Here is a 56,066-nt window from a genome sequence, read left to right as displayed (position 1 = left end):
TTTGACGTCCTCCAGCCGCACGCCGTTGCCGGCGAGGTCGGCCAGCCGGGCCCGGAACCGGTAGCCGCGGCCGAAGCGGAGCTTGGGCAGCGTGCCCGGAGTGGCCTTGAACGCCACCTTCAGGTTGAAGTCGGCGCCGGGATCCGTGCTGCCGCCGGGAACCAGGCTGCCGTCGTCGGCGATCGCCTTGCCCGGTCGTGGCGCGACCAGGCTGTAGCCGTGCCAGGTGGCGATCGTCTCGTGCATGTACATCACGTTCGCGGTGTCGGCGGCCTGCGTGGTGTGCGCGGACGTCACGATGCCCTCGTCTGCGGCGTTCACCGTGGTGTCGGCGAAGGCGTAGCTGCCCTGCCGCTGGCAGAGGCTGTGCCACGCCTTGGACACCGTGTCCCAGACGTCGATCCGCACGCCGCGCGTGACGTCCTCGGCGAAGACGACGCCGGTGGTGCCCAGGTTGACCTGCTTGGTGATGGCGTCGTAGATCCGCCGGCCGCGGCCGGAGTCGTTGATGGACAGGCCGTTGCTGACCAGCGACGGCGGCGGCTGCTCGTCCGGGCTGTCGACGGCGGGCTTGCCGTTCCGGTTCTCGCCGCGCGAGGTGCGCGACATCGTCTCGGCGAACGCCAGCATCTTCACCGCGGCACCGTCCGGGTCGATCTCCGTGACGTCGAAGTCGGGGCCGCCCAGCTGCAACAACCCGCCGGCCAGCGCGTCGCCGCGCGGGGCCGTGAGGAACGAGGTCGCGGTGATCACGCACCTCGTCACGGGCGTGATCGCCGGCTGGAAGCCGGGGATCACCTGCACGTCCACGATCCCGGTCGGCAGCGGGTTCGGCAGCGGCACGGTGACGTCCCGGACCAGGCCCAGCCGACGCATGAGCTCCGGGTACTGGCCGAGGCTGCCGACCACGGCGTGGAAGTCCAGTTTCGGCTGCTCGAGCGACTTCGAGGTGATCGTCTGGGACCCGCCGCCGGGATTGTTGGCCGGGTTGCGGTCGTGGAACAGCTCCGCCAGCAGGAAGTTCGTCTGGTAGTCGGTCAGGTGCGCGCCGTTCACCCTGGCGCGCAGGGTGTTCTGGCCGGTGTCGAAGAAGTGGCCGAACGCCAGCGCGAGGCGCAGGTCCTCGATGGCCGCCTTCTTGGTGACGGGGTCCAGCCAGACGTCGTGCAGCAGGAAGTTCAGCGGCTGCGGGAACCGGGCGGCGAACTCGCCGCCCTGGTCGAAGTAGTCGCCCAGGGTCGGATGCGACGTCGGGCTGTTGGCCGCCATGTACGCGTACTGGTCGCGCACGAAGTTCCGCACCCGCCGCGCCGGGTACGTCCGCACGTACGTGTCGGCCGGGTTGATGGTCGGCCCGGTGTGGTCCTCGACCTTGGTAGAGGCCGGGAACAGCTTGGGCCACAGCGTGGCGCTGAGCTTGGATGTGTCGGCGGTGGCGGTCAGCGTCGCGCCGTTCACCTTGACCTGGAACGAGATGGCGGTTCGCGGCCAGTTCTGCCAGTCCGGGAAGGAGGACAGGTCGGTGGCCCCGCTCAGCCGCGGCGCGATGTGCACGGACAGCTTCAACACCGGCGCACCCGCCGCGACACCGACGCCGTTGGGCAGCGCGGTGCACACGATGGTCTGGGTTGGCGACATCGGTTCGTTCCCCTCTAGCCCGCGAACGCGTCGCAGTAGGTGTTCCAGTCGTCCTGGCTCAGCTGGTCGCCGAACTTCGGCGGCGCGGCCGTGGCGGCCGCCCGCAGCGACCGCTGGCCCGACGGGCCGGCGAACTCCTTGTGCACGCTCAGCGACACCGACTTGTGGAAGAACAGGATGTCGATCTCCACGGTGAGCGAGGCGTCGCCGGCGACCTTGTTGCTGCCGCCGTCGCTGGTGTAGCTCAGGGCGAGGTAGAACTCGGCGGAGATGGTGATCAGGCCGAGCACGTTGAGCTGGCCGGTGGCCCGCAGGTAGCCGGACAGCGTGACGATGTCGTCGCTGTCCTTCTGTTCGAGTTTGAAGTAGATGCCGGCCATCACCGACACCGAGCCGCTGGCCACGCCCAGGTTGAACGCGACGCAGCCGCCGAACTCGATGGACGCCTCGACCAGCTCGAAGCCGTCGGTGCCCAGGGCCAGCGCCATGAACCCGCCGCCGCCGAACAGCGACACGGCCAGCGTGAACGGGTGCTCGCGGCTGCAGAACGCGAACCGGGCCCGCGCCGCGCTGCCGTCGAACGGCAGGTTCAGCCCGGCGGTGAAGGCCAGGTGCTGCAGGGAGAACACGCCGACGCCGACATCGGGGACGGCCAGCGTGTAGCCGGCCTCGATGCCGCTGGGCTGCACGTCGATGTGCACGCCGTCGCCGGTGCTGACCAGGTACTGCTCCAGCGTGTTCACGAAGTCCAGCGGCCCGGCGAAGCCCACCTTCGCGATGTCCACGTGCAGCTTCGGCTTGACGTTGTCGCTGGTCTCGAACGTGAGCCGGCGGAACGCCAGGTCGATGAAGTGCAGGCTGGTGTCGTCGCCCTTGACCAGCTCCAGGGTGAAGTTCCGCAGGTCGCCCTTGATCGTGTAGGTGGTCTTCGGGTCGAGACCGACGCTGGTGTGGAACTCCCCGTGCAGGGTCATGCTGGCCGGGCCGTCGTCGGTCTTGGGCAGGAAGACGCCGAAGGCCACGCCCTTGCCGGGGTCGGGCAGCTTGGGTTTCCAGTCGACGGTGGTGGTGATCGACGACGGCGGCCGGGTGGTGTCGTTGCCCGGGTAGACCGGGGTCGTGACGATCTTGGGGCCGTTGTCGATGTCCAGCAGGTTGCCGTTGGCCCCGATGACCTGCCCGAGGTCGACGCCCCCGAGCAGCTTCGCGCTGGTGGCCAGGTACTTCCTCGGGTCGAACGTGCGGTCCACCAGGAACTTCTCGATGTCGGCCGGGGCGCCGCCGATGGGGCCCAGCGACCGGGACAGCGCGCCGATGTTCAGGTCGGGCACGGCGACGCCGCCGACGCTGCTCACCGTCGCCGAGAAGGCGACCCGCACCTCCGACGGGATCTCGGGGAAGTGCCGCTGGTCGGGCGGCAGCCCGAGGGCCTGCAACACCTGGCCGACCGCGTTCACCGAGTCCTGCACGCGGGCGAAGGTCTGCGCGGTGGCCCCCTCGATGCCCTTCGCCACGTATACCGGGTCGAAGCCGATGACCGAGGTGATCTCCTTCTGCACCAGCTTGGTCACCGCCGGCAGCGACACCTTCGCGGCCAGCATGGACGGCCCGAAGTTCGGCACCTCGGGGATCTTCGACTTGCCGAGCGGATCGCCGGCGACGCTGCTGAGGTACATCAGCGCGGTCGGGAACGCCGTCGAGCCGGCGTCGGCCGGGGCCGCGTCCTGGGCGCTCAGCGTGCTCGCCGCGGGCGGCGCGTAGGCCACGTGCTGGCCGCCGAGGTCGTGCACCCGCCGGCCGTCCTTGAAGGCGTCGTCGTCGAAGGCGGCGTTGCTGAACTTGGTGCGCAGCCGGTTGAGGCCGTCGCTGTCGTACGCGTCCTCGATGTGCACGAACGCCAGGAACGCGGTGAACTCGGACCGCGCGCCCGCCCAGTCGGTGGCGATCATCGGGAACGGCACGTCGGCCTGGCCGGTGGCGGTGTCGTACTGCACCCAGAAGGTGTTGCCGGACACCACGTCCGGGCTGGCGGTCAGGTTCGGCGTGGTGGTCATCGCGATCTCGACGGCCGTGAACGGCAGCGAGTGGTCCTGGTACTGCTTCACCGGCTCGCGGACCCGGAGGTAGGCGCGTTGCAGGAACTGCGCCACACCGTCCACGACGGTCCGCTCGGTCTCGGTGATCACCGTCGCCCGATGTCCGTACGGGAACAGGAATCCGCGCTGCTCGATGCGGACGTGGTTGTCGCGGCCGATCGACGACCGGTGCCGCCACTGCGCCACCGGCGCCGGCGACGGCCAGTCGCCGGCCAGCTCGACCGACGATCCCTGGGCGCTGAGCAGCAGCAGGTCGGCGTCGACCGGGTTGATCGTGTTCGTCTGGGTGACGATCTCCTGCGTCACGTTGGTGTCGCTGCCGTAGCCGATCAGCGACTTGTACGGCGTCGGCAGCGTGATCGGATCAGCGTCGAACGCCCGGACCGGCGCCGGCCCCCGCGCGGCGTCCGGCAGGCCGTGCTCGTCGCGCAGCGCCAGCCGGGTGTGCCACAGCTCGGTGCGGCCCTGCGAGGTCAGCGGGGTCGCCAGGTGCACCCAGGACGAGCTCGCCTCCGGCGTCAGGTGCAGCCAGTCCACCAGCAGCAGGTCGGTGTACAGCGCCGGCTTCACCCTCGACTTCGGCACCACCTGCATGACCCAGCTGGTCCAGTTCAGCAGGCCTTCCTCGGTGAACGGCAGCTCCTTGACCGTCGTCGGCACCAGGAACACCAGCTGGCTCGGATCGACCGCCTTCGCCGCGATCGTGCCCGGCTTCGGCATCGTGTCCGGCGGCGGGATCGGCCCGGTGTCGTCCCTCGACGCCGACACGAACTCCGTCTGCTCCATCACATGCTGCGCGTCGAACCGCACCTTGATCAGCGACTGCTGCGCCGGATCCACCGCCACCAGGCGGCCGTCGGCCAGCTGGAGGTTGTAGAACTCGTACCGCAGCTTCAGCATGTCCTGCCGCCGCAGCAGGTCCAGCGTCAGCGACGGCGTCGCGTCCGCCGCCGGCAGCGTCTGGAGCGGCGACCCCGTCGGCAGGGCCGCCGCGAGCAGCCCGCTGCCGCCGGCCAGCAGCACCAGCCGGCGGCCGATCGGCCGCCGCCACACCGGTTCCTCGGTCATTCGCGCATCCCCCAACGCCGTTCGGAGCAGGCGGCGGTATCCTCCGACCGGCCCATTCCCGGCCAACAGGGAATCCACCCCCAAATCCCCCGGGACGATCTCCCGGGCCACCCGGGTATCTCCCGGGGTCGGGGCGTCCCGGACGAGTTTGGCCACCGTTTTCGCGGGAATTCCGCTGGTGTGACCCTGGACAGACGCGACCTGGACGGCCGCACGAGGGACGATCTGCTGCGGGCCGGCCTGGAGGCGGACGGGGTGCACCTCGTCAGGTACGCCGACCGCTGGCCGCTGCCCGGCACCCGGGCGGAGCGCCGCGCCGTCCGGGGCGTGGTCACCTGGCTGGGGCTGGCGGCGCTGTTCGGCATCGGCTTCTTCGTGGTCTACCTGGCCTGGCCGTACCGCTACCCGGCGGACGGCTACGAGCTGTACACGCCGCTGCTCGGGATCACCGGCGGCGGCTGCGTGCTGCTGCTGGCGGTGGCGGTCATCCGGTACTCGCAGAGGTTCCTGCCGGAGGAGGTGGCGGTCCAGGAGCGCCACGACGACCCGTCCGGCGAGTTCGACCGGACGACGACATCGGCGCTGGTCACCGACACGGTCCGGCGGGCCGGTCTGCCCCGCCGCCGGCTGGTGATCGGCATGGCCGGCGGCGTGGTCGCCATCCCCGTGCTCGGGACGCTGCTCGCGGCGGTCGGCGGCCTGATCCGCGACCCCTGGCGGCAGCCGCCGGCCGACACCGTGTGGCACAGCGGCTGGTACACCACGGGCGAGCGGGTGTTCCTGCGCCGCGACGTCGGCGATCCGCACAAGGTCGAACTGGTGCGGCCCGCGGACCTCGACGCCGGCGCGATCGAGACGGTGTACCCCTTTCGGGAGAGCGACCGCGGCGACCCCGAGAAGCTGGCCGCGGTGTTCGACCGCGGCGACACGCCCGCGATCCTGATTCGGCTGCGGCCGGGGCAGAAGGTCGATGCGAAACCGGGGCAGGATCACGACAACGTCGGCGAGTACTACGCGTTCTCCAAGTTGTGCACGCATCTGGGCTGCCCGGTGTCGATGTTCGAGCAGCAGACCGACCGGCTGGTGTGCCCGTGCCACCAGTCGCAGTTCGACGTCCTCCAGTCGTGCACACCGATCTTCGGGCCGGCCGCCCGCCCGCTGCCGCAGCTGCCCATCGCGGTCGACGAGACCACCGGATCCTTCTACGCCACCGGCGACTTCCGGCAGCCGGTCGGCCCGGAGTTCTGGGAACTGGGGTGGCAATGAAGCCGTCGATGCGCCCCCGGGGCGAGCTGTTCACCGAGGGCACCGCGAGCCGCGCGCTGGACGAGCGGTTCCACCTCGCCGCCGGCCTGCGCCGGCAGCTGTCCAAGGTCTTCCCGACGCACTGGTCGTTCCTGCTCGGCGAGATCGCCCTGTACAGCTTCGTGGTGCTGCTGCTCACGGGCACGTACCTCGCCTTCTTCTTCGACCCGTCGCTGCAACAGGTCACGTACGACGGCACCTTCGCGACGCTGCGCGGCATGAGGATGTCCCGGGCGTTCGAGACGACCGTGGACCTCTCCTTCGACGTGCGCGGCGGCCTGTTCGTGCGGCAGATCCACCACTGGGCGGCGCTGCTGTTCATGGCGGCGATCCTCGTGCACATGGCCCGGATCTTCCTCACCGGCGCGTTCCGCAAGCCCCGCGAGATGAACTGGGTCATCGGCGTCACGCTGTTCACGCTGGGCATGGCCGAGGGCTTCGCCGGCTACTCGCTGCCCGACGACCTGTTGTCCGGCACCGGGTTGCGCATCATGTCCGGCATCGCGCAGTCCATCCCGGTGATCGGCACCTGGCTGAACTGGCTGATCTTCGGCGGCGAGTTCCCGGGGGACATCCTCAACAGCCGGCTGTACATCGCGCACGTGCTGCTGATCCCGGGCATCATCCTGGCGCTGATCGCCGTGCACCTCGCCGTGGTGTGGTACCAGAAGCACACCCAGTTCCCGGGCGTCTCCCGCACCGAGCGCAACGTCGTCGGCGTGCGCATCGTGCCGACGTTCGCGCTGCACAGCGGGGCGCTGTTCACCGGCGTCGTCGGCGTGCTGGGCCTGATGGGCGGCATCTTCCAGATCAATCCGGTGTGGAACTACGGCCCGTACCGGCCGGACCAGGTCTCCGCCGGCTCCCAGCCCGACTGGTACATCGGCTGGCTGGACGGCTCGGCGCGGCTGATGCCGGACTGGCCGATCGTCCTGTTCGGACAGTGGCGGATCCCGCCGGTGTTCTGGCCGACGGTGGTGCTGCCGATCACGCTGATCACCACGGCCGCGTTGTTCCCGTGGATCGAGCGGTGGTTCACCAAGGACAAGGCCCGGCACAACCTGTTGCAGCGGCCGCGGGACGTGCCCGTGCGGTCCGGGCTCGGGGCGATGGCGGTGACGTTCGTGCTGGTGCTGCTGATCTCCGGCGGCAACGACGTCATCGCCCACGTGTTCGACATCTCGCTCAACGCCACCATCTGGGCCGGCCGGATCGGGCTGCTGATCCTGCCGCCGATCGCCTACACCGCCGTGTACCGGCTCTGCGTCGGGCTCCAGCGGCGTGACCGCGACGTGCTGGAGGAGGGCATCGAGACCGGCGTCATCCGCCGCACGCCCGAGGGCGACTTCATCGACCTCGAACAGCCGCTGGCCGACCACCCGCTGCCGTACCAGGGGGCGAAGGTGCCGCGCCGGGCCAACGCCCTCGGCCTGGCCGGAAAGCCCCGGCCGGGTTCGACGCTCCGTCCGGACCCGCCGGAGGAGGTGGACCAGCTCGCCGCCGCCCGGGCCGAGGAGGCGGCGCGCTGGACCCGCCGCTCATCGTCGACGTAGCAGCAGGATCACGAGCACCAGCAGGCCGAACCCGCTGGCGGCGAGCAGGACGACCGGCAGCCGGCTGACCCGGTCGGCCTTGCCGCGCAGCCGCGCGATGGTGTCCACGATCTCCTCACGGGTCCGCTCGATCTCCTCGCGTAGCAGCGCGGGATCATCGGGCTGGGTCACCGGGTCACCGCCCGGCGGATGATCGCCGCGTCGTCCTTGACGTTGGCGACGGTCTCCTGCGGCACCGGCGGCACGCCCTTGCGCAGCTTGAGCAGCGCGAACGTGCCGAGGCCGCCGGCGAACACCAGCAGCGCGCCGCCGACCGCCAGCGCGGCCAGCCAGGCCGGCCACACCAGGGCCAGGGCGATGATCGCGCAGGCGACCAGCGCGCACAGGCCGAGGAAGCCGAACAGACCCGCGCCGGCCAGCACGCCCACGCCCAGCCCCGCCGCCTTGGCCTTGGTCTTGACCTCCACCACCGCCAGCTGCGCTTCGTCCCTGACCAAGGTGGACAGTTGCTCGCTCAACCGGCTCAGCAGCTGGCCGGTGGAGGCATCGTCTCGAGGCATCTTTCCTCCCAGCGTGGCAGTTCCTACCCAGGGGAGTTACCCGCTGGTCAGGACGTCATGCACGGGGAGCGGCCGCGAGGAGGTCGTCCATGTCGGCCAGCACGGTGGCGACCGGGACGGACGCGACCCAGGAATCGTCGTCGTCGCACTCCGAATAGTCGTCCGGATCGGTCAGCGGGCGGCCGCAGCCCGGGCAGGTCGCCGTCCATGCGATGTGTGGGCGGTGGTTGCCGCGCCAGAACGGTCCGGCGTTGATCATGTTGCCGCACCAGAAGATGCTCACGGTCGGGGTGCCGATGGCCTCGGCTATGTGGCGCGGTCCGCTGTCGTTGGCGACCACTACGGCGCTGCGGGCCAGTACTCCGACCAGGCCGTGCAGGTCGAGCTTCTCGGCCAGGCAGCGAATCCGTTGCGGCGAGCGGGAAGCTCGCCTGGAACGGTCCACGATGTACTGCACGAGCTCCGTGTCGGCGCCGGCGCCGACGACCGCGACACTGTGGCCGGAGGCGACGGCATGCGTGGCGACCGAGGCGAACTTCTCGGCGGGCCAGCACCGGCGCGGGTCGGTCGCGCCCGGGTGCAGGGTCACCAGCCGCCCCGGCAGGCCGTTCAACGCCTTGGCGGCCGCGTCCAGATCCTCGGCGGTGACGGCGAATCCCGCGTCCATCGTGACGGTCGGCGCACCGGCGAGGTGCACGACTTCCAACCAACGCAACGCTTCGTGCTGGTAGTGGCGGTATGGCAGCCACCGCGTGAGCACCGCCGCGCCCGGCGTCCTCGTGCCGACGGTGTGCCGGGCGCCGAGGCTGCGCAGGAACGGGTTGGACCACCGGCCGCCGCCGTGCAGCTGGCAGGCCAGATCGAACCGTTCGGCCAGCGCTGCCTGGAAGAAGTCGTGCAGTGTCGGCGGATCGTCGTCCTGACCCGGCGGCGGCTCGTAGATCCCCTTCGACACGGGCAGGCGCAGCACGCGGTGGATCGGGCCCGGTCTGCCTGCGAGCAGCTCGGCGTGGGCGGCCGTGCCCAGCAGCACGATTTCCGCCTCCGGATAGGCGTTGCGTAGGGCGTGCGCCGCGGGGTGCACGAACATGAGGTCGCCGGGGCCGCCGCCGCGCAGTATCGCGATCCGGTGCACGTCGTCGAAGCGCCGCATGTCAACGGGGTGCCCAACCACCCGATGATTACCCGCGTCGCCACGGGGTAACGCACTAGGAGCCGACGGAAGTGGGAGGCATGTCAGTACAGACGGTCATTCGCCGGGTCAAGCAGCAGTACCAGGGCGACGAGGAACGCCCCCTCGGGGGCTACCTCGTCGTGCTCGGCGTGTACGGCGGCCTGACCACCGCGATGGCCGCGGTGGCCAAGGTGCTGCGGATCACGCCGCCCAAGCCGAGTCCCATGGACACGGTGCTGCTCTCCGTCGCCACGCACAAGCTCAGCCGCCTGCTGAGCAAGGACGCGGTGACCAGCCCGCTGCGCGCGCCGTTCACACGGTACGAGGAGCCGGCGGGCGAGGGCGAGCTGATGGAGTCGGTGCGCGGCAACGGGATTCGGCACGCCGCCGGCGAGTTGATCACCTGCCCGTTCTGCTTGGCGGTGTGGGTGGCGACGGGACTGACGGCGGGCATGGTGTTCGCGCCGCGGGTGACCCGCCTGGCGTGCACGACGTTGACCGCCGTCGCCGTGTCCGACGGCCTGCAACTGGTCTACGACAACGCGAAGGACGCTGGGGAATGACACGCGACGAGAACGTGCGCACGGTCCGGCTGCTGCTGGACCTGGTGAACCGGCAGGCGTTCGACCGGCTGGACGAGGTGTATGCCTACGACATCGTCGACCACGACCCCGCGCCGGAGCACGGCGGCGGCTTCGACGGCATCCAGCGGTACTTCGCCGACCTGAGCGAGGCCTTCCCGGACCTGCACCTGGAGGAGGACGTCCTCATCGCCGACGGTGACCACGTGGCGCTGGCCTACCGGCTCAGCGGCACGCAGCGCGGTCGCTTCCACGGCGTGGCGGCGACCGGACACCGGGTGGAGACCCGCGGCATGCAGATGTCCCGCTTCGCCGGGGGCAAGATCGTCGAGCGCTGGGGCGCCGTCGACGACCTGGCGATCCTGGGCCGCCTCAACGTCTCTGTCCCGTCATGAGCGACGGGCACGAGGTCACGGAGGTCGACGCCGCCGCCTACACGGTGCCGACGGACGGGCCGGAGGCGGACGGCACGCTGACGTGGGATGCGACCACGATGGTGCTGGTCACGGTCCGTACCCGGGCGGGCGTGACCGGCGTCGGCCACACCTATGGCCACGAGTGCCTGAAAGGCCTGGTGGACGGCCTGCTCGGGCCGCGAGTGGTGGGTATCGACGTGCGGGAGACCGGTGCCGCCTGGGAGGCGATGCGTTCCGCGATCCGCAACCTGGGCCGCCCCGGGTTGTGTTCGATGGCGATCGCCGCCGTCGACATGGCGCTGTGGGATGCCAAGGCCCGTGCCCTCGACGTGCCCCTGCACCGGCTGCTCGGGGCCGCCCGCGCTGAGGTCCCGGTCTACGGTTCCGGCGGCTTCACCACGTACTCCCGGGACGACCTGGTCGCGCAGCTCGCCGGCTGGGTGGAGCAGGGCATCTCGCGGGTGAAGATGAAGATCGGCATCTCGCCGCAGGACGACCTGGAGCGGGCCCGCGCGGTCCGGGCGGCGATCGGCGACGACGTCGAGCTGTACGTCGACGCCAACGGCGCATATGACCAGGTCACGGCCCTGCGGCTGGGTCGCCGGCTGGTCGAGGAGGCCGACGTCACCTGGTTCGAGGAGCCGGTCAGCTCCGACGACCTCCAGGGCCTCGCCGCGCTGTCCCGCGACCTGCCGCTGGACGTGACGGCGGGGGAGTACGGCTATCACCTGGAGTACTTCCAGGCCATGGCCCCCTGCGTGGACGTGGTGCAGGCGGACATCACGCGCTGCGCCGGCATCACCGAGTTCCTGCGGGTCGCGTCGACCACCACCAAGCCGCTGTCCGGGCACTGCGCCCCGATGGCGCACGTGCACGCCGCGACGGTGCCGACGCACTTCCGGCACCTGGAGTACTTCCACGACCACGTCCGCATCGAGCAGATGCTGTTCGACGGCGCTCTGGAGCCGGTCGCGGGCAGCCTCGTACCGGCCGAGACGCCGGGCAACGGCTTGGTGTTCAAGGAAGCCGACGCGAAGCAGTTCCGAGTGAGTTGAGTCTGGGTATCCGTCCCGTGTGGACTGCATACCGCATGTGCTTCGCGAGTACGCGTTCGTCGCCGACGGCGAACGCGGGGCCCTGATCGACCCGCAGGGCTGCGTGGCGTGGATGTGCGCGCCGCGCTGGCACGACGACGCCGTGTTCGCCGGCCTGATCGGCGGCGGCGGGCACTATCAGGTGGCGCCGGCCGACCAGTGGCATGTCTGGGGCGGCTACTACGAGCCCGGCACGCTGATCTGGCACAGCCGGTGGATCACCCGGGACGCGATCGTCGAGTGCCGCGAAGCGCTCGCCCTGCCGGCCGATCCGCACCGCGCCGTGCTGCTGCGCCGAGTTCTCGCCGACGACGACCCGGTGGAGATGCTGGTGCGGCTCGACGGCGACTTCAAACGCGACGGCGACGTGTGGACGACCCGGTTCGGCTCGCAGTGGGTCCGGTGGTCCGGCGCGGTCGACGGCCGGGTGGTGGTGGATGCCGGTCGGCACCACGACTTCGTGCTGGAGGTCTCCGACCGTCCCTTCGACGACCCGCCGCCGGATCCGGAACTCTGTTGGCAGGAGACGGAACACGGCTGGCGCGAGGCCGTGCCGGACTGTTCGGACACGCTGGTGCCGAACGACACCGCCCACGCCTACGCCGTGCTGCGCGGGCTCACCTCCGCCACCGGCGGAATGGTCGCCGCGGCAACAACTTCCCTGCCGGAGCGGGCCAAACTCGGTGGTGACTACGACTACCGCTACGCCTGGATCCGCGACCAGTGCTACGTCGGCCAGTCGGTGGCCGCGCACGGGCCGCATCCCCTGCTCGACGACGCCGTTCGCTTCGTCTCGCAACGGATCCTCGAACACGGGCCGGACCTGCGCCCGGCGTACACCGTCCTCGGCGACCAGATCCCCGACCAGCGCGAACTCGACCTGCCGGGCTATCCCGGCGGCACCGACCACGTCGGCAACCGGGTCCGACACCAGTTCCAGCTGGACGCCTTCGGCGAGGCGCTGCTGCTGTTCGCGGCCGCCGCCGAGCACGACCGGCTCACCCCCGACGCGAAGCGGGCCATCGACGTCGCCGTGAACGCCATCGAACAGGAGTGGCGCAAGACGGAGGCCGGCGTGTGGGAGCTGGACGAACGTGCCTGGACGCATTCCAACCTCAGCTGCGTCGCCGGCCTCCGGCGCACGGCCCGGTTCACGATGACCAACCGGTGCAGCTCGCTCGCCGACGCCATCCTCGCCGAGACCACCCGGACCTCGCTGCACCCGACCGGTCGCTGGCAACGATCCGTGGACGACGACTCGGTCGACGCCGCCCTGCTGATGCCGGCGATCCGGGGCGCGCTGCCGGTGGACGACCCCCGCAGCATCGAGACGATCCGGGCGGTGCGGGCCGATCTCGTGCAGGACGGCTACGTCTACCGGTTCCGGCACGACGAGCGGCCGCTGGGGGCGGCCGAGGGGGCGTTCCTGGTGTGCGGGTTCTGGCTCGCGCTGGCGATGGAGCAGCAGGGCGACCGCGTGGAGGCGGCGCGGTTGTTCGAGCGCAACCGGGCGTCCTGCGGGCCGCCGGGGCTGTTCACCGAGGAGTACGACGTGCGGCAGCGGCAGCTGCGCGGGAACCTGCCGCAGGCGTTCGTGCACGGCATGCTGCTGGAGTGCTCGGCGCAACTGGCCCGCGACTGGTTCGAGTGACAGACGGCCGGCCCGGCCCAGGAACTCTTAGCGCGAGCGCCGGAACAGCCAGGCCAGGGCCGGGGCCGTGACGGCGGCGACGCCGGCCACCGTCACGGCCGTCCGCGCCGCCCTGCCCGGCGCGGACGGCCGCTCGGGCTGCGGCTGCGTGCCATGAATCGCAGCCGCGAGCACCTCGGCCAGGTGCATGGGTTTCTGGTTCACGTCCGACTGGTCGATCTGGGTGCGGCAGCTGAACCCGTCGGCCAGCACCAGCGTGGCCTCCCCGGCCTGGCGCAGCTCGGGCAGCAGCTTGTCCTCGGCACACGCCATGGACACGTCGTAGTGCTCCTTCTCGAAGCCGAAGTTGCCGGCGAGGCCGCAGCAGCCGGCGTCGAGCACGTCGACGTCAATCCCGTACTGCCGCATCAGCTTCTCGTCGGTGTCGAACCCGAGGACGGCGTGGTGGTGGCAGTGCGGCTGCGCCACGGCCCGCCGCCCGACGGTCGGCGGCCGCCAGTCGGGCGCCTGCTCGGTGAGGATCTCGGCGAGCGTCTTGGTCTGGTGCGCGAGGCGGTGGGCGTCCTGGTCACCGTGCAGGAGATTGGGCAGGTCGTCCCGGAAGACCGCCGCACAGCTGGGTTCCAGCACGACGATCGGCGTTCCGTCGCGCAGCTGCGGCCGCAGCGCGTCCAGGGTGCGGCGAGCGACGCGGCGCGCGGTGGCGAGCTGGCCGGTGGAGATCCACGTCAGTCCACAGCAGACAGTCCTCTCGGGACTGACCACCTCGAACCCGGCCGCCTCCAACACCTGGGTGGCGGCCTGGCCGATGGCGGGGTGGAAGTTGTTGGTGAAGGTGTCCGGCCACAGCAGGACCTTGCCGCGCTGCCCGGCCGGGCTCGTCCGGCCACGAAGCCATTTCACGAGCCGTTGCCGCGCGAACAGCGGGGTTTCGCGCTGTGGGGCGATGCCGCCGAGCAGCTTCACCAGCCGCAGGTTCGACACCGAGTTGACCAGGCTCGGCGCCAGGGCGGCGATCCGCGCCCACAGCGGCAGCCAGCCCATCGAGTAGTGCGCGATCGGCCGCAAGCGGCCCTCGTAGTGGTGGGAGAGGAACTCCGCCTTGTACGTCGCCATGTCCACATTGACCGGACAGTCGCTCTTGCATCCCTTGCACGCCAGGCAGAGGTCCAGGGCGTCGTTGACGGCCTCGGACCGCCACCCGTCGGTGATCACCGAGCCGTTCAGCATCTCGAACAGCAGCCGGGCCCGGCCGCGGGTGGAGTGCTCCTCCTCGCGGGTCGCCCGGTAGCTCGGGCACATCACGCCGCTCTCGTGCCCGCGGCACTTGCCGACGCCGACGCACCGCGCCGCCGCATTGGCGAACCGGTTGTCGTCGTCGGGATACGCGAAGTTCGTCGCCGGCTCCCACGGCCGGTAGTCGCTGCCCTGCCGCAGGTTCTCGTCCAGCCGGTGCGGGTGCACGACCTTGCCGGGGTTCATCAGGTCGTCCGGGTCGAACAGCGCCTTCATCTTCCCGAACGCCTCGACCACGCGGTTGCCGAACATCACCGGCAGCAGCTCGCCCCGGGACTGGCCGTCGCCGTGCTCGCCGGACAGCGAGCCGCCGAACGACACCACCAGTTCCGCGCTGTCCTTGGCGAACCGGCGGTACCTGGCGACGCCGTCGGCGGTCTTGAGGTCGAAGGGGATGCGGGTGTGCACACAGCCCTGGCCGAAGTGGCCGTACAGGGACGCGTTCTCGTACTCGTAGCGCTCCAACAGGTTCCGGAACTCGCGCAGGTAGTCGCCGAGCTTCTCCGGTGGCACGGCGGCGTCCTCCCAGCCCTCGTGCGTCTCCGGCCCCTGCGGCGGATAGGCGGTGGCGCCGAGGCCGGCTTCCCTTGCCTGCCACAGCTCCTCCTCGCGGCTGGGGTCGTCGAGGAAGGACACGTCCGGCGCGTTCGGCTTGCGGTGCAGGTCGTTGCACAGCGCCTGCGCCTGCTTGTCGACCGCTTCCTGGTCCTTGCCCGCGAACTGGACCATCAGCCAGCCGCTGCCCTTCGGCAGCTGCTTGATGGCCTGCTCGGCGACGTGCTCGCTGTGCTCCAACTGGACGAGCTGCTCGTCGACACCCTCCAGCGCCACCGGGTTGTGCGGCAGGATGTGCGGCACGCAGTCGGCGGCGGCCGTGATGTCCGGGAATCCCAGCACCACCAGCGTTCGCGCCGGCAGCACGTCCACCAGCCGGATCTCGGCGCGCAGCACCGTCACGAGCGTGCTTTCGCTGCCCACCAGTGCTTTCGCCACGTTGAACCCGTTCTCCGGCAGCAGCGAGTCCAGGTTGTAGCCGGAGACCCGGCGCGGAATCTTCGGGTACCGGGTGCGTATGTCCTGCATGTACGTGTCGCGGATCTCGCGCATTCCCCGGTACAGCTCGGCAAGCCGGCCGCCGGCGGCCACGACCCGCTCGTACTCGGCGTCATCGGTCTCGCCGACCCAGGCGCGGCAGCCGTCGTGGGTGAGGATCTCCAGCCGGATCACGGAGTCGACCATCTTGCCGTAGGCCTGCGCGGTCGATCCGCAGGAGTTGTTGCCGATCATGCCCCCGATGGTGCAGCTGACGTGCGTGGACGGCTTCGGGCCGACCATCAGCTGGTGGCTGGAGAGCTGGTCGTTGAGCGGGTCCAGCGCGATGCCGGGCTCCACGATCGCCGTCTTGGCCGCCACGTCGACCGTGTCGAGCCGCGTGCAGTACTTGGTCCAGTCCAGCACGACGGCCTCGTTGCAGCACTGTCCGGCCAGGCTGGTGCCGCCGCCGCGGGACAGCACCGGCACGCCGGCCTCGTGGCAGACCTTGATCGCCCGGACGGCGTCCTCCACGGTCTTCGGCACGACGACGCCGATGGGCACCTGGCGGTAGTTGGAGCCGTCGGTCGAATAGGCGGCGCGGCTGCCGGCGTCGAACCGCACCTCGCCGTGCACCGTTCTCCTGAGTTCCGCCGCCAGGTCCACCGGTACGCCTCCGAAGTGTGAACTGCACGTCATCGGGTATGTCCGAGGCGAGAGTTCCCTTGGGCTGAAGGAGGAAACATGGCCGACACGACCATGTCCGGCGATCCCGTGCCGGACGAGGGCGACGCGCTGCTCCCCGACGGCTGGGTCGAGGCGTTCCTGCCCCAGCTGGAGACCGACGATGAGCCGAACGTGCTACGCGGGCTGGACTGAATCGGTGGTGTGAAGCGGCCACGGCCGGGCATCCAGCGATGCAACGGTCCACTTGGGACCGTCTCACACTTCAGGGGTTCACGTGGTGGCACTGGGCGAGCGGCGACCGTCCGCTCTCATGATTCCCTCTCAGGTGACGCGTGTCCGTCCCGGACGGGTGACGGTGGGCACGGACGGTTCGTACTGGGGGCGCGCGGCCCTGGGCTGGGCGGCGCGGCACGCGTTTCGCGCCGGCCTCGAACTCGACGTCTACGAGGCCGACCGCCGGTACGAGGACCTGCCGGCCGATCTGCCGGCCGACCTCGGCACCGGCTCCGTCCTGCGACCATATCCGCTGTTGACGGCGCGGATCCGCAGCAGCGGACGAGACGCCGCCTCGGCGCTGCACTCGGCGGCCGCGGAGACCGGGCTGCTCGTGCTCGGCTGCCGGGGCCAGCACAAGTGCCACCTCGGCGTGGGGCACCACGCCTTGACGCTGGCCGCCTCGGCCCAGTGCGACGTCGTCATCGTGCGCGGCCGACCGCAGGCCGTCCACGGCGAACTCCGCAAGGTCACCGCGTGGGTGGGTGACGGCGACGACGCCGTGCTCGCCCGGGCTCGTGACTACGCGCGGCGCACGCGCTCGGTGCTGGAGGTCGTGCGCCAGCAGGTGGCGGAGCCCGTACCGGACGGGACGGACCTGCTCGTGATCGGCGGGGGAGCACGGCTCGGGCTGGCCGCCCGAACCGCGCTGCACCACGCCATGTGCCCCGTGTACATCGTGCGCTGACCGGGTCCTCAGGCCGGGACCAGTTCGGGCACGCGGGGCAGCACGTGCTCCGTCCAGAACTCGAAGAACTGGTCCTGGTCCGGCCCGATCTGCTGGACGTAGACCTCGTCGTACCCGGCGTCGAGATAGGTGCGCAGCTGGTCGACGTAGCGCTGTGGGTCGGGACCGCACGGCACCGCCTCGGCCACCATCTCCGGCGTCACCAGCGTGCTGGCCTGCTCGAAGTGGCGCGGCGTCGGCAACACCTGGGCGAGTTCGCCCGGCAGCTGTTCGTTGGGCCACAACCGATGCGCGGTCGCGACGGCCTCCTGCTCGTCGGGGGCGTAGCACACCTTGAAGCCGCCCTGCGTGGGACGATCGTCCCCACCGGACTCGCGGAACGTCCTGATCAGGTCCGCGTTCGGCTGCACGCAGGCGAAACCGTCGCCGATCCGGCCGGCCAGCGCGGCCGCCTTCGGGCCGAAGCCGGACACGTAGATCGGCACCGGCTGCGGCGGCCGGGTGAAGACCTCGGCCTGATCCACCGTGTAGTGCTTGCCCTGGTAGCTGACGGGGCCGCCGCGGTGCAGGGCCCGGATCAGCTCGACGGCTTCCTCCAGCATGGACAGCCGGACGTCGGCGGTGGGCCACGCGTCGCCGAAGATGTGCTCGTTCAACGCCTCGCCGCTGCCGACTCCCAGCGTGAACCGGCCCTCGCACTGCACCGCCGCGGTCGCCGCCGCCTGGGCGATGACCGCCGGGTGGATGCGCACAGTCGGGCAGGTGACGGCGGTCGTGATGGGCAGGCTCGTGCGTTCCGAGAGGGCGCCGATGACCGACCACACGAACGGGCTGTTGCCCTGCTGGCGGTTCCACGGGTGGTAGTGGTCGGAGATCCACAGCCGGGTGAAGCCGGCGCGTTCGGCGAGGGTGGCCTGCCGGACCAGTTCGCGGGGGCCGAACTCCTCGCTGGACAGGAAGTATCCGATGCTCACCATGGGTTTCGGGTACCGCGACGGGCCGCGGTCAAACCCCGCTGAGCTCGGTTCGCACCAGGGCCGCCGCCAGCGGCGCGAGCTGGCTCGGCTGGACCATGCCGGCGAGCTCCTTCGGGTCGTTCGGCAGCCCGTGGTGCTTGGCCGCGTCGAGGGCCCGCTGGTCGAAGAACGGCCGCAGCCGGGGCCAGACCGCCTGCGCCTCGCGGCAGAAGATGTCCGCGCCGACCTCGGCGATCCCCGGGAACCTCTGCACGTCCCGGTGCGGCAGCCGCATCCGGCGCAGGTCGCCCCGCCACGTCTCGATGAGCAGCTGCGCGCCGTCGGCGAGGCGGGTGGCGGTGCTTTCGTCGTAGCGAACGTAACCACCGCGCCCGAGGGCGTCGACCCGCTGCTGCCAGGTGGAATCCACCATGCGCTGCGGCGTTCGCCAGCCCGCCTGGAACAGCTCGCGGGCGGTCGCCACCGCGATGTCGGCACGGATCCGGGCCGACATGAGCGTGGCCAGCACCAGCAGTTGGTAGAGCGGGGCCGGCTTGTCCCGCAGCGTGATGCCCGCCTCCTCGGCGAAGGTCTTGCCGTGCTCTCTCAGCAGTCGATTGACGTCAGCCATGGCTCATCCCTCTACGGCAGCCGGCTTGTCCCGGTCCAGCACGCAGAACTCGTTGCCCTCCGGATCGGCCAGCACGGTCCACGGCTCGTCGCCGCGCTGGCCGATGTCCGGGTGGGTGGCGCCGAGGCCGATGATCCGCTCCAGCTCCGACCGGTAGTGGCCGGGCGGCGCGGCGATGTCCAGGTGCATCCGGTTCTTGCCGGTCTTCGGCGTGCAGTCGGGAACCTGCTCGAACAGGACCACGCCTCGGGTGGAGTCCCGATCGGACGGGCCGATCTCCACGAACGACGTGCCGTCGGTGCTGTGCCCGGTCTGCACGGTGCGGTAGCCGAGCACCGCCGACCAGAAGTCGGCCAGGCGGTTCGGGTCGGCGCAGTCGACAGTGGTTGCGACGATGTGTGCCACCATGTGGAAGGGGTACCACGCGGGGCGGTGACGAAAACGCCGCCCGCCGGCACGGTCAGTACCGCAGCAGCGCCCCGACCCCGTCCGCCAACTCCAGATGTCCGTCCGGCACAACGACATTCGCCCCGGACACGGACGCGGCGGCCGGCAGCGCCTCGTCCGCACGGTGTTCCGCCGAGGCACCCTCGGCGATGCCGCCGCTCTCCACGGCCACCTGCTCAAACCCGTCGCCGGTCCACAGCGGCCGCTCGCCGTCCAGCTCGTCGGTCAGGATCACGGTGTCCGCCCGAGCCTCGCGAAGGGCCGCGGTGACCGCCGTCAGACCCTGCACCGCCAGGCCGGAATCCCGGTTCAGCTCGGCGGCGAACTTGTCCACCCAGGTCTGCTGGGCGGCCCGGGCGTAGTCCTCGACGATCAGCCGCACCTCGGCCTCCAGCGCGGCCTCGTCGATGCCCTCGGCTCGGCCGCCGGTCTGGGTGTCGACGGCGATCTCCAGCACCCGCTTGGGCAGCGCCTCGCGCAGCTCGGTCCGGGCCTGCACCTCGGCGGCGACGATGACGAGCTGCGCCTGGAGGTCGTCGACCATGTGGGCCACGGCGTCGGCAACCACGGACGCGTTGTGGTGGGCGGTGTTCTCCACCCGGTGCTGCATCTTCAGATGCGTCCAGCCGGTGCCGGCGACCTTGTGCACGGGGAAGTCCGAGCCGTCCACAGTGGTCTTGTCGGCCAGCTCGCCGTGCGAGCTGTAGCCGCGCAGATCCGCGCCGATGCGGTCCATGATCACGACCACGTACGGCACCGGCGGCACGTTCTGGGCGGCCAACGGCAGCAGATACGGCAGCGAGGACCAGCGGACGGTGGGCCTCGCCGGCGGCACCGGCAGCCAGGTGTCGAGCAGCACCCGGCCGCCGGACGCGATCAGCGCCCGGCCGGCCGTGCCGACCGGCTTCGCGCCGTCGATCACGGCCTGCTCCAGCTCGCGCACGGTCGCGGTGTCCGCGCCGTGGTCCTCGAGCGACGCGCGAATCTCCTGCCACCGCAGCCGAAGCGCGTGCTCCGCGTCCTCGGTGTCGTGGCTGGCGTCGAAGTACACCGACGCGAACTCGCCGGGTGCGGTGATCAGGTCACGTAGCTCGGTCGTCTCCATGATCTCCCTTGCCTTTCCGATGCGAGCGCAGCAGCAGGGCGGTCGTCGTGGCCGCCGCGCCGGCGAGCAGCGCGTTGCGGCGCGAGTTCAGCCACCACTGCCTGCTTCGCGGCTTGGCCTCCGAGTCGAACGCCCCGTGTGCGCCGTGGTCGGCCTGCCGGTCGGCGGGCTCCCAGAGGTTCGGCCGGTCCCGCGGCGGCGTCCGATCCACCTGCTGCGCGTTGTAGCCCGTGCGGGCCAGGTAGCGGTCCAGCAGCCCGCCGGCCAGCTTCTCGCCGATGATGGTGCCGACGGTCGAGCCGCCGACCCAGTACTCGCGCCGCCGCGGGTGGGCCGCGGCGTGCACGATGGCCTCGGCCGCGACCTCGGGCTGGTAGATGGGCGGCACCGGCTGCGCCGGCAGCGGCAGCCGCGACAGCAGCCAGTCGAACTGGGGCGTGTTGACGGCCGGCAGGTGCACGAGCGTCACGTGCACGTTGCTGTGGTCGTGCATGAGCTCGCAGCGCAGCGACTCGGTGAACCCCTTGATCGCGTGCTTGGCCGCGCAGTACGCGGATTGCAGCGGGATTCCCCGGTGCGCCAGCGCGGAGCCGACCTGCACGATGGTGCCCCGGTCGCGCGGCTTCATCCGCTTCAGGGCCGCCAGTGTGCCGTGCACGTAACCCAGGTAGGTGACCTCGGTGACGCGCCGGTACTCCTCGGCGCTGATCTCGTCGACCGGCGCGAACACGGAGCTGAACGCGTCGTTCACCCACACGTCGATCGGCCCGAACGCCGTCTCGACGGCCGTGGCGGCCTTGTCCACCGCCTCGGCGTCGGCCACGTCGACCGGGATGGGCAGCGGCGTGCCGCCGGCCTCCCGCACGTCCTCCGCGGCGGCGGCCAGGCCCGCCTCGCCCCGGGCCAGCAGCGCCACGCGGTCGCCCTTCTCGGCGAACCTGCGCGCGGTCGCCCGCCCGACCCCTCCCGTTGCGCCGGTGATCACCACGACTCGGTCCATGACCAAGGGTTACCCAGCAGCCGCGAGAGTATCCGCGTCAGGTGATCACGAACAGCGCGCCGACGGCCGTCATGCCCAGCACCAGCCACGCCGCGTAGTCGCCGACGTGACCGGAGTGCAGGCGGTGCACCACGTGCAACGGCGCCTTCAGCGCCCCGCGCAGCCGGCCGAGGCCGAAGTGCACCCCGACGAAGCCGATCGCCACCGCCAGCACCGCGCTGAGCAGCCCCAACGCCACCCCCGACCAGGTCCACGCCGTCTCGATGCCGCCGACCGGAGCCGCCGCGACCCCGTGCATGGCCTGTGCGATGAACCCGTTCCGGTCGAGGAACCGCTGCGCCCCGACGCCCATCGCCTCAGCCACCTGCGGCACCACACCGACCAGCAGCCCGCCGGTCAGCAGCACGGCGATCGCCGCCACCATGGTTGCCGGCACGCGGTTGGGGAAGCGGCCCTCCTGCTCCTCGCCCTCGCCCTTGGTGGTGTCACGATCGGTGTCGTCGGGCGGCGGTCCCAGTCCGAAGTGGATTCGCAGCGACGCCCGCAGCACGGCGCCGCCCGTCGCCGCCGAGACCAGCACGAACAGCGCCGTCAGCGCGACGCTTTCCGTCGACTCCTCACTGATCGCCTTGCCCAGCCCGGTGCCGAACGGTGGCAGCCCGGCCAGCGCCAGCGCCCCCAGCGGCAGCAACCACTTCGTCAGCCGTTCGTCGCGGCCCTCGCAGAACAGCGCGAACTCATCGACGTTTCCCTTGCGAGCCAACAACACGCCCACCATCAGGAACAAAGCGCCCTTCACGCCGGCGTGTCCGAACACGTACACCACCGCCCCGGCGACGCCGGAAGCGGTCAGCGTGGCCATGGCGATGAGGAACAGGCCCAAGTGGGCGATGGTTGAGTACGCGAGCATCCGCTTGAGGTGCCGCTGCATCAGGCACAACACCGCTCCCACCACAGCCGTTGCGATGCCCAGCACCACAAACGTGCCGTGCGCCGATGCCGCCGGCAGCACGCCGCCGAAGACGGTCGTCGTCACCCGCAGCACACCGTACAGGCCGAGCGGGGCCATCACGCCGGAGAACAGCACGCACACCGGCGTCGGCGCGACGGCGTGGGCGTCGGCCAGCCAGAAGTGGAACGGCACGACCGCCGCCTTCACCAGCAACCCGGTCAGCACCAGCACCAACGCGGCCAGCACCAGGGCGTCCATGCCGTGCCCGGCCAGCGCGGTGCCGATCTGCGGCATGCCGAGCTGGCCGGTGCGCGCGTACAGGATCCCGATGCCGGCCAGCGAGAAGTACGCCCCCAGCGACGTCACCACGCCGAAGGTGAAGCCGCCCTGCACCGACCGCGGCTCCTCGATCTTGTGCCCGGTCAGCGCGTACGCGGTGGCGCTCATCAGCTCCAGGAACACGAACAGGTCGAACAGGTCGGCGGTGAGTGAGAAGCCGACCATGCCCGCCATGAACAGCAGGATCAGCACGTGCACGTGCGCCTCGGCGTCGTCGAAGTACCGCCAGGTGTAGATGAGCGCGCACGCCGTCAACACGCAGGCCAGCAGCGCGAAACCGGCCCCGATCGGGTCGGCCGCCAGCACGATGCCCACGCCGTGGTCGGGCGTCCACCCGCCGACCCAGGTCACCACCCGGCCCGCCGCCGTGAAGGCCAGCAGCATCGACATGGCGCCGACGGCCACCACGGCCGTCACCATGGCCACGATGTCCACGACCAGCCGCGGCACGAACTTGGCCAGCGCGAGCACCACACACGCCCCGGCCAGCGGGATCGCAATGCCCAGCGGTGGCAGCCAGCTCGGGTCCACGTCTCAGCCCCGCAACTCGTCGAGCTCGTCGGGATCGACGGTGCCGGCGCGCTTCGAGATCTGGATGACCAGCGCCAGCAGCAGCGCCGTCACGGTGGCCGAGACGACGATGTCGGTCAGCGTCAGCGCCTGCACGACGGGGTCGACCACCGCGCCCGGCGCGCCCTGCACCGGGGCCGACGCCCCGCGCTGGAAGCCGATGCCGAGCAGCAGCACGTACGTCCCCGACTGCGCGATGGCGACGCACACCACCGTGTGGATCAGGTCCCGGCTGCGGACGACGCCGAAGCAGCCGATCAGCAGCAGCCAGCCGGCGACCAGGTAGGGCAGGAGATTCACTTGACCTCCCGGACGGACAGGGCCTGCGCGAGGAAGCGCGCGAGCAGCACCACGACACCGGAGGTGACCTCCGCGCCGACGGCGACGTTCAGCGCGAAAACCGATCCGCTGGAGAACAGGTCGCCGAGCGTCCCCCACGGCAGCACGTTGGCGAGGAAGGACCCGGCCAGGAACAGGCCGACAAACCCCAGCACGACGAACGCGCCCGCGCCGGCGGCCTCGGCCATCTCATACCAGGAAACGGGGCGCAGCCGGCGCAGCATCCGGTAGCTGCCGGCGACATACAGCAGGTGCAGGCCGGTGGCGAGCACGACTCCGCCCTGGAACCCGCCGCCGGGAGTCAGATGCCCGTGCGTCACCACGTCCGCGCCGAGGATCAAGGTCACCGGCAGCAGGAGGTAACCGAGCAGCTTGGTCGCCTCCAGCACCCGGCCTTCCTCCTTGGCCAACTGCTCCTTCTCGTCCTTGGACGGCCGCAGCAGCGCCGCCGCGCCGACGACCGACCCGAGCAGGATGGTCTCCTCGCCCAACGTGTCCAGCGCCCGCTGGTCGAAGTTGATGGACGACACCACGTTCGGCGACGAGCGCCCCATTGCCGCGGGCACCGAGAGATCCCGATACGGGTGCACGAGCCCGCCGAACTCCGGCAGCCGCAGCACCGCCAGCACGAACAGCACCGCGACGCCGAGACCGCCGAGCCAGAACACGACCCAGCGCGCACGCCGGCTCACCGCTTGCCTCCCCGTACCTTCCGCACGGCCAGCAGCACCATCAGCGGCACCACCGCCGACCCGACCGCCACCTGCGACAACGCGACGTCCGGGGCCTGGAGCAGCACGAACAGCAGCGTCAGCAGGATTCCGTAGACGCCGAGCGTCACGGCCTGGCGGGACGGCTCACGCGTGAACACCACGACCGTCGCGCCGGCCGCGACAAGCACGAATGCCACCAGGAGCAGCGGGTTCACGAGTCCACGATCCCGTCGCGCTGCGCCCCGACCCGTCCGACCGCCGCCGTCAGGACGGGCGCGGTGAAGGCCAGCAGCGCCACCGTCAGCAGCACGATCGCCGTCGTCAGGCCCCACCCGTTCTCGACGGCCAGCGCCAGCCCGATCAGCGGCGCGCCGATCGACGTCACCGGCGTCAGGAAGTGCAGCCGGCGGTAGAAGTCCCTGACCAGCACCGCGGCCACCGATGAGGCGACGACCACGAGGGTGCCCGCCGCGAGCAACACCCAGGCGATCACGGCTTCGGCCCCAGCAGGCGGGTGTACACGAGCGTGCCGGCGAACGACAGCAGCACCAGCACCAGCGGCACGATCAGGTACGAGGACTGCCCGTCGCCCTGGATCGCCACCAACAGCGTCAGCGTCGTCACCGACGCCCCCAGCTCCAGCCCGATGAGCCGGTCCACCGGACCGCCGCGGGCGACCAGCACCAGCGCCGGCGCCACGCCGCCGACCATCAGGGCCAGCGTCGCGATCTCCCAGCCGTTCACTCGCGCCCCAACGCGTGCACCCGCAACGAGGATCCCTTGTCGTCCAACACGACCGTGTTCGGCGAGGCGGACACGACCACCGTCTTGACCGCCTTCCGGATCGGCTGCACCTGGATCTCCCGCAGCTCGGCGTGCCGGCTGAACAGCGCGGCACAACCGCGCAGCACCTGCCACGGCAACGTCCAGGCCTGAGCGGGCCGCCACCGGCCGCCGTAGGCGCGCCGCACCAGCGTCGCCGCGATGGCCCACGGCACCGCCAGCGCGGCCGCGAGGACGAGGTCCTGCGCGTCGACGGAACTCAGCGTGGTCAGCCAGATGCCGACCAGGACCGCCCACCACACGGCTGTCTCCACGGCTCCTGCCATGCCGCCGGGTGCCCGGCCGACCGGCGCGCGAAACCCGGTTGAGCTGCGGCCACCCGGGTATTCGGGACACATGACCACGATCGAGAAGTCCATCGACGTCAACGTGCCGGTGCGCACCGCCTACAACCAGTGGACCCAGTTCGAGTCCTTCCCGGAGTTCATGGACGGGGTGGAGCGGGTCGTCCAGGTCGACGACACCCACACGCACTGGCTGACGAAGATCGGTGGCGTCACGCGCGAGTTCGACGCGCAGATCATCGCCCAGCATCCGGACGAGCTGGTCGCGTGGAACACGGTCGGCGGGCCGCCGCACGGCGGCGTGGTGACGTTCCAGCCGATCGACCAGGCGACCACCCGGGTGTCGCTGGCCATGCAGTACGAGCCGGGCACGTTCACGGAGAAGGCCGGCACCGCGCTCGGCGTCGTGGACAGTCGGATCGGCGGCGACCTGAAGCGGTTCAAGGAGTTCATCGAGAAGCGCGGCCACGAGACCGGGGCCTGGCGGGGTGAGGTGCCGATGGCGCCGCCCACGACCCCCATCCCGCAGCAGATGCCGAACCAGCCGCCGGAGACCGATCCGGTGCTGGGGGACATGCCGGGCGTCAAGCCCGAGGACTACCGTGGCGAGTCCTGATCCCTTCCGTCGAACGCCTTCGGCAGCGCGAACCACAGCGAGACGAACAGCAGTCCGATGCCGCCGCCGAGCACGCCGCCGACGATGCCGCCGAACACGACGTAACCGATGACCAGCACGGTGCCGGCCATCGCCGCGGCCAGCAGGACCAGTCCGATCACGACGAACCTGCTGGCCCGGCCCACGATCTCCTCGCGCGCGCCCCGGCGGAACAGCACGCGGTGCCAGGCCGCCGGGGCGATCAGGAAACCGGCCGAGGACGCGGTCAGGATCACCACGACCACGTGCGTGACGTGCACGAAGTCGCCGGCCTTGCGGTAGCTGTCGGTGAACACCACCGACAGCAGGAAGCCGAACAGGACCTGCACGCCGTTCTGGGCGACGCGCAGCTCCTGTAACAGCTCCCCGACGTTGCGGGCCAGCCGCTGGTTGGTGTCCCGCTCCGGCCCGCTCATCCGGATCTCTCGTGGACGGGCGCCGGATCGATGTGCGGGTAGTGCAGGTCGAAGGCCGGCCGTTCGGAGCGGATCCGGGGCAGCGAGTGGAAGTTGTGCCGCGGCGGCGGGCAGGACGTGGCCCACTCCAGCGAGTTCCCGAAGCCCCACGGGTCGTCCACGTGCACGATCTCGCCGTACCGGTGGCTGCGGAACACGTTCCACAGGAACGGCAGCATGGACAGGGCCAGGATGTACGAGCCGACGGTGGAGATGGTGTTCAGCGTGGTGAATCCGTCGGTGGTCAGGTAGTCGGCGTAGCGGCGGGGCATGCCCTCCGCGCCGAGCCAGTGCTGCACCAGGAAGGTGGTGTGGAAGCCGATGAACGTCAGCCAGAAGTGCAGCTTGCCCAGCCGCTCGTCCATCATCCGCCCGGTGATCTTCGGGAACCAGAAGTAGACGCCGGCGAAGGTGGAGAACACGATGGTGCCGAACAGCACGTAGTGCAGGTGCGCGATCACGAAGTACGAGTCGGTGACGTGGAAGTCCAGGGGCGGCGAGGCCAGGATGACCCCGGACAGGCCGCCGAACAGGAACGTCAGCAGGAACCCGATCGCGAACAGCATCGGCGTCTCGAAGGTCAGCTGCCCGCGCCACATGGTGCCGATCCAGTTGAAGAACTTGATGCCGGTCGGCACCGCGATCAGGAAGCTGGTGAACGAGAAGAACGGCAGCAGCACCGCGCCGGTGGCGAACATGTGGTGCGCCCACACCGTCATGGACAGACCGGAGATGGCGATGGTGGCATAGACCAGGCCCTTGTAGCCGAAGCACGGTTTTCGGCTGAACACCGGGAAGATCTCCGTGACGATGCCGAAGTAGGGCAGGGCCACGATGTACACCTCGGGATGGCCGAAGAACCAGAACAGGTGCTGCCACAGGATCGCGCCGCCGTTGGCGGGGTCGAACACGTGTGCGCCCAGCGTCCGGTCGGCCAGCAGTCCGAACAGCGCGGAGGTCAGGATCGGGAACGCGGCCAGCGCCAGCACCGAGGTGAACAGGATGTTCCAGGTGAAGATGGGCATCCGGAACATGGTCATGCCGGGCGCGCGCAGGCAGATCACCGTCGTGACCATGTTGACGGAGCCGAGAATCGTGCTCAGGCCGGACAGGATCAGGCCGACGGCCCAGAGATTGGCGCCGACGCCGGGGGAGTGGGAGAGCTCGTTGAGCGGGGCGTAGGCGAACCAGCCGAAGTCGGCGGCGCCGCCGGGCGTGAGGAAGCCGGAGACGACGATCAGGCCGCCGAACAGGTACAGCCAGTACGACAACGCGTTGAGACGGGGGAACGCCACGTCCGGCGCGCCGATCTGCAACGGCAGCACCAGGTTGGCGAAGGCGAAGACGTTCGGCGTCGCGTACAGCAGCAGCATGATGGTGCCGTGCATGGTGAACAGCTGGTTGTACTGCTCCTGGGACAGGAACTGGAGTCCCGGCTGCGCCAGCTCCGTCCGCATCAGCAGCGCCAGCACGCCGCCGAGCAGGAAGAACGCGAACGTGGTGACCAGGTACATCTCACCGATCCGCTTGTGATCGGTGGTGAACAGCGTCTCCTCGAGCACGCTGCCCTTGGGCCGCCGCCGGGCGTGGACCGGCGGCAGCGTCAAGGGCGGCGGGTTTCTTGTGGTAGTCACTTACGGCTGCCGGGCACGAATTCCTGGAGCTTCGTCTTGATGCCCTGCGTGACCAGGCCGAAGGCGTCCGGGTCGCCCTTGAGCACCGACTCCGCGGCCGCCTTGACCTGCTCGAACGTCGCGTGCGGCGGGATCGGCGGCACGTTCGGGTCGCAGTGCACGTCCAGCACCACCGGCCGGTCGGCGGCGAACGCCTCCTCCCAGGCCGCGCCCAGTCGGTCCGGCTCCGTGACGACGATGCCGCCCAGGCCGAAGGACCGCGCGATGGCGGCGTAGTCGATGTCCGGCAGCACCTGGGACTCCTCGAACTTGGGCGCGCCGCCCATCGCCCGCAGCTCCCACGTCACCTGGTTCAGGTCGTTGTTGTGCAGCACGCAGATCACGCAGCGGGGATCCGACCAGCGCTCGTAGTAGCGCTTGATGGTGATCAGCTCGGCCAGCCCGTTCATCTGCATGGCCCCGTCGCCGACCAGCGCGATCGCCGGCCGGTCGGGGTGGGCGAACTTCGCGCCGATCGCGTACGGCACGCCCGGGCCCATGGTGGCCAGCGTGCCCGACAGCGAGCCGCGCATGCCGGCGCGCATCTTCAGCGTGCGGGCGTACCAGTTCGCGGCGGAGCCGGAGTCGGAGGTGACGATGGCGTTGTCCGGGATGCAGGCGGACAGCTCCCAGGTGATGCGCATCGGGTTGACCGGATCGGCGTCCACCATGGACTCCCGCTCCATCGTCTCCCACCACTTGGCGACGTTCGACTCGATCGTCTCCCGCCACGAGCGGTCGCCCTTGCGCTCGATCTTCGGCAGCAGCGCGGCCAGCGTCGCCTTGGCGTCGGCGACCAGGTTGACCTCGGTCGGGTAGCGCATGCCGATGAACTTGCCGTCGATGTCGATCTGGATGGCGCGGGCCTTGCCGTACTCCGGCAGGAACTGCGAGTACGGGAAGTTCGAGCCGATGATCACCAGCGTGTCGCAGCCGGTCATCAGCTCGTAGCTGGGTCGGGTGCCGAGCAGTCCGATCGAACCGGTCACATAGGACAGATCGTCGGGTAGCACGTCCTTGCCCAGCAACGCCTTGGCCACGCCCGCGCCGGTCAGCTCGGCCAGCTGGCGCACCTCGTCGGCGGCGGCCCGCGCGCCCTGGCCGCACAGGATGGCGACCTTGCTGCCCGCGTTGATCACGTCGGCGGCGCGCTCGATCTCCGCCAGGTCCGGCACGGTCACCGTGTGCGGGTGGCTCGGCGGGCTGGACGGGGACTGCTTGAACACGTGCTGCGGCGGCGAGTACGGCTGTTCCTGGAGGTCGCTGGGGATGATGACGGCCGTCGGCGTGCGCTCGGCCTCGGCGACCCGGATGGCGCGGTCCAGCGCGTTGGGCAGCTGCTCGGGGACGTTGACCTCGACCAGGTAGGCGCTCGCGACGTCCTTGAACAGGCTCTGGAGGTCCACCTCCTGCTGGTAGCTGGCCCCCATCGCGCTGCGCGCGGTCTGGCCGACGATCGCCACCACCGGCACGTGGTCCAGCTTGGCGTCGTAGAGCCCGTTGAGCAGGTGGATCGCGCCCGGGCCGGACGTCGCCATGCAGATGCCGACCTTGCCGCTGAACTTCGCGTAGCCGACCGCCTCGAAGGCGGCCATCTCCTCGTGCCGGGCCTGGATGAAGCGAGGCGTGTCGTCGGCCCGTCCGAAGGCCGCGACGATGCCGTTGATGCCGTCACCGGGGTAGGCGAAGACCTGGTCCACCTGCCAGTCCCGCAGCCGGCCCAGCAGGTAGTCGCCGACGGTCTCGGCCATGATGCCTCCTCACGTGAGCTGCCGTGTCACCGCACGGGTACCCGGCGCGGGGGCGTCGAATCAGCGGGTTCCAGCAGCCTTGTCGCCCAGGCCGCGACCCGTCCCGGCACCGGCCAGACCTCGGGCCCCATGTCCGCGACGACGATCAGGTCCTCGCCGCTGTACGTCTCGACCGCCGCCGACCAGCCGCTGTTCTCGTCCCACAGCAGGGCGACGTCGCGGTCGGGGTAGCGCGGCAGGTGTCCGTCCACGGCCAGGTAGACGCTGACCGGCCGCTCCGTCAGCACGCACGCGCAGTCGCAGCGCAGACCCAGCGCCGCGCCGACCTGCCGCACGTAGGCGCGCAGATCTCGTAAGCCGGAGTCGTCGAAGTCCAGTTCCATCACGTTCGTCACCGCCTCGATTGCCCCAGGCAGATACCCCGTGCGGCGGCGGCCAATCGGCGTCCGGAACTGTTCCGGTCAAGAGGACTTCACGAAGACCGCCGTCACGGCCTGGCGCCGCAGCCGCTCCAGGGTTTCCCTCTGGGCCTCGGCTCTGGCCAGCAGGTCGTCCAGGTCGGCCCGGTCCAGGCGACTGTCGTGCTCGGACAGGCAGTGCAGGGTCTGCCAGCCGGCGGCCTTGCCGTCCACCCCGAGCCGCATCGCCTCCAGCTCGATCACGTAGCTCAACGGCGAGCGGCTGAACAGGTGGCCGTTGAGCTTGAGCCGGCCCAGCTTCTCGCCGAGCCAGCCGGCGGCGACCTTCACGTGGTCCTGCTGCACGCCCAGCGCTGTCATGATGCGCAGCAGGCTGTCCCGGTCCTCCTGGATGTCGCGGGCGAGCCCGGTGAGCTCGGCGCTGTCGTGCTCGTGGGCAAGGCGGTGCGCGAGTTCGACGCCGCCGGTCGCGCCGGCCAGGTGGTCGTTGAGGTAGATCGCGAGCTCGTGCCGGAAGGTGTCCATGAGACAAGTAGTGCCCGCCCGACCGGGCGGGCAACCGCCGGCCGGGTCACTCGCCCTCAGGGCGGCTGGCGGGCGCCGGGCCCGCCGGCCTGCCCGGGTCACCGCTTCCAGAACAGCCGGGGGTCTCGCCGCTGCTCGGCCAGGGCCTGGAGGACCTCGACCGCACGGTGCCAGCGGACCTCGAGGTCGCCGGGTTTCGCCAGCTCCGCCGCGAGGTCGCGCAGTGCCTGCAACGCCGGTTCGGGCAACCCGTCGCGACCGAAGCCGTCGATCCGCCGGTCGATGTCCTCGGCGAGGGCGACCAGGTGGTCGAGGCGTTCGGCCTCGGAGCTGGTGGCCAGCGTCCGGAGGCGCTCCAGCGCGGCCGTCAGGTACACCGCGACGGACGGCGGCAACAGGGGCGTTGCCTGTGGGGACATCGCCTTGGGGGACGGGGCCGGGCGAGGCCCGCTGGCTGCGAGGCGCCTCAGCAGACGGCGCTCGTCGCCGGCGACCGGCGCGGCTGCGGGCGCGAACCCGCCGGGCGCCGGTGGGGGAGCGAACGCCCTCATCGGAGCCATCGCGCTCGCGGCCCAGCCGTGCGGGGTCTCGACGGGTTGGGTGACGTGGTGCTGAAGACCGCTTTCGTTGACCACGCGCGGGTCCACCGCGACGAAGGAGGTGAATCTCGACAGCACGGTGAACCGCAGCGACACGTCGACGATCTCGCGCTCGAGCTCCGCCTGGCCGCCGCTTCGGATGACGTAGCTGTCCTCCAGGTCCCGGATCCGGGCTCGGGCCCAGATCGCCGGCAGGCTGGAGTTCGTGCTCGGCACGGCGGAAACCGTGGTGCGCCACTCGGTCCGGTCCGGGAGGCGACCGTCGACCCGGACCGCGCCGGCGCTGTCGCCGGAGTACCGGCCGCTGATCACGACCGGCGCGCCGGCGAACAGGTCGGGCAACCGGGCCGGTGCGAGGCTGCGCTCGTCCACCTGGAGCCCGGCGGACCGGACGGCCACATCGGTGACCAGCGGCGTGCCGATGCGGTGATGGATGTGCCGCATGGCTTCGTCCAGCCGGTCCTCGGACTCCACCAGCTCGCACCGGCCGCCGGACCGCGTTGCCAGCCGGCGCAGGAACGCCGCGTTCACGGCGGTGTCGATGCCGACGGTGTGCACGCGGACGGAACCGAGCGTGGGCGCGAGCGCCTGGAGAATCTGGTCCTCGTTGCCGACCTGGCCGTCGGTGACCAGGACCAGGACACGGTCCCGCTGATCATCACCGGCCAGGGCCGTCGCGGCACGCTGCAGGGCCGGCAGCATGTCGGTGCCGCCCCGGGCGTCCACAGCGGACAGATGGCGCACTGCGCGGAACCTGTTGCGGTCGGTCGCGGCGGTCAGCCCCGGCGGTAACTCCGGCGAGGTCTCCACGACGTTGTCGAAGGCCAGGACCACGAACCGGTCGGTCGGCGTGAGGGTGTCGACGATGCGTGCCGCCGCGCGCCGTGCGGCGGCCATCTTCCAGCCGCCCATGCTGCCCGACCGGTCGAGCACCAGCGCGACATCGCGAGGCCGCGGTGGCACGGTCGCCACCGGCGGCAGCACGGTGAGCGTGAACGTGCCACCGTCGGCGTCCGGCCGGGTCGCCAGCGACGTCGTCACCGCCGCATCGGCGCCGAGCCGTAGCCGCAGCACGAAATCGCGGTCGAGCCGTTCGCCCGGCGCCAGCCGGAGCCGCTGGGTCACGCCGTCGGCCGGCTCGCTGACGACCGGCAGCGTGGAGCGCAGGTCGGTCAGCGGCAGACCCGCCGGGTCGATGTCGATGAGCGCGGAAAGCCGGACCGGATTGGGAAAACCGGGCAGCAGCACCGGTGGGCTGATCCGCGAGGCGTCGGGCACGGCGTCGGTGTCGGGCGCGACGCCGTCGCCGACCGGCGGCCCGGCCAGCGGGGCGCCCGGGATGTAGCGCGGCGCGACCACCAGCGGGAACCGGTACGTGGCCTCGCCGTCCTCGTACGGCAGTAGGCCGGCGAGGCCGATCCGCACGGTGACCCGCTCGCCCGGCATGATGTTGCCGACGCGCATGGTGAACACGCCCGGCCGCTCCTCCTCGGCGATCGAGGCCCGTTTGCCGGCGGCCATCGCCTGGTCGTAGTCGGCCCGCGCCTCGCCGCGCTCCTTGAGCACGCCCTCGACGACCCGGCCGCCCGCCTCCATCCGCAGCGTGGTCACGGCGGCGCGGTCGGGCAGCGGGAAGACGTAGGTCGCCTCCAGCGGCTCGTCGAACGGGTTGCGAAACCCCTGGGCGAGCTCGGTTCGCACGGCCAGGCCGGTGATCGCCGCGGTCAGGTCGATCTCGTCGAGCGGCAGGTTGCCGCGTTCGGTGCGCAGCACCGCGATGCCGGCGTCCTCGGTCGGTCCGTCGTCGTCGTTCGTCAGCTGCACGCGCACGGGTCATCCCTCTCGGTCGGCGGACAGGTCCAACCCGAGCCGGCGCAACGTCTCCAGCAGGGGTCTGGCCGCGGCCTCGATGGCGGCCAGTTCTTCGGTGTCGGGGGCGTGGGTCGCGGCGCCGAGCAGCAGCGTCGCGCCCGTGCCGAGCCGGATCCCGGGCACCACCACCGGGCCGGGGTCGGTCGGCGCGACCGGCGCCGCGGGGGCGTCGGCCCAGAACTTCGCCCTGGCGGGTGCGGGTCGCGGCGCCGGGGGAGGGCTCGGCGCGCCGTCCGGCAGTCGAGCGATGTCCTCCAGCATCGCCGCGGTGGCGCCGACCAGTTGCCGCTGTACCTCGGCGAGGGTGTTGCCGACGGCCTGAAGTCGTTTGATGGCAACGATCTGCAGCAGGTGGCGGCGGCTGTACAGCGCCGTGCGGCCCCGCATGGCCGCCGGCCGGTCCAACAGCCCGATCGTGGTGTACCAGCGGATCGTGCGGCGGTCGGGCACCTCCCGCACCCGTCCGTTCGCCTGCCCGGGGTAGTCGGCCGTCAACGCCTCGGCCACCCCGGCCGAGAGCTCGTCGATCGTCCACAACCCGTCATCCGGCACGAGTCGATACTGACACTGTTATATGACAGTGTCAACGTGAGCCCGCTGTCGGGATCGGCCGTATGGTGAGGTGTGGCAGCCGCCGATATCGACGCCTACCTGGCCGAACTCGCCGAACCGCAGCGGCGGACGCTGCAGCGGCTGCGGTCGGACATTCGAGGGCTACTGCCCGACGCCCAGGAGTGCATCTCCTACGGCATGCCCGCGTTCAAGGTCGACGGCCGGGTCGTCGCCGGGTTCGCGGCCTTCACCAAGCACCTCAGCTACCTTCCCCACAGCGGCTCGGTGCTGGCCGAACTCGGCGACGACCTCGCCGACTACGAACACACCAAGAGCTCGCTGCACTTCTCCCACGACCAACCGCTGCTTAAGGCGCTCGTGCGGAAGCTGATCCGCGCCCGGCTGCGGCAGATCGGCGTCGATATCGACCTCACCTCGTGAGCCGTCGGCGCCGGACCAGCTGACCAGGCCGGGCGGTCCAGGACCGTGTCGACCGGCGCGAGCCCTCCTCGTGTCGCGGCGGGGGAGTGCTCGGCGCGCTCGACCCCAGCTGTCCGCCGCCGTGCCACCGGGAGAACTCCAGGCGTGGCGCTGCTGAACAGTGCGTGCTCGCCGTCAACGGTGAAAAGCGGGCGATGCTCCATTCGGTCGTCGACTACTACACGACTGTCGAAGTTATCGCCGACGACACTTACGCTGCCTGCCGGCACACCCACCGGATTCGGCTTCCCACAAGGAGAAACCATGCTCAGACGGCTGTTGGTCGCGGCGTGCGCGGCGACCGCGCTGGTCGGGTTCACGGCCGGGGCCGCGCCGGCCCTGCCGGCCGCCCCGACCGCGATTCCCCGCCCGGACCACGTCGTCGTGGTGATGGAGGAGAACCACTCGTTCGGCGACGTCATCGGCAGCTCCAGCGCGCCCTACATCAACTCGCTGGCCGCGGGCGGCGCGTCGTTCAGCCAGTCGTTCGCGGTCACCCACCCGAGCGAGCCGAACTACCTGGCCATCTTCTCCGGTTCGACGCAGGGCCTGTCCGACGACTCGTGCCCGCACACCTTCAGCGGCGCCAACCTCGGCCAGGAGGCGATCGCCGCCGGCCTGACCTTCACCGGCTACTCGGAGTCGATGCCCTCGGCCGGCTACACCGGCTGCACCAGCGGCAACTACGCCCGCAAGCACAACCCGTGGGTGAACTTCCCCAGCGTGCCGGCGGCCTCCAACCAGCCGTTCACCAGCTTCCCCAGCGACTTCAGCACGCTGCCGACGGTGTCGTTCGTGGTCCCCAACCTCCAGGACGACATGCACGACGGCACCGTGCAGCAGGGCGACACCTGGCTGCGCAGCCACATCGACACCTATGCCCAGTGGGCGAAGACGCACAACAGCCTGCTCGTCGTCACCTGGGACGAGGACGACAACAGCGCGAACAACCAGATCCCGACGATCATCACCGGCGCCGGCGTGACCGCGGGCAGCTACAGCGAGACGATCAACCACTACAACGTCCTGCGCACGCTGGAGGACGCCTACGGCCTGCCGCGGGCCGGCGCCAGCGCCTCGGCGACGCCGATCACCGACATCTTCGCCGGCCAGACCGGCAGCGTGACCGTGACCAACCCCGGCAACCAGACCGGAACCGTCGGCTCCGCCGCGAGCGTCCAGATCTCCGCGACGGACACCGCCACCGGCACTCTTTCCTACGCCGCGACGGGTTTGCCCGCGGGCCTGTCGATCAACTCGTCGACCGGCCTGATCTCGGGCACCCCGACCACGGCCGGCACCAGCACCGTGACCGTCACCGCGACCGACTCGACCGGCCCGAGCGGATCCACCACCTTCGGCTGGACGGTCAATCCGGTCGCCGGGAACACCGTGACCGTGACGAATCCGGGCAATCAGAACGGAACCGTCGGCGCCGCCGCGAGTCTGCCGATCTCGGCCACCGACTCCGCGTCCGGCCAGACGCTGACCTACACCGCCACCGGCCTCCCGTCGGGCCTGTCGATCAACTCGTCCACCGGCCTGATCTCCGGCACCCCGACGACGGCCGGCACCAGCAGCGTGACCGTCACCGCCACCGACACCACGCATGCCAGCGGCTCGACCACCTTCAGCTGGACGGTCAGCCCCGCCTCCGGCGGCTGCACCGCAGCGCAGCTGCTCGGCAACCCCGGCTTCGAGACCGGCGTCGCCACCCCGTGGACCGCGACCTCCGGCGTGGTCTCCAACGACAGCGGCGAATCCCCGCACGGCGGATCCTGGTACGCCTGGCTCGACGGGTATGGCAGCTCCCACACCGACACGCTGGCGCAGACCGTCACGCTGCCGACCGGGTGCGCCACCTACCGGCTCGGCTTCTGGCTGCACGTCGACACCGCCGAGACCACCACGTCCACCCAGTACGACAAGCTGACCGCGCAGGTCCTGGGCAGCTCCGGCGCGGTGCTCGGCACCCTGGCGACCTTCTCCAACCTCGACCACGGCACCGGCTACGTCCAGCACACCTACGACCTGTCGGCGTACGCCGGCAAGGCGATCACCGTCAAGTTCACCGGCGTCGAGGATTCCGGCCTGCAGACGTCGTTCGTGCTCGACGACGCCAGTCTCTCGGTGTCCTGACCCCGTCGCCGACGATGTCGACGTCGCCCCGCCGATCCGGGGTGACGTCGGCATCGTCGGGACGACGGATCACCAGGTCACGGGCAGACTCAGCAGGGTCCGGGTGAGTGCGCCCTCCCGCCACCGTAGTTCGTCGTCGGGGACCGCGAGGCGCAGGCCGGGCAGACGCGTGACCAACGCGGTGAGCGCCGCCTGCAGCTCGGTCCTGGCCAGGTTGGCGCCGAGGCAGAAGTGCACGCCGTGGCTGAAGCTGAGGTGGGCGGACGCGTTGGCCCGGGTGACGTCGAGCTGGTTCGGCCGTTCGAACACGGCCGGGTCCCGGTTGGCGATGTTCGGGACGCAGATCACCGCCTCGCCCTCGCGGATCGGATAGCCCTCGATCTCCAGGTCCTCGCCCGCGATCTTCGGCATGATCGAGTGGAGCAGCTTGTCGTAGCGCAACAGCTCCTCGACCGCGTTGCCGGCCAACGACGGGTCCGAGCGCAGCAGGTCGAGCTGGTCGGGGTTGCGCGACAGCGCCACGATGCCGTTGGCGAGTTGGTTGAGGGTGGTCTCGTGGCCGGCCATCATCAGTGTCTGGAGGTTGATGATCAGCTCCGGCTCGGTCAGCCGGTCGCCGTCCTCGTCGTGCACGGTGACGAGCGCGGTGGTCAGGTCCTCGCCGGGTTCGACGCGCTTGCGGGCGATCAGTTCGGCCAGGTAGGCGGCGACCTCCTGGTGTGCCCGGCCGACCTCCTCCAACGGCAGGTCGCTCATCAGCGTGGCCGCCCAGCCGCGCAGCCGGGAGCGGTCGGACTCGGGAATGCCGAGCAGTTCGCCGATGACGGTGATCGGCAGGGGAGCGATGAACGCGGGGATCAGGTCGACCGGGCCGTCCTGGGCGGCCAGTTCGTCGAGCAGTTGGTCGAGCAGCGTCTGGATGCGGGGTGTCAGGCGTTCGACCGTGCGCGGGGTGAACGCGGCCGCCTGGAGTCGGCGGACTCGGGTGTGCCGGGGCGGGTCCATCACGGCGAGCACATCGGTGACGCCGACCACCGACGGAATCGTGACCGGACTGCCCGGTCGGGTGGCCGGCTCGCGCAGCAGACGGGGATCGCCCAAGCATTGGCGATTGGCGTGGTAGCCGAGTGCCAGCCACACCTGTTGGCCGTCGTTGGTCATCCGCGCTCTGGCCATGGCGCCCTCGGCGAGCAGGCGTAGGCCGTCGGGGTCCGTGCTCAGGCTCGGTGGCGTCGTGAACGGGAAAGCCGTCAGGGTCGAGGTGTCAGCCATGGTCTCCTGTCCCTGCTCTTCGCTTCGGGATACAGGGATTCTCCTCGCGACACCGCTGCGGGAACCAGGATCCATCGGCTACAGCTTCGCCTGACCCGATCAGGACGAACGGTCCAGCAACATCTCCACCATGCGGCGCGCGTCCTTGATGGGCGTGGAGTCGCCGTAGACGATCGAGTGCGCCACGGACCCGTCGACAAGCAGGGAAATCGTCCGGGCGGCCGCCTCCGGGTCCGGGTGTGCCAGCTCGCGCAGCGTGTCCGTGAAGGCCTTGGCGATCTCCTCCTCGTACGCGCCGCGCGGCCGACACCCCACCCGACCTCGGCGCGCCCGGGGACGGCATGCACTACCTGGCGACCACCGAGCTGACGCGCGGCGAGTTCGGCCTGTACCGCGTGATGATGAAGCCGCGGGCCGGTGGGCCGAGCACGCATTTTCATCGGACGATCTCGGAGTCCTTCTACATCCTCGACGGCACGGTTCGGCTGTTCGACGGGCAGGAGTGGATCGAGGGCCAGGCCGGCGACTTCCTCCACATGCCGCAGGGCGGGCTGCACGCCTTCCGCGACGACGCCGACTCTCCGGCCGAGATGCTGCTGCTGTTCACGCCTGGCGCGCCGCGAGGAGTACTTCGAGAAGATCGGCCCGATCTCGGCGGACGAGCGCGCCGACTTCCTCGACCGGCACGACTCGTACTTCATGGACTGACGGCTGCCGGCGGGTGCGAGCCCGCCGGCGTTCACCTGGTGAGCAGACCGGTGGTCTGGCCGATCTCGATCAGATAGCCGTCCGGGTCGCGGAGGTAGCACCGCACCTCGGCCCCGCGGTCCTGCGGCTCGGTCAGGAACTCTGCGCCCTTCGCGCGGGCCTGGGCGTGGAACTCCGCGATGTCGGCCACGCGGACGTTGAGGAACGCCGACACCGGGTCGCCGGGCTCGGGTGCGGTCAGGGTCACGTCCGGCTTGTCCGGGGTGGGGCCGCCGCCGGGGTTCATGATGATCCACGTGTTGGCGACGCGCACGGTGGCGGGGTTCTCGGCCAGCACGACGTGCCCGCCGAAGACGTCGGCGTAGAACTCGCGCGAGACCCGGACGTCGCGCACGGTCAGGAAGTGCGTCACGATCAGACCCTGCTCCGGCGCTGGAAACCGTTCTGTCACTGAAATCTCCTCACGGTCGTCGTCACCAGCGAAGACCGGACAGCGGGGGAGTTTGTGACAGTCGTGCTGGTCGTGGGCGCCGGCGGGACCAGGGCTGTCGAGCGAGTGCGGGAGTTCGCATGGCGCGGCTGTCACAGACGGGGATGCTCTCCTGTCTCCCAACCCAGGCGAACGTCGGCTGCCACCTAGTCAAACCACAACTCCTGGGCAATCACCAGGACTCCAGCCCCGATCAGGACGGCGGGCAGCAGCACGGGCCCCCACTGCGCCAGCAGCGGTGCGACGACCGTCTTCGTAGCGATCAACCACCCGGCTCCGCACATCAGGGCGAGCAGCACCAGGAAGACCACAACGTACGTACAGGTTGCGGTCAAGCCGACCACCGCGAAGATCGGGACGTACACGCTGATGTTGTCACCGCCCTTGGTGAACGTGATGGTGGCGGCACTCAGCACGCTGGGACCCGCGGCCAGTGCCGGACTGCCTTGGCCCCGACGCAGTTGCAACGCGGCTCGGATCCCGAGTGCGATTGCCGGCAAGCCAAGCCACGGACGCACGTCGTCCGGTAGTCCGCTGATCACCAGCGCGGCCACGCCCGACAGGACGAGGATGCCGGCAAATCCCAGAAACTGACCGAAAAACACCTTGGCGAGACCGCCGGCCCGGCCGGCGGCGCGGGCCACAAGCAGCAGCAGCACCAAGAAGCCGTCGATGTTGGTCGCGATGAACGCGCCCACGGCTTGCCCGATCGTTGTCACCCTCGCCGCCTTTCGCGACGCGGGCACATGGTCAGTCTCACAGGACGACGTGGTCGACGGAGGCCGCGTACAGCCGACTGTTCATCACTCATCGCCCGCGTCGCTGGCGGAACCCTCGGGGCCTTCAGGCTGCTGCTGGATGTGGGCCTGCTTGCGCGCCATCCGGTCGGTCAGCGTCACGCCGGCCACGGCGACCACCACCACCGGCCACTCCAGGATGCTGAGGATGCCCATGACGGCGAGGCCGGCGATGAACGCCAGGCTCGGCGGTGAGGGCAGCGCCGAACGGACTTTCGCAAGGGCGTCCTCACCCGGCAACGGGGGCAGATGCACATCGGTCACCCGCATGCCCACGATCGGCACGGGAACGCGCAGGGAGGTGCCACTTTCCTTCTCCTGCTTGACGGTTTCAGTACGCCGCGACGTCACACGACGGGTTCCTGGCACTGCCTCTCCTCCGAATTTCTGTCGAGCACGAAACCGATTCTTCATCGGAGGGAGTTGCCCGAATAAGAGGCCGCACACGCGGCCGCCTGCCCACATGACGTCAGCGTCGTAAAATGGCCCACTCACCGCCGCGGGACCGATGGGTCAGCTACGAGACGGCGCGTCAAGTCGTCGCCGCCTACCACCGTCTGGCCAGCCACGCTCAGGTCCACGTTCATGCGCGGCAGGCGTCGACCGCACCGTGGCGGCCGGCTCGGCCCAGAGCGCAGCGGGGATGATCCTGTCGCGGAGTTCGGTCCGGCGGTGCGTCCACTATGGATGGTGTGTCTGGGGCTCATCATCCGTCACATCGTGTCGCGCCGGTCGCGGAAACCCGTGGCACCGGTTTGGCGCTGCCATCGAGGAACTGCTCGGCGACCGAATCCGTGTGCTCGGTCCGGACCGCAGACCCGGCCCGCGTCCCTGACGTGCCTGGGCGCCGCGTGTAGGTCGATCGGCCGACAGTGTCGGCCGATCGCTCGCAGTCGTGTCGTCGTTCGGTTCATAACCCCGCTCAACCGGTGCGCGGTCGCCCGAATGCGCGATGTCCCTGGCAGCGGACGACAGGCGCCTCGCAGCGCACACCGCCGAGGGACGAACACAAATCCGGCTATTCAGGGAGTTCTCGCATGAGCAAGTTCAGCAGGAGGGCCAAGCTCGTCGCGGCGGGGGCCGTGGTCATGACCGCGCTGGGCGGCGGTGTCGCGTTCGCGTACTGGTCCACCACCGGCAGCGGCACCGGCACCGGATCGACCTCCAGCGGCGCCAGCAGCCTGACCGTCACCCAGACCAGCGCGCCGACCGACCTCGCGCCGGGCGTGGCGGCCGAACCGATCAGCGGCACGGTGAAGAACACCGCCGCCAACAACGCCTACGTCAACACCGTCACGGTGTCCATCGCGTCGGTGACCAAGGCGGCGGGCGCCGCCGCGGGCACGTGTGACGCGACCGACTACACGCTGTCCAACCCGGCCATGACGGTCAACACGGACCTGACGCCGGGGCAGACCATCACGTTCACCGGCGCGACCTTGGGCTTCAACGACAAGACCGCCAGCAACCAGGACGCCTGCAAGGGCGCGACCGTGAACCTGGCCTACAGCACCAACTGACCGCCGTCCGGGTGGGGCAGCCCTCCGGCCGGCCCCACCCCTCAGGCGTCGCCCATTCAGGCGTCGCCCATCAAACCGAACCGAACGGGGACAAGTGATGCGCAGCGCGAGCCGCCGCAACGTCATCCTGGTCGCATCGTGCGCGCTGGCCGGTGGCCTGATCGCCGGCGGCACGGTCGCGGTGGCTACGGCGGCCGGCGGCCAGCAGTCGGCGAACCCCGGGCACCAGCCGTTCGTGATCTCCGGCGACCTGGCCGGCAAGCTCGCCCCCGGCAGTCCGCCGCTGCCGCTGAACCTGACCCTGCGCAACACCAACAACCAGGCGATCGCGATCAGCGTCCTGACCGTGGCGGTCACCGGTTCCAGCGCGGGCACGGCCTGCGACGCGTCCAATTTCAGCACCACCCAGTACGCCGGCAGCTATCCGTTGACCATCGGCGCGAACCAGACCGCGTCGCTGACCCAGCTGGGTGTGGCGGCCACCGCGCTGCCCCGAATCGGCATGATCGACCGACCGGTCAACCAGGACAGGTGCCGGAACGTGACGGTGTCCCTGGCATACACCGGCACCGGACAGGGACAGGGATCGTGACCTCGATGGCCGGCCACCGCGCGGTACGTGTCCTGCTCGTGGCGACCGCAGCGTCGCTGGCCGGCACCGGAATCGCCTACGCCTACTGGAGCACCGCCGCCGCCGGGTCCGGCGCCGCCAGCACCGGCACGATGACGATCAATGCCGCCGCCCTGACCGGCGAAACCGCCCAGAACACGCTCTATCCCGGCGGGACGGCCGACGCGGTCGTGAAGGTGAACAACCCCAACGGCTATCCCGTGCAGGTCATCGCGATCGCCGCGACCGGCCCGGCACAGGCCGCCAACAACTGCGCACCCACCGGCATCGTGTTCACCGCGCCCACCGACTTCAGCGCCGCGCAGTTCACGTTGCCCCCCAGCCAGTCCACGGTGCTCGACCTGGCCGGCGCGGTGTCGATGGACACGACATCGGCCACCACCTGCCAGGGTCAGTCGTTCTCCCTTCCAGTCACGGTGACGGTGCGGAAATGATGTCGATCAACAAAAGGATCGTGCTGCTGGCCGCCGGCATCGGGCTGGGCCTGTTCACGCTGGCCGGCGCGGCATGGGCGTACTGGACGGCGCAGGCGGCCAATGTGCCGGCGGTGTCCCGCGCGGACTCGGTCGCCACGGGCGCGCAGCCCACGGCCAACCTGGCCGGCAGCACCGCGACCGTGACCTGGGCGGCGGCCACCACCGTGGGCGGCCGCCAGGTCTCCGGCTACCTGATCAACCGATACCCGACGGCCACCGGCGGAACCGCGGTCGCCGCCGCCCACGGCGGTTGCGCGGCCGTCCCGGTCGCCGCCACATCGTGCACCGAGACCGCGGTGCCGGCCGGCACGTGGTACTACACGGTCACCCCGGTGCTGGCCGCGTGGCACGGCCCGGAAAGTCCCCGCGCCAATGCGATCACCGCCACCGACACGTTCACGCTGACACCCTCCGGCGGCACCACCCTCACCGCCGGCACGGCCAGCACCGTGACCATCACCGCGACGACGGCCGGTCAGACCGACACCGTCTACAGTGGAGCGAAGACGCTGGTGTTCAGCGGCCCCGGAACCGCGCCCAACGGCACGGTTCCCCTCTACGCCAACGGGAACACGTCCGTGACGTTCACGGGTGGCGTGGCCTCGGTGCCGATGACGCTGTTCCGGGCGGAAACGCCGACGCTGACCGTGTCCGGGCCCAACGCGTCCGGCAGCATCGCGCTCACCGTGAACCCCGGCAACGCAAGCGGCTTCGCAGTGTCCACGGGTTCGACACGCACAGCCGGCACACCGCAACCGGTGACCGTCACCGCGCAGGACGCCTACCAGAACACCGCCACCGGCTACAGCGGGACCAAGACCCTCACCTGGTCGGGGCCGGGCACCGCGCTGACCGGCCAGGTCCCCAGCTATCCGGCCAACCCGGTCACGTTCACCGCCGGTATCGCGTCCAACCTCCCGATCACCTGCTTTCTCGCGCAGACCGTCACGCTCACTGTGCGCGACGGCACCAACACCGGGACGTCGGCGCCGTTCACCGTGCAGGGCGCGGCCGCGACCCAGTTGGCCATGACGCAGCCCGGATCGCCGACCGCCGGCACCGCGTTCGCCCTGACGGTCAGCGCGCTGGACGCCTATCAGAACCAGGCCACCGGCTACAGCGGCGCGAAAACGCTGACGTTCTCAGGGCCGAACGCCGCGCCCGCCGGACAGAAACCCAGCTATCCAGCCAACCCGGTCACCTTCGCCGCCAACGGCACCGCGACCGTGTCGATCACACTGGTGAGCGCCGAGACCACGACGCTGAAGGTCAGCGACGGGACACTCACCGCGACAACCGCCAGCATCACCGTCTCCCCCGGCGCCCCAGCCAACCTGGCCTGGACATCGGTATCGGCAACCAACGGAACAGTGTCGCAATCGTGCCTGTTCACCTGCACGGTGAGCGGTATCGGCCCTAACAAGTCGTTCAACGCCAAGGTGAGCGTGACCGACGCGCTGGGCAACACGGTGAACAACGCCGGCGGCACCATCACGGTCCGCGACAACAGCGCTGCGACGGTCGCCACCCTTACCGTCCCGGCAACGGGACCGGCCACCTCGCCCTCGTTCACCTACACCACCCCGACCGGCAACTGGACATCGGTCACCTTGACCGCCACCGACGGCGGCTACGCGGCCGCCATCGCGACGCTGACCAGGTAGCCAGCTCTGGCATGGGCGGCGAACCTGGCCGCGCTGGAACTGCATGTTCCGCAGCTTGCGGTCGGGCGGACCGACGACGTCGAGAGCGCGACCCTCCGCGCGGACTGCCTGGTTCAGCGGGTTCGCGCCGGGTATCCGCACTACATGACCACGATCGCGAAGTTCATCGACGTTGATGTGCCGGTGCGGACCGTCTATACCCAGTGGACACGGTTCGAGTCCTTTCCGGCCTTCATGGACGGCGTCGAGCATGTGGATCAAGTCGACGACACGCTGGTTCACTGGGTGACCAGGATCGCCGGTGTCGAGCGGGAGTTCGATGTCCAGATCATCGCCGAACACCCGGACGAGCTGGTGGCCTGGGTCGCCGTCGACGGGGTGCCGCACGGCGGCGTGGTCGTATTCCAGCCCATCAACCAGACCGTTACGCGAGTGACGCTGGTGATGCGGTACGGCCCGGGTGCGGCCGCCGGGGCGACTGGGCCCGTACGGATCGGCGGCAACCTCACCCGCTTCAAGGCGTTGATCGAACAGCACGGCGCCGAGGCGAGGGGCGAGGCCGCGTCGCCGACCGGCCAGATCAACCTGGACCTGCCGAGACAGCCGGTGCAGCCCGATCCGGCCCTCGGTGACATGGAGGGTGTCGCGCCGGCGAACTTCAGCGGGTTGTCGTGACCGCGGACCGGTACCGGCGGGCCGCCGACTACCTCGCGGCGGCGATGATCTACCTGTGGGACAACGTGCTCCTGCGGGAACCACTCCGCGCCGAGCACCTCAAGCCGCGCCTGCTGAGGCACCGGCGCCTGCCCGGGCATCACCTTCGCCCACCGAGGTCTCAACCGGCTGATCCGCCTTCTTCAGCGGCACCACCATCGCGACCACCAAGACGGCGACACACGGCGCCAGGAGCTGAACGAGCGTCATCGCGGCATAGGTGATCAGCGCGCTCAGGCCGAGCGCTGCAGCGCAGCCCACGACACCGACGCCCACCTCCGTTATCTGCGCCGTGGCCTTCCTTCTGGCGACCTCCGCCCGCACCAGCGCCGACGCCCATGGGATCAAGCGTTTTGCCAGCGGCAGTTCGTCATCCGGCATGTCTCCTCCTGCGCCGCACGGTTCTCCACGCCGGGAGAGTGCCCGTTCGACCTGTCGGCGAATCCGCAGGCCCGACAGGTCGACGGTCAGAACATGAGACTGGCTCAACCAGCAACCCGTGCTTGATCATGCTGAACCGGTGGCCGGCGGTTCACAGCACCTTCCGCCGAGTGACGTCCGAAGTCGCTCCGGCAGTTTCACTGCCAGCGATGGTGGGAACCCTGGGCGGGTGTAGTTCCGGCCTCGCACTGGGCCGGTGCTTCGTGCGGACGTCGGCGTGCCCATCAGAGACGGGAGGCCAGATGCGGACTGGTCCACGTGGGAGCGATGTGCCGGCTGGGATACGAACGCTCGCCTCGGTCGTGCTCGGGGCGATTGTCGGCGTGGTCTGCACGGTGTTCGCCGGGTGGCGGTACGGCCTTCTCGTCGGATGGCTCGCGGGTGCGGGGACGTTCGTGCTGTGGCTGTGGGTGATCATCTGGCCGATGTCGGCCGAGCGCACCAAGTCTCATGCGGTGCGTGAAGATCCGGGGCGGGCAGTGGCCAATGTGGTGGTGCTCGCGGCGGCGGTGGCGAGCTTGGTGGCCGTGGGGGCTTTGCTGTCGGCCGGTGGTGGGGGTGCCGGGGCGGAGACCGTGCAGGCGTTGGTCAGCATCGGCGCGGTGGGCGTGGCTTGGGCTGCCGTGCACACTGTGTTCACGACCAGGTATGCGCGTCTGTACTACAGCGACACGGCGGGTGGGGTCGACTTCAACGAGGACGAACCGCCCTCGTACGGTGATTTCGCGTACCTGGCGTTCACCATCGGCATGACCTTCCAGGTGTCGGACACCGATCTGACCACCAGGGAGATCCGTCGGACCGCGCTGCGTCACGCGCTGTTGTCCTACCTGTTCGGCGCGGTCATCATCGCCACGGTGATCAATCTCGTGGCGGGGCTCGGCAAGTAGCCCTGCGTTCACAAGGGAGGACTTTCGGTGACCGACTCTGAAGGTCTTTCGGACGCCGACGCCGCTGCCGCGCGTATGCACGACGGTGACATGGACACGGCTGTGGTGGTCCGCCTGGTCGGTGAGATCGACCTGGCCACCGCCGAGCACGCGGCCGAGCAGTTGCGTGCCGCCGAAGCCGTGGCCGTAGCCGCTCCACCCGCAGTAGTAGTGCTCGACCTGAGCCAAGTCACCTTCCTCGGCTCGGTAGGACTGGCGATTCTGGTCGAACATGATCAACTCTGCGCCGCGTTGGGCAGCCGTCTGTGTGTGGTGGTCGGGGACAACCAGCGTGTGTGGCGTCCGATCCAGGTCGCCGCGCTCGACGGCGTCATCACCATCGTGGCGAACATAGCGGCGGCCGCTCGCTGGCCGGCACGCTGACGGCCGAATTCTCGGCGCTGCCGTGCCGGCAGTCAGCATCGCCCACGCGCTGGACCACACCCGACCGTGCTGTGGCGGTGCCGGCATTGCGGCGGACGTGCACTCGGGCAGCGTGACGCCACGCCGGCCGTCGAGAATTGACCATGTCGTGTGTGGTCAGATGGCCAGCCCGGCGCCCCCGGAAACCACGATCTCTTGCCCCGTGACGTACGCGGCATCGTCCGAAGCCAGGAACGCGACCGTCCCGGCGATGTCCGCAGGCACGCCGAGGCGGCCGAACGGGTTCCTCTCCGCCATGGCCGCCATCGTCGCCGCGACGTCATCGGAAACCGTGCGGAGCGAGGTCCGCGTCATGGGCGTGTCGGTGAATCCCGGGCTGACCGCGTTGACTCGGATGCGGCGGGGAGCGAGTTCGAGGGCAAGTGTTGGGATCATGGCCAGCAACGCGCCGTGTGACCCGGCCGTGACGCTGTTGCCGGTCAGGCTACGCGTCGCTCCGATACCCACGGTGACAATGACCGAAGCGCCGTCGGCCAGCAGCGGCAGCGCCTTGACCAGCGTGAAGAACTGCCCTTTGGTGTTGACGGCGAACACCTCGTCGTAAGCGGCTTCGTCGCAGGTGTCGAGCCTCATCGGACGGCTGACGCCGGCGTTCAGGAACAGCGTCGTCAGACTTCCGAATCGTGCTCCGACTTCGGACACGACCTGGTCGGTGTCAGCGAGCGAGCGCGCGTCAGCCGCCAGGACCAGGACATCTTCGGGCAGTTCCGCCCGCGCCCGAGCGACGTTCTCCGGACGTTGTCCGGTGACAGCGACGCGGTAACCGCGGTTGTGCAGAATCTCGGCGGTCGCCTTCCCGATCCCGCTGGTACCGCCGGTGATCAGGGCTGTACGTGCCGACATGGTGATCACTCCACTGGGGTTGTCGCCTTGATCGGACAGCTCAGTGGCGTCGCGTCGATTCCTGGCCAGTGGCAAGGGGAACTTGCCGGCGGTCGCTGACCGCCGAGGCCTTCCGGTCGACGTCACGCCAGACGTCTCTGGACGCGTCAGTCCAGTTGGTTCAGGCTAACCGGCTTCGGCTCGGATTCTGGGTCCACTTGGCATCCAGGAACGGGAACCACTCGGGTGGGTGCGTTCACCGAAGACTGCGAACGCTATTGGGACTATTTAGTCCAATAATCGCTGCCCTGGACATCGCCGCCCGGCCGCGTCCGGACCCATGCCGTCACGCCGTGAGGAGCGACTTCACGTGGTCAAGCGCCATGTCGAGGGCGATTTCCATGGGCTTGATGTCGTGTGCGGTCTCGGCGAGGAGGTACCCACCTTGCAAGGCCGCCATCAGACCCGTGGCAAGCTTGGCCGGGTCGGCGTCCGGCCTGAGCGTCCCGCTCTCCCGCATCCGCCGCAGGCCGGCGGCGAGCAGCCCTTCCCATTCCATGAACGACTCGGCGAGCGTGGCGCGGGCCTGGTCGTCCTGGTCCGCCAGCTCGCTGGCCATTGAGCCCAGCCCGCAGCCGTAAGCGCCGTTCTGCAAAGCGTTTCGCTGCACCAGCGCGTCGCGCCAGCGGACCAGACCGCGGAACGACTTCAGGCGCTGAAGGTAGCCGCGTTCACGCTCGAGGACCTGCGCGGCACGCGCGGCGACGACGGCCCGGACCAGTTCCTCCCTGTCCGGGAAGTGGTTGTAGAGCTGGGACTTGCTGGTATTGCTCGCGGCCCGGACGTCGTCCAGCGTGGTCGCGTTCACGCCCTTCACGTACATCAGCTCGACAGCAGCCGCCACGATGCGCGCGCGGGTGGCGGCGCCACGTGGCGTCAGCCTCCGCGCCGGCTGTGCGTCCTCCGGCGTGCTCACGGGTCTCAAGCTACCCCATTTGATCACAGCCGCTGCCGCATTGGACTGCACGGTCCTGTTCGGCCATCGGACCGCGCGTCCTCCTCGGGCAGCGCTCTTCGCTGAGTTCGCCCGCGCGATTGGTTCCCGTACCCGGATGCCAAGTGGACCCAGGTTCCGAGCCGAAAACGGACTAGTTTCGGAGCCGCGTCGGTTGCCGGCCGCGTCGACTCGGCACGGAGCGCAACGCGCCCGTCCAGGCGTCTACCAGGGGAGATCTGATGGTTGTGCGGGCCAATGGCTGGCGGGGAAGGGGGACGCTCGAGGGAGCTGTCCTTGACGGCCGTCGCCCTGCGGGAGCGTGTGTGGTCGGTCGCGACCGGGCTTGCGCTCCTGGCGTTGGCGCTGGGTTCCTCTCGGCCGTCGCCGATCGGTTCGGCTGCTGGGGCCCGCCGCACATCGCGTCGGTCGTGTGGGGCGTCTTCGTCGCTGGCTCTCGTGCCCGTGGACACGTTCGCCCTCTGCGTCGACCGAACTGTCGACAGTGAGCAAACGATCAGGTCGAGCAACGCCGAATCCACCTCGTCAACAGACCGCAAGTGGGAGCACTCATGGTTCCATCGCACATCGTCGGTCGTCTTCTGGCCATTGCCGCGCTGGCCGGCGCAACAGCCTGTGGCTCTGCCAACGAGAGCATGCCCGCGGCGAGCACGGCCACCTCGTCGCCGCCCCAGGTGAGTGTCCTGCTCCAGCAAGCGCTTCCGAACGCTGAGGGCAAGACGTTCACCTCGCAGATCGTGGACTTCCCGCCAGGTGCGGCTGCGCCGCCGCACCGGCACGGTCAGGCTTTCGTGTACGCCTACGTGCTGCAAGGCGCTGTGCGAAGCCAGGTCGACGACAAGCCCGCGACCACGTACCACCAAGGCGAGAACTGGTTCGAACAGCCGGGCGCCCACCACGTCGTCGCCGCGAATCCCAGCCCGACCGAACGGGCCAAGCTGTTGGTCGTCTATGTCTCCAACACCGGAGACCCGCTCCAAGCCAACGATCCTCACTCGTGAGTCCTGTGCCGACGGCACAGTTGCGCGACCGGTCCGTATCGTTGTCCGACATGACCGAGCAAGCGGCTGGCGGTACTCGGACGTCCGGCCTCGACCTGCATCTGGGCCATATCGGCCGCAATGTGCGAGCGGGGCTCATGGATGCGTTCCGCGAGGCGATCCGCACCGGCCGGCTGGCGCCGGGGACGAGGCTGCCCTCGAGTCGTGTGCTGGCCGCCGATCTCGGGCTGGGCCGGAACACGGTCGTCCGTGTGTACTCGGAGCTGATCAGCGAAGGATGGCTGACCGGGGTGCACGGTTCCGGCACGGAGGTGGCGCAGCGTTCGCCGGAGCCCGTGGCCGAACGGGAACGGCCGCGGCCGCCGGTCGCACGCCCGCAGCTGGTGCACAATCTGCGGCCCGGGCAGCCGGATCTGTCGTCGTTCCCGCGGGACGAGTGGATTCGGGCGGTGAAGCGGACGGTGAGCACGGCGCCGTTCGAAGCGTTCGGGTACACCGATCCGCACGGCCGGAGTGAACTGCGTGAGGCCGTCGCCCGCTACCTGGCTCGCGCCCGGGGACTGCGTGTGCGAGCGGACAGCGTCGTCGTGTGCAGCGGGGCCGCGGAGGGTTTGCGGCTCGTCGCCGCCGCGCTGGCGAAGGCCGGCGCCACGACGGTGGCGGTCGAGGAGTTCGGTCTGCCGACCCAGCGCGAGGCGTTGGTGAAAGCCGGGATCGACACCGTCTCGCTCCCGGTCGACTCCGACGGCGCGGACCTCTCGGCGCTCGACCAGGCGCCGAGTCCGGGCGCGGTGCTGCTCACGCCGTCACACCAGTTCCCGTTGGGCGTGGCGCTGCACTCCGACCGGCGGGCGGCGGTCGTGGACTGGGCGCGGCGGCGGGGTGCGTTGATCATCGAGGACGACTACGACGGCGAGTTTCGCTACGACCGGTCGCCGGTGGGCGCGTTGCAGGGTCTGGATCACGATCACGTGATCTACCTGGGCACCGCGAGCAAGTCGCTGGCGCCGGGACTGCGCCTGGGCTGGCTCGTCCTGCCGGACCGCCTGGTCGGCGCGGTCGCCGAGCAGAAGGGGGAAACCGAGGAGACCGTAGGGTTCGTCAACCAGTTGGCGATGACCGAGTTCATCGAGTCGGGCGCGTACGACCGGCACATCCGCGCGATGCGTGCGCAGTACCGCCGGCGACGTCAGCAGCTGGTCGAGACGATCGGCCGGCACGCGCCGACCGCGCGCGTGACCGGGATGTCCGCCGGACTGCACATCGTGCTCGACCAGCCCGGTCGAACCGGTGCCGAACTCGTGCGCCGCGCGGCGCGCGAACAGGTCACGGTCGAGCCCCTCGACTTCTTCCGGCACCCCGAGTCCACATCGGACCGTGACGGCGTGGCCATCGGCTTCGCCGCGCCGTCCCCCAGTGCCTGGGCGGGTGCGTTGGACGCCCTGGTTCGCACTCTTCGGTGAACTGGTTCCCGTTCGCGGGTGTCAAGTGGACCCAGATCTCGGGCCGAAACCGGGTTAGCGTGGTCCGTCGGAATGGACTCCATGGTCCACAGAGCCGTCCCGGGCGTGGTCGCGAGGACTGGATACAGGGAGGCGCCGGATGAAGGCGATCGTGGTGACGGATCAGGCCGCGGGACTGGCCGGGATGACGCTGGCGGAACGTCCCCGGCCCGCGGCTGCGGGGAACGATGTGCTGGTTGAGGTTCATGCGTCCGGGTTCACGACCGGCGAGCTGGAGTGGGACCCGACCTGGGTCGATCGTCTCGGCCGTGACCGGACGCCGTCGATTCCCGGGCACGAGCTGGCCGGAGTGGTCAGCGCTCTCGGCTATGGGACAACCGGCTTGTCGGTGGGGCAGCGGGTGTTCGGCCTCACGGACTGGACCCGCGACGGCACCCTTGCCGAGTACGTGGCCGTCGAGGCGCGCAACCTCGCGCCGCTGCCGGGTGACGTCGACTTCACGGTGGGCGCCAGCCTTCCGATCTCGGGCCTGACCGCGTGGCAGGGATTGTTCGTGCACGGCCGTGTCCAGGCGGGGCAGAGCGTCCTGGTGCACGGCGCTGCCGGTGGAGTCGGTTCAGTGGTGACGCAGCTCGCCCGCGAGGCCGGCGCGCACGTCATCGGCACCGGACGTGCCGCCGACCGGCAGACCGCGCTCGATTTCGGCGCGCACGAGTTCGTCGACCTTCAGAGCGACTCGTTGGACGAGGTCGGCGGCGTCGATCTGGTGTTCGACATTTTCGGCGGAGAGATCCTGAAACGGTCCGCGGGCCTGATCCGAGCCGGAGGAACACTGGTGACCATCGCCGGCCCGCCGGAGGCTCGGCCCGCCGACGGCTTGGCGATCGACTTCGTCGTCGAGGCCGACCGCGCCCAACTGAGTGAGATCGCCCAGCGGGTGCGGGACGGACGACTGCGGACACTCATCGGCACCACCGCGACCCTGGACGATGCCGTCGCCGCCTTCAACCCGACCGAGCGGGTCAAGGGAAAGACGGTCATCCGCGTTCGTCCATAAGGACTCCGCGAACAACGAGGTATGGCCAGCTGGTCGAGCCAGCACGGAAAATGAGCCGGACTCGAGAGCCGGGCAGGCGCGGACCGATACAGCGAGGGATCCACATGAAGGCGATCGTGGTGACGGACCGGGACGCCGGGACAGCCGGGATGACGCTGTCGGAGCGGCCGGACCCGGATGCGGCCAGGCTCGCCGGCCTCTCGGGCGCAAGCTACGGCGATGTCGTCGTAGAGGTTCACGCGTCGGGATTCACCGGGAATGAGCTGGAATGGCCCTCGACCTGGACAGACCGCCTCGGCCGTGATCGGACGCCGTCGATTCCCGGGCACGAGTTGGCGGGAGTCGTCACCGCGCTCAGCTATGGCACGACGGGGCTGTCGGTGGGTCAGCGGGTGTTCGGCCTCACGGACTGGACTCGCGACGGCACGCTGGCGGAGTACACGGTCGTCGAGGCGCGCAACCTCGCGCCGCTGCCGGGTGACGTCGACTTCACGGTGGGCGCCGGCCTCGTGATGTCGGGCTTGACGGCGTGGCAGGGTCTGTTCGAACACGGCCGCCTCCAGGCGGGGCAGAGCGTCCTGGTGCATGGTGCGGCTGGCGCAGTCGGATCAATGGCAGCCCAGCTCGCCCGTGAGGCCGGCGCGCACGTCATCGGCACCGGACGTGCCGCCGGTCGGCAGATCGCGCTCGATTTCGGCGCGCACGAGTTCATCGACCTTCAGAGCGACTCGTTGGACGAGGTCGGAGGCGTCGATCTGGTGTTCGACGTCCTCGGCGGAGAAATCCAGAAGTGGTCCGCGGGCCTGATCCGAGCCGGAGGAACACTGGTGACCGTCACCGGGCCGCCCGAGGCTCGGCCCGCCGACGGCCTCGCGGTCGACTTCGTCGTCGTGCCCGACCGCGCCCAACTGAGTGAGATCGTCCAGTGGGTGCGGGACGGACGACTGCGGACGAACATCGGCACCACCGCGACCCTGGACGATGCCGTCGCCGCCCTCAACCCGACCGAGCGGGTCAAGGGGAAGACGGTCATCCGCGTTCGCCCGTGAGGACGGCGACGGCGTCGCCGAGCCGTGTCGGACGAACGAACATGCAGGTAGGGGCGGTTCGGCGCCCCGTCGGAACATACTCGGCGGCGAGGTGGTTGCGGCAGGCATGAGCGAACTCGTGGACCGTACGGTCACGGCCCTGCGTGCCGAGCACGACGCCCTGGTGGCGCTGCTCGGGAGCATCGGCGACGGCGAAGGGCTGTCCGCGCGCAGCGGCGCGGACCAGTGGACGATTGCGCAGGTCTACTCGCACCTGGGCAGTGGTGCCGAGATCGGGCGGGCGCCGATCGCCCGGGCTGCCGGCGAACAGGTTCAGGCCGAGGACAACCAGACGATCTGGGCTCGCTGGGACGCCGCCGCCCCGGCCGACCAGGCCGCGGGCTTCGTCGAACACAACACCCGCTGGCTCGAGCTCGTCGAGGCGCTGACGCCCGAGCAGCGTTCCTCGCTGACCGTCGATCTGGGATTCCTGCCCGAGCCGGTGCCGCTGGTGACCGCGCTGGGCATGAGGCTCAGCGAGGTGGCCAACCACTCGTGGGACGTCCGGGTCGGTGTCGACCCGGACGCCGAGGTCGACGCGGGCTCGGCCGCGGTCCTGCTGGACCTGTACGCCGGGCCGCTCGGCTTCATGCTGGGCTTCCAGGCGAAGCCGGCCGAGGCGTCCGGGCCGGTCACGGTCGCGGTGCCGGAGGCCGGACTGGTGATCGCCGACACGGTGAGCCTCGTCGCCCGGCCGGAGTCCCCGTCCGCGACGTTCCACGGTTCCGCCGGCGCCTTCGTGCGGCTCGTGAGCGGGCGGCTCAAGGAGCCGCACCTGGCCGGTGCCACCGTCGACGGCGACACGACCTTGGACGACCTGCGGCGGGTGTTCCCCGGGTTCTGAGCGGCCTGTGATCGGCGCCGGTCGTGGAACCCTTCGAAGTGGGGAAACGACGGCGCCGCCACTGTTCCAGGCCACCCTCGCCAGCGCCCTGCCGAAGTGGGAAGGCGCTCCAGACAACGACTTCTTCCGAGCGCAGGTGTGGGTCTACCTGAACCAGCTTCCGGAAGGTGCGCAGATCACCGCGGCCGATGGCAAGCCCCGTTTCCGAGTCGACGTCACGGTGCCGGGCGGTGACGTCGACGCATGGTGTCGGATTGCCACCGGCGAGCTTCAGCTAGCGGCGTAGCGGTGGACAGGGCGTCCGGCGCGGCCGTACTCGAGGTGCAGCTGGACGGCGCCGCGACGGTGCAGCTCGCTCAGGTACCGCTGCGCCGTCGGCCGGCTCACGCCGAGCCGGTCGGCGAGGGTGCACGCCCCGACCGGCTCGGCGGACACTCGCACGGCGTCGAGGATCTTGCGCATCGTCGGGGGCATCATGCTGTCGGAAGATGGTGGCGAGGCCGCGCCTCGCAGCAGCGTGTAGAGAGCGTCCACGGTGTCCTGGTCGGCTTCCCCGGCCCCGCTGGTCTGCGTCCGCCAGAGCCGGTAGGCGTCGAGTTGGCGACGCAGCTGCGTCAGCCCGAATGGCTTGACCAGGTAGTAGGCCGCGCCCAGATGCATGGCGGACCGCACGGTTGCGAGGTCTCGCGCGGCCGTGATGACGATGCAGTCCGGCGCGGTGCCGTCGGCGGAGTTCAGATCCCGCAGGAGGGAGAGGCCGTCGCCGTCGGGCAGGTAGAAGTCGAGGAGGAGCAGGTCCGGTCCGGTTTCCTCGACCGCCCGTCTGGCCTCGGCCACGGTGTGCGCCTCGCCGACGCAGGTGAAGCCGGGGATGCGTTCGACGCTGGCGGCGTGGATTCGGGCCACTCGATAGTCGTCGTCGACGACGAGCGTCCTGATCATTTCGCGGCCTCCAGTTCGTTCGTGTGCAATGGAAGTCTGATGTCGAACCGCGCGCCGGGTCCGGGCGTGACGTCGATCGTGCCGCCCGCCCGCACCACCAGCCGACGTACCAGGGCCAGTCCCAGCCCACGACGCATGCCGTCCCGCGTCGACTTGGTCGAGTAGCCGTCGAGGAAGATCTTCTCGATGTCGGGTTGGGAGATGCCCGGGCCGGTGTCGCTGACGACCACGTGGGCCACGTCGTCGATGTCGGTGATCCGAACGGTCACCGTGCCGGGTTGTGCCGCACCGGCCGCCGCGTCCACGGCGTTGTCGATGAGGTTGCCCAGCACGGTGAGCAGCGGCCCGGTCTCCCCGTACGGGCGGTCCAGCTCCGATTCCGGGTCGAGGATCAGCCGCACGCCGGACTCGGCGGCCGTGGTCACCTTCGCCACCAGAAGTGCGGCGAGCTCGGCCGGCGCGATCCGGGCCTGGATGTCGCCCGCCTGTGCCGTCGCGCCGCCGGCGACTTCGGCGAGGTAGCGGGCGGCCTCGTCGATCTCGCCCAGTCCGAGCAGGCCCGACAGCACGTGCAGCCGGTTGGTGAATTCGTGTTCCTGGGCGCGAAGGGCGTTGGTGAGTCCGGTCAGCGCATGCAGTTCCCGCATCAGGCCCTCCAGCTCGGTGCGGTCCCGCAGGGTCACCACGTGCCCGCCCGGGCGGCCGGCCAGGACAACCGGCATTCTGTTGACCACCAACAGGAAATCGTCGGTCACCACGACCTCGTCGCTGCCCAGCGGGCCGTCCGCGAGCAGATCCCGCAGCCGGCCCGCCGGCAGCAACTCCGAGACCGGGCGGCCAGTGCCGGCACGGCGGATGCCCAGCAGCCGGCGGGCCTCGTCGTTGATCACGTTGACGCAGCCCTTGGCGTCGATGCCGACGACGCCTTCCCTGATGCCGTGCAGCATCGCCTCCCGTTCCTGCAACAGCGTGGCGATCTCGGACAGCTCCAGCCCGAATGTCACGCGTTTGAGGGCGCGGGCGAGCAACCAGGAGGCCAGCACGCCGATGCCCAGCGCGAGCAGCGAGTACAGCGCGATGTCCATGATCTGGGTGCTGATCTGGCTGCTGACCCGCTCCTCCGGGATGCCGACGGAAACCTCGCCGATGATCGCGCCGTCCGACGCGCGCAGCGGCACCTTGGCGTTGGCGGAGTTGCCGAGGCTGCCGGGGTCGATTCCGGTGTGGACGTTTCCGTCCAGCGCGACAACGGGTTCCTCGAGGCGCTGGCCGATCAGCGACAGTGTGGGATGCGAGTACCGCACGCCGTCCCGGTCGGCCACCACGACGTAGCTGGC

Annotated in this window: 59 protein-coding genes and 1 pseudogene (2 of these 60 running past the window's edge); 26 read left to right on the top strand and 34 right to left on the bottom strand. The window is 70.2% G+C overall.

Going from position 1 to position 56,066, the window contains the following annotated elements:
• On the bottom strand, nt 1-1,638 hold the 5' end (the start) of the coding sequence (locus BCF44_RS35060) for a hypothetical protein (RefSeq protein WP_116178726.1). 2,229 nt of this gene lie to the left of the window's left edge; the window shows 1,638 of its 3,867 coding nt (coding positions 1-1,638); the start codon lies at nt 1,636-1,638; the stop codon falls past the left edge of the window.
• A 14-nt stretch (nt 1,639-1,652) separates the two neighbouring features.
• Complete coding sequence (locus BCF44_RS35055; protein WP_246015928.1) at nt 1,653-4,802, bottom strand: hypothetical protein; 3,150 nt, start codon at nt 4,800-4,802, stop codon at nt 1,653-1,655.
• Between the two features lie 180 nt (nt 4,803-4,982).
• Between BCF44_RS35055 and qcrA the strand changes: the two genes are divergently transcribed.
• Both qcrA and qcrB read left to right on the top strand, forming a co-directional pair.
• Nucleotides 4,983-6,068 (top strand): cytochrome bc1 complex Rieske iron-sulfur subunit, encoded by a 1,086-nt coding sequence (gene qcrA / locus BCF44_RS35050; protein ID WP_246015926.1) that lies wholly within the window; start codon nt 4,983-4,985, stop codon nt 6,066-6,068.
• 8 nt (nt 6,069-6,076) lie between these two features.
• Nucleotides 6,077-7,660 carry a cytochrome bc1 complex cytochrome b subunit gene (gene qcrB / locus BCF44_RS35045; protein ID WP_170217905.1) on the top strand — a complete coding sequence of 528 codons (1,584 nt, stop codon included), beginning with the start codon at nt 6,077-6,079 and terminating at the stop codon, nt 7,658-7,660.
• On the opposite strand, the gene BCF44_RS35040 is transcribed toward qcrB, so the two are convergent.
• From BCF44_RS35040 to BCF44_RS35030, 3 genes are read right to left on the bottom strand one after another with little or no spacing between them, the layout of a single operon-like run.
• Nucleotides 7,646-7,831 carry a DUF3618 domain-containing protein gene (locus BCF44_RS35040; RefSeq protein ID WP_116178722.1) on the bottom strand — a complete coding sequence of 62 codons (186 nt, stop codon included), beginning with the start codon at nt 7,829-7,831 and terminating at the stop codon, nt 7,646-7,648. The genes qcrB and BCF44_RS35040 overlap by 15 nt on opposite strands.
• Complete coding sequence (locus BCF44_RS35035) at nt 7,828-8,220, bottom strand: phage holin family protein (protein ID WP_116178721.1); 393 nt, start codon at nt 8,218-8,220, stop codon at nt 7,828-7,830. The genes BCF44_RS35040 and BCF44_RS35035 overlap by 4 nt, the downstream gene beginning before the upstream one ends.
• A gap of 55 nt (nt 8,221-8,275) precedes the next feature.
• Nucleotides 8,276-9,373 (bottom strand): glycosyltransferase family 9 protein, encoded by a 1,098-nt coding sequence (locus BCF44_RS35030; protein ID WP_116178720.1) that lies wholly within the window; start codon nt 9,371-9,373, stop codon nt 8,276-8,278.
• Between the two features lie 80 nt (nt 9,374-9,453).
• Between BCF44_RS35030 and BCF44_RS35025 the strand changes: the two genes are divergently transcribed.
• The 4 genes from BCF44_RS35025 to BCF44_RS35010 are packed head-to-tail and all read left to right on the top strand — an operon-like array spanning nt 9,454 to nt 13,136.
• Nucleotides 9,454-9,957, top strand: a complete 504-nt coding sequence (locus BCF44_RS35025) for a DUF1360 domain-containing protein (protein ID WP_116178719.1) — start codon at nt 9,454-9,456, stop codon at nt 9,955-9,957.
• Nucleotides 9,954-10,370 carry an ester cyclase gene (locus tag BCF44_RS35020; protein WP_116178718.1) on the top strand — a complete coding sequence of 139 codons (417 nt, stop codon included), beginning with the start codon at nt 9,954-9,956 and terminating at the stop codon, nt 10,368-10,370. The genes BCF44_RS35025 and BCF44_RS35020 overlap by 4 nt, the downstream gene beginning before the upstream one ends.
• Nucleotides 10,367-11,446 (top strand): enolase C-terminal domain-like protein, encoded by a 1,080-nt coding sequence (locus BCF44_RS35015; protein ID WP_116178717.1) that lies wholly within the window; start codon nt 10,367-10,369, stop codon nt 11,444-11,446. Before BCF44_RS35020 ends, BCF44_RS35015 begins: the two co-directional genes overlap by 4 nt.
• Nucleotides 11,447-11,483: 37 nt before the next feature.
• Nucleotides 11,484-13,136, top strand: coding sequence for a glycoside hydrolase family 15 protein (locus BCF44_RS35010; RefSeq protein WP_246015924.1), 1,653 nt, complete (start codon nt 11,484-11,486; stop codon nt 13,134-13,136).
• Between the two features lie 27 nt (nt 13,137-13,163).
• On the opposite strand, the gene BCF44_RS35005 is transcribed toward BCF44_RS35010, so the two are convergent.
• Nucleotides 13,164-16,130 carry an FAD-binding and (Fe-S)-binding domain-containing protein gene (locus tag BCF44_RS35005; protein WP_342775678.1) on the bottom strand — a complete coding sequence of 989 codons (2,967 nt, stop codon included), beginning with the start codon at nt 16,128-16,130 and terminating at the stop codon, nt 13,164-13,166.
• 78 nt (nt 16,131-16,208) lie between these two features.
• Here BCF44_RS35005 and BCF44_RS58690 point away from each other — a divergent pair, with 78 nt between their 5' ends.
• Nucleotides 16,209-16,343: a hypothetical protein gene (locus tag BCF44_RS58690; protein WP_281283173.1), complete on the top strand. Its 135-nt coding sequence runs from the start codon at nt 16,209-16,211 to the stop codon at nt 16,341-16,343.
• Nucleotides 16,344-16,476: 133 nt separating this feature from the next.
• On the top strand, nt 16,477-17,112 hold the full coding sequence (locus BCF44_RS35000) for a hypothetical protein (RefSeq protein WP_147328743.1): 636 nt from the start codon (nt 16,477-16,479) through the stop codon (nt 17,110-17,112).
• Between the two features lie 8 nt (nt 17,113-17,120).
• Here BCF44_RS35000 and BCF44_RS34995 read toward each other — a convergent pair whose 3' ends face one another.
• The 12 genes from BCF44_RS34995 to BCF44_RS34940 are packed head-to-tail and all read right to left on the bottom strand — an operon-like array spanning nt 17,121 to nt 25,261.
• Nucleotides 17,121-18,089 carry a TIGR03557 family F420-dependent LLM class oxidoreductase gene (locus BCF44_RS34995; protein ID WP_116178714.1) on the bottom strand — a complete coding sequence of 323 codons (969 nt, stop codon included), beginning with the start codon at nt 18,087-18,089 and terminating at the stop codon, nt 17,121-17,123.
• 28 nt (nt 18,090-18,117) lie between these two features.
• Nucleotides 18,118-18,699 carry an endonuclease gene (locus BCF44_RS34990; RefSeq protein ID WP_116178713.1) on the bottom strand — a complete coding sequence of 194 codons (582 nt, stop codon included), beginning with the start codon at nt 18,697-18,699 and terminating at the stop codon, nt 18,118-18,120.
• A 3-nt stretch (nt 18,700-18,702) separates the two neighbouring features.
• Nucleotides 18,703-19,107: a VOC family protein gene (locus tag BCF44_RS34985; RefSeq protein ID WP_116178712.1), complete on the bottom strand. Its 405-nt coding sequence runs from the start codon at nt 19,105-19,107 to the stop codon at nt 18,703-18,705.
• A 52-nt stretch (nt 19,108-19,159) separates the two neighbouring features.
• Nucleotides 19,160-20,251, bottom strand: a complete 1,092-nt coding sequence (locus tag BCF44_RS34980) for an Rv2629 family ribosome hibernation factor (protein ID WP_116178711.1) — start codon at nt 20,249-20,251, stop codon at nt 19,160-19,162.
• The gene (locus BCF44_RS34975) at nt 20,229-21,251 is read right to left on the bottom strand and encodes an SDR family oxidoreductase (protein ID WP_116178710.1); all 1,023 of its coding nucleotides are present in this window, start codon (nt 21,249-21,251) and stop codon (nt 20,229-20,231) included. The genes BCF44_RS34980 and BCF44_RS34975 overlap by 23 nt, the downstream gene beginning before the upstream one ends.
• Before the next feature lie 37 nt (nt 21,252-21,288).
• Nucleotides 21,289-23,073: a complex I subunit 5 family protein gene (locus BCF44_RS34970; protein WP_170217904.1), complete on the bottom strand. Its 1,785-nt coding sequence runs from the start codon at nt 23,071-23,073 to the stop codon at nt 21,289-21,291.
• Between the two features lie 3 nt (nt 23,074-23,076).
• Nucleotides 23,077-23,412 (bottom strand): sodium:proton antiporter, encoded by a 336-nt coding sequence (locus tag BCF44_RS34965; protein ID WP_116178709.1) that lies wholly within the window; start codon nt 23,410-23,412, stop codon nt 23,077-23,079.
• Nucleotides 23,409-24,143, bottom strand: coding sequence for an MnhB domain-containing protein (locus tag BCF44_RS34960; RefSeq protein WP_116178708.1), 735 nt, complete (start codon nt 24,141-24,143; stop codon nt 23,409-23,411). The genes BCF44_RS34965 and BCF44_RS34960 overlap by 4 nt, the downstream gene beginning before the upstream one ends.
• A complete protein-coding gene (locus BCF44_RS34955; RefSeq protein WP_116178707.1) occupies nt 24,140-24,379 on the bottom strand; it encodes a Na(+)/H(+) antiporter subunit B in 240 nt (79 codons plus the stop codon). The genes BCF44_RS34960 and BCF44_RS34955 overlap by 4 nt, the downstream gene beginning before the upstream one ends.
• The gene (locus BCF44_RS34950) at nt 24,376-24,657 is read right to left on the bottom strand and encodes a monovalent cation/H(+) antiporter subunit G (protein ID WP_116178706.1); all 282 of its coding nucleotides are present in this window, start codon (nt 24,655-24,657) and stop codon (nt 24,376-24,378) included. Before BCF44_RS34950 ends, BCF44_RS34955 begins: the two co-directional genes overlap by 4 nt.
• The gene (locus BCF44_RS34945; RefSeq protein ID WP_246015923.1) at nt 24,654-24,908 is read right to left on the bottom strand and encodes a monovalent cation/H+ antiporter complex subunit F; all 255 of its coding nucleotides are present in this window, start codon (nt 24,906-24,908) and stop codon (nt 24,654-24,656) included. The genes BCF44_RS34950 and BCF44_RS34945 overlap by 4 nt, the downstream gene beginning before the upstream one ends.
• Nucleotides 24,905-25,261, bottom strand: a complete 357-nt coding sequence (locus BCF44_RS34940; RefSeq protein ID WP_170217878.1) for a hypothetical protein — start codon at nt 25,259-25,261, stop codon at nt 24,905-24,907. Before BCF44_RS34940 ends, BCF44_RS34945 begins: the two co-directional genes overlap by 4 nt.
• Nucleotides 25,262-25,343: 82 nt before the next feature.
• Here BCF44_RS34940 and BCF44_RS34935 point away from each other — a divergent pair, with 82 nt between their 5' ends.
• The gene (locus BCF44_RS34935) at nt 25,344-25,907 is read left to right on the top strand and encodes an SRPBCC family protein (protein ID WP_116178704.1); all 564 of its coding nucleotides are present in this window, start codon (nt 25,344-25,346) and stop codon (nt 25,905-25,907) included.
• Here the strand turns inward: BCF44_RS34935 and BCF44_RS34930 are convergent.
• The 7 genes from BCF44_RS34930 to BCF44_RS34900 form a co-directional block, all read right to left on the bottom strand.
• The gene (locus tag BCF44_RS34930; protein WP_116178703.1) at nt 25,889-26,362 is read right to left on the bottom strand and encodes a DUF6328 family protein; all 474 of its coding nucleotides are present in this window, start codon (nt 26,360-26,362) and stop codon (nt 25,889-25,891) included. The genes BCF44_RS34935 and BCF44_RS34930 overlap by 19 nt on opposite strands.
• The gene (gene ctaD / locus BCF44_RS34925) at nt 26,359-28,035 is read right to left on the bottom strand and encodes an aa3-type cytochrome oxidase subunit I (RefSeq protein WP_379801621.1); all 1,677 of its coding nucleotides are present in this window, start codon (nt 28,033-28,035) and stop codon (nt 26,359-26,361) included. The genes BCF44_RS34930 and ctaD overlap by 4 nt, the downstream gene beginning before the upstream one ends.
• The gene (locus BCF44_RS34920) at nt 28,032-29,825 is read right to left on the bottom strand and encodes a thiamine pyrophosphate-requiring protein (protein WP_116178702.1); all 1,794 of its coding nucleotides are present in this window, start codon (nt 29,823-29,825) and stop codon (nt 28,032-28,034) included. Before BCF44_RS34920 ends, ctaD begins: the two co-directional genes overlap by 4 nt.
• A gap of 26 nt (nt 29,826-29,851) precedes the next feature.
• On the bottom strand, nt 29,852-30,220 hold the full coding sequence (locus tag BCF44_RS34915) for a DUF6292 family protein (protein WP_116178701.1): 369 nt from the start codon (nt 30,218-30,220) through the stop codon (nt 29,852-29,854).
• Nucleotides 30,221-30,286: 66 nt separating this feature from the next.
• On the bottom strand, nt 30,287-30,769 hold the full coding sequence (locus BCF44_RS34910; RefSeq protein WP_116178700.1) for a hypothetical protein: 483 nt from the start codon (nt 30,767-30,769) through the stop codon (nt 30,287-30,289).
• Nucleotides 30,770-30,867: 98 nt separating this feature from the next.
• A complete protein-coding gene (locus tag BCF44_RS34905; protein ID WP_116178699.1) occupies nt 30,868-33,198 on the bottom strand; it encodes a VIT domain-containing protein in 2,331 nt (776 codons plus the stop codon).
• 3 nt (nt 33,199-33,201) lie between these two features.
• A complete protein-coding gene (locus BCF44_RS34900) occupies nt 33,202-33,792 on the bottom strand; it encodes a helix-turn-helix domain-containing protein (RefSeq protein WP_211353347.1) in 591 nt (196 codons plus the stop codon).
• A gap of 72 nt (nt 33,793-33,864) precedes the next feature.
• Between BCF44_RS34900 and BCF44_RS34895 the strand changes: the two genes are divergently transcribed.
• On the top strand, nt 33,865-34,233 hold the full coding sequence (locus tag BCF44_RS34895) for an iron chaperone (RefSeq protein WP_116178698.1): 369 nt from the start codon (nt 33,865-33,867) through the stop codon (nt 34,231-34,233).
• A gap of 303 nt (nt 34,234-34,536) precedes the next feature.
• The gene (locus tag BCF44_RS57950; protein ID WP_116178697.1) at nt 34,537-36,411 is read left to right on the top strand and encodes an alkaline phosphatase family protein; all 1,875 of its coding nucleotides are present in this window, start codon (nt 34,537-34,539) and stop codon (nt 36,409-36,411) included.
• A 69-nt stretch (nt 36,412-36,480) separates the two neighbouring features.
• On the opposite strand, the gene BCF44_RS34885 is transcribed toward BCF44_RS57950, so the two are convergent.
• Nucleotides 36,481-37,683, bottom strand: coding sequence for a cytochrome P450 (locus tag BCF44_RS34885; RefSeq protein ID WP_116178696.1), 1,203 nt, complete (start codon nt 37,681-37,683; stop codon nt 36,481-36,483).
• A 99-nt stretch (nt 37,684-37,782) separates the two neighbouring features.
• Complete coding sequence (locus tag BCF44_RS34880; RefSeq protein ID WP_116178695.1) at nt 37,783-37,998, bottom strand: TetR family transcriptional regulator C-terminal domain-containing protein; 216 nt, start codon at nt 37,996-37,998, stop codon at nt 37,783-37,785.
• 26 nt (nt 37,999-38,024) lie between these two features.
• Between BCF44_RS34880 and BCF44_RS34875 the strand changes: the two genes are divergently transcribed.
• Nucleotides 38,025-38,468, top strand: coding sequence for a cupin domain-containing protein (locus BCF44_RS34875; protein ID WP_211353346.1), 444 nt, complete (start codon nt 38,025-38,027; stop codon nt 38,466-38,468).
• Here BCF44_RS34875 and BCF44_RS34870 read toward each other — a convergent pair.
• The 3 genes from BCF44_RS34870 to BCF44_RS34860 all read right to left on the bottom strand — a co-directional run bounded on the left by BCF44_RS34870 (nt 38,423) and on the right by BCF44_RS34860 (nt 40,029).
• The gene (locus tag BCF44_RS34870; protein WP_116178694.1) at nt 38,423-38,842 is read right to left on the bottom strand and encodes a VOC family protein; all 420 of its coding nucleotides are present in this window, start codon (nt 38,840-38,842) and stop codon (nt 38,423-38,425) included. The two genes, BCF44_RS34875 and BCF44_RS34870, sit on opposite strands and share 46 nt — an antisense overlap.
• Before the next feature lie 185 nt (nt 38,843-39,027).
• Nucleotides 39,028-39,600, bottom strand: coding sequence for a cadmium resistance transporter (locus tag BCF44_RS34865; RefSeq protein ID WP_116178835.1), 573 nt, complete (start codon nt 39,598-39,600; stop codon nt 39,028-39,030).
• An 84-nt stretch (nt 39,601-39,684) separates the two neighbouring features.
• Nucleotides 39,685-40,029: a hypothetical protein gene (locus tag BCF44_RS34860; RefSeq protein ID WP_147328741.1), complete on the bottom strand. Its 345-nt coding sequence runs from the start codon at nt 40,027-40,029 to the stop codon at nt 39,685-39,687.
• A gap of 686 nt (nt 40,030-40,715) precedes the next feature.
• Between BCF44_RS34860 and BCF44_RS34855 the strand changes: the two genes are divergently transcribed.
• From BCF44_RS34855 to BCF44_RS34820, 8 genes and pseudogenes are all read left to right on the top strand, one after another.
• The gene (locus tag BCF44_RS34855; RefSeq protein WP_116178692.1) at nt 40,716-41,198 is read left to right on the top strand and encodes a hypothetical protein; all 483 of its coding nucleotides are present in this window, start codon (nt 40,716-40,718) and stop codon (nt 41,196-41,198) included.
• Nucleotides 41,199-41,295: 97 nt separating this feature from the next.
• The gene (locus BCF44_RS34850; protein ID WP_116178691.1) at nt 41,296-41,790 is read left to right on the top strand and encodes a hypothetical protein; all 495 of its coding nucleotides are present in this window, start codon (nt 41,296-41,298) and stop codon (nt 41,788-41,790) included.
• Nucleotides 41,787-42,263 (top strand): hypothetical protein, encoded by a 477-nt coding sequence (locus BCF44_RS34845; RefSeq protein ID WP_116178690.1) that lies wholly within the window; start codon nt 41,787-41,789, stop codon nt 42,261-42,263. Before BCF44_RS34850 ends, BCF44_RS34845 begins: the two co-directional genes overlap by 4 nt.
• Nucleotides 42,260-43,969, top strand: a complete 1,710-nt coding sequence (locus tag BCF44_RS34840) for a hypothetical protein (protein ID WP_147328740.1) — start codon at nt 42,260-42,262, stop codon at nt 43,967-43,969. The genes BCF44_RS34845 and BCF44_RS34840 overlap by 4 nt, the downstream gene beginning before the upstream one ends.
• A gap of 144 nt (nt 43,970-44,113) precedes the next feature.
• Entirely contained in the window at nt 44,114-44,644 is a 531-nt protein-coding gene (locus BCF44_RS34835; protein WP_116178688.1) for an SRPBCC family protein, read from the top strand.
• Nucleotides 44,641-44,821 (top strand): annotated as a pseudogene (locus tag BCF44_RS57945) (phosphoketolase family protein); the annotation flags it as partial. The gene BCF44_RS34835 and the pseudogene BCF44_RS57945, both read left to right, overlap by 4 nt.
• A gap of 413 nt (nt 44,822-45,234) precedes the next feature.
• Nucleotides 45,235-46,014 carry a DUF1345 domain-containing protein gene (locus BCF44_RS34825; protein ID WP_211353345.1) on the top strand — a complete coding sequence of 260 codons (780 nt, stop codon included), beginning with the start codon at nt 45,235-45,237 and terminating at the stop codon, nt 46,012-46,014.
• A gap of 27 nt (nt 46,015-46,041) precedes the next feature.
• A complete protein-coding gene (locus BCF44_RS34820; RefSeq protein ID WP_147328739.1) occupies nt 46,042-46,437 on the top strand; it encodes an STAS domain-containing protein in 396 nt (131 codons plus the stop codon).
• 156 nt (nt 46,438-46,593) lie between these two features.
• Here the strand turns inward: BCF44_RS34820 and BCF44_RS34815 are convergent, their stop codons facing one another.
• Nucleotides 46,594-47,340 (bottom strand): SDR family oxidoreductase, encoded by a 747-nt coding sequence (locus BCF44_RS34815; protein ID WP_116178834.1) that lies wholly within the window; start codon nt 47,338-47,340, stop codon nt 46,594-46,596.
• A gap of 325 nt (nt 47,341-47,665) precedes the next feature.
• Entirely contained in the window at nt 47,666-48,295 is a 630-nt protein-coding gene (locus BCF44_RS34810) for a TetR/AcrR family transcriptional regulator (RefSeq protein ID WP_211353344.1), read from the bottom strand.
• A gap of 590 nt (nt 48,296-48,885) precedes the next feature.
• On the opposite strand from BCF44_RS34810, the gene BCF44_RS34805 reads away from it, so the two are divergent.
• The 6 genes from BCF44_RS34805 to BCF44_RS56895 all read left to right on the top strand — a co-directional run bounded on the left by BCF44_RS34805 (nt 48,886) and on the right by BCF44_RS56895 (nt 54,073).
• Nucleotides 48,886-49,335 (top strand): cupin domain-containing protein, encoded by a 450-nt coding sequence (locus tag BCF44_RS34805; RefSeq protein ID WP_116178685.1) that lies wholly within the window; start codon nt 48,886-48,888, stop codon nt 49,333-49,335.
• A 50-nt stretch (nt 49,336-49,385) separates the two neighbouring features.
• Nucleotides 49,386-50,798: a MocR-like pyridoxine biosynthesis transcription factor PdxR gene (pdxR, locus tag BCF44_RS34800; protein WP_116178832.1), complete on the top strand. Its 1,413-nt coding sequence runs from the start codon at nt 49,386-49,388 to the stop codon at nt 50,796-50,798.
• 139 nt (nt 50,799-50,937) lie between these two features.
• Nucleotides 50,938-51,855: an NADP-dependent oxidoreductase gene (locus tag BCF44_RS34795; RefSeq protein ID WP_116178684.1), complete on the top strand. Its 918-nt coding sequence runs from the start codon at nt 50,938-50,940 to the stop codon at nt 51,853-51,855.
• 104 nt (nt 51,856-51,959) lie between these two features.
• Complete coding sequence (locus BCF44_RS34790) at nt 51,960-52,904, top strand: NADP-dependent oxidoreductase (RefSeq protein WP_116178683.1); 945 nt, start codon at nt 51,960-51,962, stop codon at nt 52,902-52,904.
• 106 nt (nt 52,905-53,010) lie between these two features.
• On the top strand, nt 53,011-53,787 hold the full coding sequence (locus BCF44_RS34785) for a maleylpyruvate isomerase family mycothiol-dependent enzyme (protein WP_116178682.1): 777 nt from the start codon (nt 53,011-53,013) through the stop codon (nt 53,785-53,787).
• A 7-nt stretch (nt 53,788-53,794) separates the two neighbouring features.
• Nucleotides 53,795-54,073 carry a hypothetical protein gene (locus tag BCF44_RS56895; protein WP_211353343.1) on the top strand — a complete coding sequence of 93 codons (279 nt, stop codon included), beginning with the start codon at nt 53,795-53,797 and terminating at the stop codon, nt 54,071-54,073.
• On the opposite strand, the gene BCF44_RS34775 is transcribed toward BCF44_RS56895, so the two are convergent.
• Nucleotides 54,058-54,729 (bottom strand): response regulator, encoded by a 672-nt coding sequence (locus BCF44_RS34775; protein WP_116178681.1) that lies wholly within the window; start codon nt 54,727-54,729, stop codon nt 54,058-54,060. The genes BCF44_RS56895 and BCF44_RS34775 overlap by 16 nt on opposite strands.
• Nucleotides 54,726-56,066, bottom strand: partial view of an ATP-binding protein gene (locus BCF44_RS34770; protein WP_246015920.1) — the 3' portion only. The gene runs 294 nt beyond the window's last position; 1,341 of the gene's 1,635 nt are visible here — the last part of the coding sequence; its start codon lies off the right edge, out of view — the gene reads right to left on this strand; its stop codon occupies nt 54,726-54,728. Before BCF44_RS34770 ends, BCF44_RS34775 begins: the two co-directional genes overlap by 4 nt.

This window comes from Kutzneria buriramensis, assembly GCF_003387475.1.
In the GTDB taxonomy this organism is placed as follows: Bacteria; Actinomycetota; Actinomycetes; order Mycobacteriales; family Pseudonocardiaceae; genus Kutzneria; species Kutzneria buriramensis.
The sequence above is the reverse complement of the archived record's forward strand: the minus strand, read 5'-3'. Positions and strand labels throughout refer to the sequence as shown.

Coding starts and splice junctions, on each gene's coding strand:
- BCF44_RS35025 (WP_116178719.1), top strand. CDS start 9,454: ATGTCAGTACAGACGGTCATTCGCCGGGTCAAGCAGCAGTACCAGGGC.
- BCF44_RS34835 (WP_116178688.1), top strand. CDS start 44,114: ATGACCACGATCGCGAAGTTCATCGACGTTGATGTGCCGGTGCGGACC.
- BCF44_RS35015 (WP_116178717.1), top strand. CDS start 10,367: ATGAGCGACGGGCACGAGGTCACGGAGGTCGACGCCGCCGCCTACACG.
- BCF44_RS34805 (WP_116178685.1), top strand. CDS start 48,886: ATGGTTCCATCGCACATCGTCGGTCGTCTTCTGGCCATTGCCGCGCTG.
- BCF44_RS34840 (WP_147328740.1), top strand. CDS start 42,260: ATGATGTCGATCAACAAAAGGATCGTGCTGCTGGCCGCCGGCATCGGG.
- BCF44_RS34920 (WP_116178702.1), bottom strand. CDS start 29,825: ATGGCCGAGACCGTCGGCGACTACCTGCTGGGCCGGCTGCGGGACTGG.
- BCF44_RS35055 (WP_246015928.1), bottom strand. CDS start 4,802: ATGACCGAGGAACCGGTGTGGCGGCGGCCGATCGGCCGCCGGCTGGTG.
- BCF44_RS34935 (WP_116178704.1), top strand. CDS start 25,344: ATGACCACGATCGAGAAGTCCATCGACGTCAACGTGCCGGTGCGCACC.
- BCF44_RS34775 (WP_116178681.1), bottom strand. CDS start 54,729: ATGATCAGGACGCTCGTCGTCGACGACGACTATCGAGTGGCCCGAATC.
- BCF44_RS34785 (WP_116178682.1), top strand. CDS start 53,011: ATGAGCGAACTCGTGGACCGTACGGTCACGGCCCTGCGTGCCGAGCAC.
- BCF44_RS34910 (WP_116178700.1), bottom strand. CDS start 30,769: ATGGACACCTTCCGGCACGAGCTCGCGATCTACCTCAACGACCACCTG.
- BCF44_RS34885 (WP_116178696.1), bottom strand. CDS start 37,683: ATGGCTGACACCTCGACCCTGACGGCTTTCCCGTTCACGACGCCACCG.
- BCF44_RS34815 (WP_116178834.1), bottom strand. CDS start 47,340: ATGTCGGCACGTACAGCCCTGATCACCGGCGGTACCAGCGGGATCGGG.
- BCF44_RS34980 (WP_116178711.1), bottom strand. CDS start 20,251: ATGGAGACGACCGAGCTACGTGACCTGATCACCGCACCCGGCGAGTTC.
- BCF44_RS34850 (WP_116178691.1), top strand. CDS start 41,296: ATGCGCAGCGCGAGCCGCCGCAACGTCATCCTGGTCGCATCGTGCGCG.
- BCF44_RS34855 (WP_116178692.1), top strand. CDS start 40,716: ATGAGCAAGTTCAGCAGGAGGGCCAAGCTCGTCGCGGCGGGGGCCGTG.
- BCF44_RS34990 (WP_116178713.1), bottom strand. CDS start 18,699: ATGGCTGACGTCAATCGACTGCTGAGAGAGCACGGCAAGACCTTCGCC.
- BCF44_RS34975 (WP_116178710.1), bottom strand. CDS start 21,251: ATGGACCGAGTCGTGGTGATCACCGGCGCAACGGGAGGGGTCGGGCGG.
- BCF44_RS35020 (WP_116178718.1), top strand. CDS start 9,954: ATGACACGCGACGAGAACGTGCGCACGGTCCGGCTGCTGCTGGACCTG.
- BCF44_RS34930 (WP_116178703.1), bottom strand. CDS start 26,362: ATGAGCGGGCCGGAGCGGGACACCAACCAGCGGCTGGCCCGCAACGTC.
- BCF44_RS34985 (WP_116178712.1), bottom strand. CDS start 19,107: ATGGTGGCACACATCGTCGCAACCACTGTCGACTGCGCCGACCCGAAC.
- BCF44_RS57950 (WP_116178697.1), top strand. CDS start 34,537: ATGCTCAGACGGCTGTTGGTCGCGGCGTGCGCGGCGACCGCGCTGGTC.
- BCF44_RS34995 (WP_116178714.1), bottom strand. CDS start 18,089: ATGGTGAGCATCGGATACTTCCTGTCCAGCGAGGAGTTCGGCCCCCGC.
- BCF44_RS35030 (WP_116178720.1), bottom strand. CDS start 9,373: ATGCGGCGCTTCGACGACGTGCACCGGATCGCGATACTGCGCGGCGGC.
- BCF44_RS35035 (WP_116178721.1), bottom strand. CDS start 8,220: ATGCCTCGAGACGATGCCTCCACCGGCCAGCTGCTGAGCCGGTTGAGC.
- BCF44_RS34795 (WP_116178684.1), top strand. CDS start 50,938: ATGAAGGCGATCGTGGTGACGGATCAGGCCGCGGGACTGGCCGGGATG.
- BCF44_RS34790 (WP_116178683.1), top strand. CDS start 51,960: ATGAAGGCGATCGTGGTGACGGACCGGGACGCCGGGACAGCCGGGATG.
- pdxR (WP_116178832.1), top strand. CDS start 49,386: ATGACCGAGCAAGCGGCTGGCGGTACTCGGACGTCCGGCCTCGACCTG.
- BCF44_RS58690 (WP_281283173.1), top strand. CDS start 16,209: ATGGCCGACACGACCATGTCCGGCGATCCCGTGCCGGACGAGGGCGAC.
- qcrB (WP_170217905.1), top strand. CDS start 6,077: ATGCGCCCCCGGGGCGAGCTGTTCACCGAGGGCACCGCGAGCCGCGCG.
- BCF44_RS34875 (WP_211353346.1), top strand. CDS start 38,025: ATGCACTACCTGGCGACCACCGAGCTGACGCGCGGCGAGTTCGGCCTG.